This is a genomic window from Gordonia sp. LMA484, from assembly GCF_058129505.1.
On sequence record NZ_CM176700.1, the window covers coordinates 4,198,038 to 4,254,195 of the forward strand.

Here is a 56,158-nt window from a genome sequence, read left to right on the forward strand (position 1 = left end):
GAATGCGGCGACGGCGTCGTTCCTGATCGTGATGGTGGTGACCAACCCAGACGTCAGCGCGTACAAGGGCATGTCGATGTTCCTGGTGCCGACCGACACACCCGGGATCGAGATCGTCCGCAACGTCGGCCTCTACGGCGAGCCGATGAACGGCGGCTCACACGCACTGATCCGCTACAACGACGTACGGGTACCCGCGGAAGCGTTGCTCGGTGGCGAGGGGCACGCATTCGCAATCGCCCAGACACGGCTGGGTGGGGGCCGCATCCACCACGCGATGCGGACGATCGGACTTGCCCAGAAGGCTCTGGACATGATGTGCGAACGAGCATTGAGCCGCGTGACGGCGGGAAGCAAGCTCGCGGACAAGCAGTTCGTCCAGGGCTACATCGCCGATTCGTACGCGCAACTCAAACAATTCCGGCTGTTCGTGCTCTACACCGCCTGGGAGATCGACAAGTACCAGGACTACAAGAAGGTTCGTAAGGACATCGCCGCCGCCAAGGTGGTCATGCCGACGGTCTTGCACGACATCGCCTGGCGCGCCATGCAAGTCCACGGAGCGCTCGGCGTCACCAATGAGATGCCGTTCCTCACGATGATCCACGGCGCCGGGGTCATGGGGTTGGCCGACGGACCGACCGAGGTGCACAAGATGACCGTCGCGAAGCAGGTCCTCCGCGACCACTCCCCGACGGACGACATGTGGCCCACCCAATGGATTCCGAAACTGGAAGCCGACGCACGCGAGAAGTACGCCGAGTTCCTCGAACACGAAGTAGGTAACCAATGATCGACATCGAACGCCTTGCCGATTGGATGGACGGCACGGGACTGCCCGGCAAGGGCGAGCCCATCGAGGCACGATTCCTCTCCGGTGGAACGCAGAACGAAATCTACGAGATCCGCCGCGGCGAGGAACGCTGTGTCATCCGTATCCCACCAGCCGCGGCGCCGGCCGACCGGGACAAGGGCATCCTCCGCGAGTGGCGCATCATCGAGGCGCTCGACGGAACCGACGTACCGCACACCACCGCGATCGCGGCGTGTGACGACACCTCCGTGCTCGGCCGGGCCTTCTACCTGATGGGCTTCGTCGACGGCTGGTCCCCGATGGATCACAAGAAGTGGAAGGAACCGTTCACCAGCGACCTGGCGCTGCGTGCCGACCTCGGCTATCAGCTCGCCGAGGGCATCGCACTGCTCTCCAAGGTGGATTGGCGCGCAAAAGGACTCGACGACCTGGGGCGTCCGGACGGATTCCACGAACGTCAGGTGGGGCGGTGGACCTCCTTCTTCGACCGCATCAAGGGCCGCGAACTCGACGGTATGGACGTCGCCACGCGCTGGCTGCAGGAGAACCGTCCGATCGATTACATTCCCGGCCTTATGCACGGCGACTATCAGTTCGCCAACGTGATGTTCCGGGAAGATGCGCCGGCACGCATGGCCGCCATCGTGGACTGGGAGATGGGCACCATCGGCGACCCGAAACTCGATCTCGCGTGGATGGTGCAGAGCTGGCCCGAGGACACCATGTCCGAATCCGCGTCGACAGTGAGCTATGTCGACCTGCGCGGCATGCCATCTCGCACCCAGATGGTGCAGCACTACGCGGAGGTGTCGGGACGGCAGGTCGACGACCTCGACTACTACCTCGTGCTGGCGAAGTGGAAGCTGGCGATCGTCCTGGAACGTGGATACCAGCGGGCCGGGGATGATCACAAGCTTCAGGCCTTCGGTTCCATCGTGCCCGACCTGATGCGGTCGGCCGCCGAACTCGCCGAGTCGACGGAGTACCGCTCATGACCACCGCCACAGACGAGCTCATCAGCGAGCGCCACGGCGACATCGTGGTACTCACCCTCAACCGCCCCGACGCGCGGAATGCTCTGACCGGCAGCCTGATCCGATCCATCGGTGATGCCTTGATCGCTGCCGAGAGCGACCCGGGCACCCGGGCCATCGTCCTGACGGCCAGCGGAGATCGGGCATTCTGTGCGGGCATGGATCTGCGGGCGTTCTCCGAGGGCAGCGACATCGGGGGCGGCGCAGACCCAGGCACCGGGGGCTATCACCGCCTCGCCCGGGGCGAGACATCAATTCCGGTCATCGCCGCGGTCAACGGTGCCGCCATCGGCGGAGGTCTCGAACTCCTCCTCGGATGCGACCTCATCATCGCGTGCCGGGACGCGCGATTCGGGCTTCCGGAGGCCAAGCGTGGACTGTTCCCCGGCGGCGGCGGCACAAATATCGGGACTCGAATCCCGCTCAGCGCCGCGTTGGAGATGACCATGACCGGCGAATTCATCAGTGCCCAAAGGGGCTATGACCTCGGACTGGTGAATGCGGTGGTCGACGCCGACGACCTCATGGCAACTGCCCTCGATTACGCGCGCCGCGTGGGCGCATCTGCACCGTTGAGTCTGGCCGCCTGCAAGGAGTTGGTGCGGCTGGCCGTGACCGACCCGACGAAGGTCACCGGGCGGCTGTCGCATTGGCACTCCGTGGTGTTCACCAGCAAGGACGCGATCGAGGGGGCGACCGCGTTCATGGAGAAGCGGGAGCCTCAGTGGAAAGGCCACTGACGTGATGCTCCGAGCGGCGGTGTGCGAGCGCCACGGTCCTCCGGAGAATGTGACAGTCACCGAGATCCCTTCAGCCACTGTCGAGGCCGGTCAGGTGCGGGTCCGGGTCGAGTACGCCGCGGTCAACTTCCCCGATGTGCTCGTCGTCGCCAATGACTATCAGATCAAGGTCCCGACGCCGTTCGTGCCCGGAAGCGAGTTCGCGGGCGTCGTGACCGAAGTCGGGAGCAAAGACACCGGGTTCGCAGTCGGTGACCGGGCGATGGGGACAGGGCTGTTCGGCGCCTTCGCTGAGGAGGTGGTGACCGAGACGCGTTCACTCAGCCATGTTCCGGAGGGCATCGACACCCGCCTGGCGGCCGCGGCCGGCGTCGCATACCGCACCGCCTACCACTCACTACGGTCCGTTGCCCGGATCAAAGCGGGCGATCCGATCGTGGTTCTCGGCGCCGGCGGTGGCGTGGGCCTCGCGGCCGTGGGCCTGGGTCATGCTCGCGGTGCTGAAGTGATTGCCGTGGCTTCGTCGCAGGAAAAGCTCGACGCAGCGAAGCAGCACGGAGCGACGGGGCTGATCAATCACCGAGAGACTGATGTGCGTGCCGCCCTGAAGGATCTACTCCCCCAGGGTGCGGCCGCAGTGATCGATCCGGTCGGTGGCCCTCTGTCGGAACCAGCCCTGCGCTCGTTGCGTCGCCGTGGCCGATTCGTGACGATCGGCTTCGCATCGGGCGAGATTCCGCGAATCCCACTCAACCTGGTTCTGGTCAAGGGGATTCAGATCGTCGGGTTCCAATTCGGCGACATCGCGGCGGACGAGTTCGCCCGCAACGACGAAGAGCTGCGAGAACTTCTCACCTCCGGTCGGGTCGTACCCCACGTGGGCGCGGAGTTCTCCCTCGACGAGACCGCGTCGGCCCTGCGCACGGTCGCCGACGGGCGGGCCGTCGGGAAGATCCTCCTCCGCGCCGAGAGCGCGACATGACCAGCGAGGAGACCGCATGAACACGACTGCTGTCATCACCGGTGCTGCGGGCGGCATCGGTGCCGCCACCGCATATCGATTGTCGGCGACCGGCACGCGCTGCGTCGTCGTCGACCGCAACCCGCTTGTCGAGGAAGTGGCCACCGCCGTCGGCGGAATCGCGGTGGTCGGCGACCTCGCCGACCCCGCGACGTCCGAGGCAGCCGTCACCGCGGCCGGCGACCACCTGGACATGCTCGTGCTGAACGCCGGGATGAATTGCGTGGACAAAGACCTGGCGACGCTCGATCCCATCCGTTATCACACGGTCGTCGGAGTCAATCAGCACGCCGCGGTGTGGGGACTACGAGCTGCGTTGCCGGTGATGCGTCGCCAAGGCCACGGCTCCATCGTCATCACGGCCTCGCTGGCAGCGTTGCGAGGTGTCGAGCAAGACATCGTGTACACCATGACCAAGCACGCGGTCATCGGTCTCGTCCGCGCAATGTCCGGCACGCTGGCACGTGAGGGGATCAGCCTCAACGCCGTGTGCCCTGGCCTCGTTGACACACCGTTGACCGCAGCCGGCCGAGATGGGTTCAACGCCGCCGGAATTCCGATGCTGACGGCCGATCAGGTTGCCGAGGCCGTCGAAGGCCTTCTCCTCGGCGAGCGATCAGGGACCGAGCTCGTCGTTCAGCTGGGTCAGGTACCCACTCCTTACGTCGCGGCGGCCTTACCCTGATCGATCCAACGGCGTCCGCTGCGTTCCCGGCCATGGCGCCCCTCCGCTGATCGAGTAGACGACGAGCGGCAGCGCGGAGACGTATCGAGATCACCACCTCCACATCGGGTCTCGATACGCGACTCACTCCGTTCGCTGCCACTCGACCAGCGGGTAGGGTTACTCGACCAGCGGGTCGGGCCACTCGACCACCCACCGCTGATCGAGTAGGCGCCGAGCCGCCAGGCGAGGCACCGTATCGAGATCACCACCATCACATCAGGTCTCGATACGCGACTCACTCCGTTCGCTGCTACTCGACCAGCGAGCGGGGCAACTCGACCACCAACCGCTGATCGAGTAGACGACGAGCGGGTAGGGTTACTCGACCAGAGGGTTGGGCTACTCGACCAGCGACTTGGCCACTCGACCGCCCACCGCTGATCGAGTAGGCGCCGAGCCGCCAGGCGAGGCACCGTATCGAGATCACCACCATCACATCAGGTCTCGATACGCGACTCACTCCGTTTGCTGCCACTCGACCAGCGGGTAGGGCCACTCGACCAGCGACTTGGCCACTCGACCAGCGGGGCTCTGCTTGCTAGCCGGCGGGCATCAGATCGCGCGGTGGTGCCGACGCCTGATTCGTTGTGGTCCGGAAGAACTCGACGCTCGACACCGATGCCGGATCGACATGGGCTGCCGCAAATGCCTGCCGCTTGAAGGCCTGTGCGGCGACACTGAGCCGATGCGAGATCGTCAGACAGCGTCCGTCGAGCTCTGTCGGCATCTCGTCGCCCCACAGCTTCACATCGACGAGGCCCTGGTCGATCGATGTCATGGTCGCCGACCGTAGACGCTCCTCGGAGGCAAGGACTTTCGGCGAGATGGCCACCGCCTGCGGCCACGGACCGATCTTGCGCTGGTCGAGCGATTCTCGCGAGACCAGTGAGCTGCGCAGGTCGAAAAGACTGGCACCGAGGATCTCCAGCGGTCGGGTCTCGCCGTCCTCGGCGACGTGGACCGACACATCCCAGCCTGCCATCGACTGGTCGAACAACCAGCCACCCGCGTATTCGATCGCCTCCAGTGGGTCGGCAGCGAGGACGGCTAGGCGGTAGCGGAGGGGACGTCGGCGCGCGACAGCTCGCGCTCGAGTGATCTCGCGTACTCCCGGAAGACTCTTACCAGCGGAATTGACGGGTCCAGCAGCCATGATGTTTCCATTCCATTGATGAAGGCGATGACTTCCACGGCCTTGTCGGCCGCGTCCAGGTCGGTACGGAATCGCCCGTCGCGTTGGCCGCGCCTGATACCGTCGGCGACGGTCTCGACTGCCGCGTGATAGCGGAACAACAGCCGATCGTGTAGTGGAGTGTCCGGCTCGAGGTTCTCCGCCTGCAAGACGGTGAACATGCGAACCTGTTCCGGCGAGCGCTCGAACCGCTGTGCGACATTCTCGAGTTGCTCGAGAATGTCACCTTCGCGATCGGCGTGCTGGTCGTCGTCGGCGTCGCGGAGCTCCAGGACTGCGTGGAGCAATTGGGCCTTCGACTCGAAATGATGCAGGAGACCTGCGGGCGTGACGCCCGCCTCCGCCGCGATCTGGGCCAAGCTCGTATTGCGCCATCCGTTCCTGGCGAGCATTCGCTGCGCCACCTCGAGGATGCGCTGCTTGCGCTCCTCACCCTTGGTGAGAAGCGCGTCGTACGGGCGTGTTCCAGTCACCTGACTCCACTAGTTGATCTGCGATTCGCCGTTCGGGGGCTGCCCGAATCCAACCTAGTGAACACATAGTAGGTAGGTTTGCCGAATGTGACAAGGGTCTCATCTGTCAATAATCGATGTAGACGTCACAGGGCTACTTTCAACCGCCGTCTCACTGAAAGAGAATGACACTTGTGATGCCGAGAGTGCTATTCTCGCTGGACAGACCCCACGTCAACGATGTCTTGAGGTGAGAGTGCGCTACATCTACCACTATCCGGAGACCAACGGACCTGACGGTGACCTGTTCGCTGCCGGCCGGCTCAAGGACGTTGCGGTCGCAGTGGAACGCGCGGGATTCGATGCGTTCTCCCTCAGCGAGCACCCCGCTCCCGGTGCCCGATGGCTTGCTGCCGGTGGTCATCAGACCTTGGATCCCTTCGTCGCCCTGGGGTACGTGGCAGCCGCGACCGAGCGACTCTGCGTGCTGACACACCTGGCGGTTGCCCCATACCGCAATCCCCTACTCCTGGCGAAAGCCGCCTCCACCCTCGACGTCCTCTCCGGCGGGCGGCTGATCCTCGGGCTGGGAACCGGCTACCAGAAGAGTGAATTCCACGCGCTCGGCGTCGACATCGACAAGCGCAACGCCCTGTTCGACGAGGCCCTCGACGTGCTGCCATTGCATTGGAGTGGTCAGTCGTTCAGCTATCAGGGCGAGCACTTCAGCGCCCGGGATGTGATGGCTCGTCCCCGACCCATCCAATCACCGATCCCCATCTGGATCGGCGGGAATTCACGACTCACGCGGCGCCGCGTCGCACAGCGGGCGCAGGGGTGGATGCCGATGACCGGCGGGGCGCAGCTGAGTTCGACCGCTCGGACGCCGATGCTGGGAACCGACGTCGAGTTGGGCGACGCCATCGCCGAACTTCGTTCAGCCGCGGACGCGGCGGGCCGCACCGAACCGATAGACGTTCTGTACTCCTATCAGGATCACGGACTTGCCACGCCTGCCGTCGACGCCGATCGACACCGAGAGACCTTCGCGGCGCTCGAAAAAGCCGGCGTCACCTGGATCGTGGTGTCGAGCGGCACGACCGGACAGCCGGCGACGACCGAATGGCTGGACGCTTTCGGCGCAACCTATCTGTCCTGACCTGACGGGAGACCTCCGCCATGGGATGGTTCGAAGAGCGCAGCGGCCTGAATGGCGCGGTTGCGGTGATCACCGGCGGCGCTGGTGGGCTGGGTGAGGCGATCGCGGTGGATCTGGCCGCGAACGGCGTTCGGCCGGCGGTCATCGACATCGACGAGGCGGCCGCGGCGACACTCCGCCGCGGCTTCGCCGCACGGGGAGATGACGCCATCGTGCACTGCGCAGACGCGCGCGATCCAGAGTCACTGGAGAAGCTCGTCACCGCCGCGGTCGAACGCTGGGGGCGTCTCGACATACTCGTCAACATCGTCGGCGGGACCTTCCGGTCCCCCTTCGTGGACAGCACCCCCAAAGGCTGGGAGGCGCTGCTGCGCACCAATTTCCACCACGTCTTGCATGCCTGCTCACTTGCGGTCCCACGGATGCAGGCGACCGGACGCGGCGGCAGCATCATCAACATCACCACGATCGAAGCTCACCGCGCGGCACCGGGATTCGCCGTGTACTCGGCGGCGAAGGCAGCCGTCGAACAGTTCTCGCGAACCCTCGCGGTCGAGGTCGCACCTGATCGGATCCGAGTCAACAACGTCGCGCCGGATTTCGTACCCACACCGAATCTCGCGAAGTTCGGACAGGGTGCGATCCCGGCGATGGCCACGCCGGAAGGTGCCCGAATCGCCATCCCGATGGGACGTCCTGGCGAGGTGACCGACGTGTCCAACGCGGTGGTGTTCCTGGCCTCCGGGCTGTCGAGTTACATCACCGGGACGACCGTGCATCCGGACGGTGGGACGTCCGCATCATCCGGATGGTTCAACTGGCCAGATCACGGTTGGGCGAATTACGCGCCGACGTGACCCGCACTCAAATCACTCACAGCCCCAGTGACTTGGCGATGATCGTCCGCATGACCTCACTCGTACCAGCGTAGATTCGAGCCACCCGGGCATCGGTGTACAGGCGGGCGATCGGGTATTCCATCATGTAGCCATAGCCCCCGAACAGCTGGAGACACCGGTCCACCGCTCTGGCCTGCATCTCGGTGCAGAAGAGCTTCACCCGTGCCGCGTCGGCGCCGGACAGTTCACCGTCCACCAGATCGATGACGGCCAGATCGAGCATGGCCTGGGCCGCCTCGATCTCTGCCGAGATCGAGGCCAGCTCGAACTTCGTGTTCTGGAAGCCGGACACCGGCTTGCCGAACGCCTTGCGTTCCTTCACGTACTCGATCGTCGCGGTCAACGCCGCCCGCGCCTGGGCGACCGAACCCGCCGCCACGGTCATCCGCTCCTGCGGCAGATTGCTGCCCAGGTATCCGAACGCGGCGCCCTCCTCGCCGAGCAGATTCGTCACCGGCACCCGAACATCGGTGAACGAGAGTTCCACAGTGTCCTGGACCTTGCAGCCCATCTTGTCGAGCACACGGCCACGCGCGAAACCCTCCATCCCGTCCTCGACGACGAGCAAACTGAGGCCCGCACGACGATTGCCTGGGTCGGTCGAGGTCCGCGCGACCACGATGACGAGGTCGGCGAGCAGGCCTCCCGTGATGAAGGTCTTCGCGCCGTTGAGCACGTAGTGATCACCGTCGCGGACCGCGGTGCTGGTCATGCCCGCGAGATCCGACCCGGTGCCCGGCTCGGTCATCGCGATGGCGGTCAGCAACTCACCCGCGGCCATCCCCGGGAACCACCGTCCCCTCTGCTCGGGGTTCGCGTAGCGCAGGAAGTACGGCAGGATCACGTCGAGCTGAGTTCGCACGGTCGACAGCGTGACCAACGCGCGCGCCGCCTCCTCCTGCAGGATCACGTTGTAGCGGAAGTCCTCCTGGCCCGCTCCCCCGTATTCCTCCGGGATCGCCATCCCCAGCACGCCGAGCTCACCGAGTCGCGCGAACACCTCGCGCGGCATCTGGCCGGCCTTCTCCCACTTCGGGTACTCGCCTACGACCTCTTTGGTCACGAAGTCACGGACGAGCAGACGAAACGCCTCGTGATCGTCGTGGTAGATCCCACGTCGCATATCGGAATTCCTCTCAGGCGATCAGTTCGACAAGGGTCGCGTTCGCAGTACCGCCGCCCTCGCACATCGTTTGCAGTCCGTAGTGAATTCCGTTGTCGCGCATGTGGTAAAGCATGCGCGTCATCAAGATCGCGCCAGATCCCCCGAGCGGATGGCCGAGAGCGATGGCCCCTCCGACCGGGTTGAGTCGGTCCTCGGGTGCACCGGTCTCGACGAGCCACGCCATCGGCACCGGCGCGAAGGCCTCGTTGACCTCGAACGCGCCGACGTCACCGATCGCCACACCTGCTTTCGCAAGCACCTTCTCGGTAGCGGGAATCGGGCCGGTCAACATCAGCACGGGATCGGCACCCGCGACCGCCCCCGCGCGATACCGGGCGATCGGCGTGAGGCCGAGCTCCCGCGCATGCTCGGACGTGGTGACCAGGAGCGCTGCCGCACCATCAGAGATCTGTGATGAGTTGCCGGCGTGGATCACGCCGTCTTCCCGGAACGCCGGCTTGAGACCACCGAGCTTCTCGACGGTGCTGCCACGCCGAACCCCTTCGTCGACCGAGACGGATCCCGCGTCGGTGGATACCGGGACGATCTGCTCGGCAAACGCACCTCGATCGATCGCCGCGGCCGCGAGTTCGTGTGACCGGACCGAGAACTCGTCCACCCTCGTCCGGGAGAAGCCCCACTTCTCGGCGATAAGCTCCGCCGAGATCCCCTGGTTGAAGGAGAAATCCTCGTACCGGGCCAACACTTTCGGTCCGTACGGCATCCCGGTGGAGCGGGCCGACCCGAGCGGCACCCGGCTCATCACCTCGACGCCACCGGCGACGACGACGTCCTGCTGCCCGGACATCACCGCCTGCGCAGCAAAGTCCAGCGCCTGCTGGCTCGAGCCGCAGGCGCGATTGATGGTCGTACCAGGAATGGACTCGGGCCACCCGGCCGCGAGAACGGCATATCTGCCGATGTTGCTTGACTGGTCACCGACTTGCGACACGCAGCCCCACACCACGTCGTCGACGATGGCGGGATCGATTCCGGTACGACGCACCAGTTCGTTCAGCACAATCGCGGAGAGGTCCGCAGCGTGCATCCCGGACAATCCACCGTTACGTTTGCCGACCGCAGTGCGGACGGCCTCGACGATCACGACTTCACGCATGTCCTCTGTCTCCGTTCCTGTCCTGTGCTGGACTGCCGGGTGGCGGCACCGCCCATCGTCCGGTGAACACCGGGTCCTTCTTCTGCGCAAACGCGGCGTACGCCTCGGTGGCGTCCGACGTCCCGAAATTGATCACCTGCGCGCGCGATTCACCGGCGAGCGCCTCCCGCAGTGTTCCGCCGGCGCCCTCGTTCAGCAGCATCTTGATCTGTCCCAACGCCACCGGTGGGCCCGCGGCCAACCGATGTGCCTTCTCGTCCACGAACTGATCGATCTCGGCGTCGTCGATCACCCAGGTGACCAGGCCGAGCGCCTGCGCCTCGGTGGCATCGATCATCTCGGCCAGCAGCGCAAGACGTTTCGCCTGCTGCAGCCCGACGAGCCTGGGCAACAGCCAGGACCCGCCGAGATCCATCGACAGTCCGCGCCGCGCGAAGATCTGCGAGAAGCGGGCATCCGGGGTGGCCACCACGAGGTCACAACCGAGTGCGAGGTTCCAACCGGCCCCGACAGCCACCCCGGACACCTTCGCGATCGTGGGGATCGGCAGATCGTGCAGTGCCATCGCGACATCGGTCAGGATGCGCAGCTTCTCGGTCGGATGACGCGGATCCGGCGTCGAGATGTCTGCTCCGGAGCAGAAGGCGCCGCCTGCTCCGGTGAGGACCAGCGCCCGGGTGCCGGTGGTGCGAGCCGTCTCCTCGAACACGTCGCGCAGCGCACACCATGCCGGCCAGTCCAGAGCATTCTTGCGTGCGGGCCGGTTCAGTGTCACCGTCCGGACGCCGGTGTCGTCGTCCTCGACGACGACACCGGGCGCGACTCCGTTGTCCGTCACCGCTCGAACGCGGGACCGACCGCCCCCCGCGCCCGCAGGTCGGCGATGTCGTCGGCGCTCATCCCCAGTCCGGCCAATACGGTGTCAGTGTGTTCCCCCAGACCCGGGATCGCACCCATGACAGGCTCGAAGCCCGCGATCACCGGTGGCGGAAGGATCGCCGGGATCGGCCCGTTGGGCGTGTCGATCTCACGCCAACGGTCGCGCTCGGCGAGATGGGGGTGCGCGATCATGTCGCTGGGCCGGTTGAACCGAGCGTTGCCGATTCCCGCTTCATCCGCCGCCTTCTGGATATCGGCCAGTTCATGCCGGCCACACCACTCGGCGATGGCCTCATCGAGGATCTCGCGATGCGCGACTCGGCCCGCATTGGTGGCGAACCGAGCGTCGGCGGCCAGATCGTCCCGTTGCACGATCTCCTTCGAGAGACGCTGCCATTCACGATCATTGGTGGTACCCAAGACCACGGTCTGACCATCGATGGTCGGATAGGCGCCGTAGGGGGCGACCGCAGGCGACCCCATGCCGCGTGGCTCCTGATCGATACCGGTATGCCGCGTGTAGTTCAGCGCATACCCCATCAGCTCGGCCATCGTGTCGAACAGACTGACGGCCACCGCACCGCCGCGCCGACCGTCTGCGGTGCCGCGGCCTCGCGCCACGAGCAGCGACAGGATCGAGATCGCCGAGTACAGACCAGAACACACATCGGCCATCGGTGGACCCGGCTTCGCCGGCGCGTCCGGATGGCCGGTGATCGCGCACGCCCCCGATTCAGCCTGTGCCAGCAGGTCATACGCCCGCTTGTGCGAGAGCGGTCCGCCCGGCCCGTACCCGTCGATCTCCACCACGATCAGATCCGGATGCCTCCCCTCCAGGTCCGCGGGGGCGAGGCCCATCTTGGCGGTGGAGCCGGGCGCCAGGTTCGAGACCAGGACGTCGGCCTGGGCCAGCAGGCGGTGCAGCACTTCGAGTCCGGCCGGGGACTTGAGGTCGATGGTGACGGATTCCTTACCACGATTGACCCAGACGAAATGAGCGGCCATCCCGTTGACGACATCGTCGTAGTGGCGTGCGAAATCGCCGCCGTTGGGATTCTCCACCTTGATCACCCGGGCACCGAGATCGGCCAGTGTGCGGGTGCACATCGGCGCGGACACGGCCGCTTCGAGTGCCACCACGGTGATACCGGCCAATGGAGCTTCTGTACTCGACATCACATCACCATACCGCCGTCCACCGGCAGCACCTGCCCCGTGACGAACGATGCCGCATCGGACGCAAGGAAGACGAATGCGCCTGCGACCTCTGCAGGTTCGGCCCAGCGCCGCAAAGGGATCCGGTTCAGCATCGTGGGCGCGAATCTCTCGTCGGTACGGATTGTCTCCGTCATCGGGGTGGCCGCGAGCGGTGCGATGGCGTTGACCAGAACATTCTTGCGGGCCAGCTCCCGGGCGAGCGACTTCGTGAGCCCGATGATGCCGGCCTTGGCCGCCGAGTAGTTCACCTGGCCCAGCGTGCCGGTGATCCCTGCCGACGACGTCACGTTGATGATGCGGCCCGTCCCGTCGGTCGCCAGGAACGGCAGTGCGGCCTGCGACGTGTTGAACGCGCCCATCAGGTGGATGTCGAGCATACGACGGATGCTCTCCTGCGTGGTGTCCCCGAACATCGCCGGCGCGGTCACCCCGGCGTTGTTGACGACGACGTGGACCGTACCGTCGCCCAGCGTGGCGGCCCGACTCATCACCGCGTCCGCGGCTTCCCGGTCGCTGACGTCGAATCCCATGCTGTCGGCCTTGCCGCCATCCACCGAGATCTGCTCGGCAACCTTCGCTGCCGCGCTCGCGTCGACGTCGGTCACCAACACAACTGCCCCGGCCGCGGCCAATGCCTGCGCCACGGCGGAGCCGATGCCACCGGCCGCACCGGTGACCACCGCCGAGCGTCCCGTCAGATCGAACAAGGTGTTGTTGGTCATCAGTAGCTCCTCGGCATACCCAAAGTGTGCGATCCCAGATAGTTCAGGATCATTTCCTGGCTGATCGGCGCGATCCGCATGACGCGCGCCTCGCGGAAGTATCGGGCGACGTTGTATTCCTCGGAATATCCCATGCCACCATGTGTCTGCAGTGCGCGGTCGGCGGCCGCGAAACCGGCTTCCGCGCACAGATACTTGGCAGTGTTGGCCTCACGGCCGCAGGGCTTCCCATTGTCGTAGAGCCAGGTTGCCTTACGCAACACCAGCTCCGCGGCATCCAGGTGAGCCAGCGAATCGGCCAGAGGGAACTGGATGCCCTGATTCATCCCGATCGGACGGTCGAACACCTCGCGCTGCTTCGCGTACGTCACGGCCCGGTCGAGGGCGACGCGGCCGATACCGAGCGCCTCCGCAGCGATGAGCATCCGCTCCGGATTGAGACCGTCGAGGAGATACTTGAAGCCCTTGCCCTCCTCCCCGACCCGATCCTCCTCCGGCACATACAGGTCGTCGATGAACAGCTCGTTCGAGGTGACCGCGTTGCGGCCCATCTTCTTGATCGGTCTGATGTCGACGTGCGCGCGATCGAGATCGGTGAGAAACAACGTCATGCCGTCGGTCTTCTTCTCGACCTCGGCATAAGGTGTCGTGCGGGTGAGCAGCAGGATCTTCTCCGACTCCATCGCCTTCGAGATCCACACCTTGCGCCCGTTCACCACATAGCCGTCGCCCTTGCGACGAGCCGATGTGGTGATCCGCGAGGTGTCCAGCCCTGCACCCGGTTCGGTCACGCCGAAGCACACGTGCAGATCGCCATTGACGACCCTGGGCAGGGTGCGTTGCTTGAGCTCGTCGGACCCGTGGACGACGACGGGTTGCATACCGAAGATCGACAGGTGAATCGCGGTTGCGGCGTTCATGGCACCACCCGATCGGGCGACCTGTTCGAGCAGGATGGTGGCTTCGGTGATCCCGAGGCCGTGCCCGCCGTAGTGCTCGGGGATGGTCATGCCGAGCCATCCGCCGTCGGCGATCGCCTGATAGAACTCGGTCGGGAACTCGTGCGCGAGATCCTTGTCCATCCAGTACTGGTCGTCGAATCGTCCTGCGAGTTCGGCCACCGACTTGCGGATCAACTCCTGATCCTCGGACAGCTCGAAACTCATCCCTTCCGACATACGCCGAACCTTCCTGTGTGCTTGTGCCGGACATGCGCCCGCACCGGCCCTCCCTCACGTCGGGCCGGTGCGCTCGCTGCCGGTCAATCCGATGCCGGGAGCGCTTTCGCCGACTTGAGCGCCATCACCGTGCCATCGCAGGTGAGCGGACCCGCACCGGCTGCGGCGCAGAGTAATTCCACTGTCTCGTCGGCGTTGACGTAACGCTTGCCGATCAGGACGCCGGGTTCCGAGCCGTCCTTCGCGGGCTGTGTCACCGACTTCGCGGGCTGGAGTGACGTTTCACCGCAGATGATCTCGGCGACCCCGTCGGCCGGAGCCTTGACGACCACCACCTTGGTGGTGCAGGCCGAACACGCCAGTTGTTCACCCGCGCGCAATGGCGGGACTTTCGTGGTCATTGCGGATCTCCTCCTTGACTGTGGTGGTGTGTTTTCCGGCCACCGGTGCCGGGGCCGGGGCGAGTCGCTCGCCGAACGTGTTGAGGTCGAACGACTGCCGCGCCAACCAGAAACGCAGGAAATTGGTCAGCGAGTACCGCAGGAAGACCGCGGACCCGACGATGGCCACGGCCACACCGGTGAGCGCGATCGTCAGCGCGTCACGCTGAACCAATGGGTCGGATGTGTTGTGCGACATCAGATAGGCGATCACGCCAAGCGCGACGCCGAGCACCATCGCGGCCACCCCGAGCCGAACCCAGAGCTGCGACCTGGCAGCAGCGGGATCGGGGATCTTCAGCTTTTCGAGTTCCTGCGTGAATCGTTGCGCCCGGTCATCGGATGTGGCGGTCATGTAGCACTTCCTAGGTAGAGGTTGGCAAGTTCTTTTCTGAGTGATTCTCCTGGCGGACCCTCGTATTCGACCTGGCCGCGCACGAGCACCGCCGCATGATCGGCCATGTCGAGAACGGCCGACGCGAACTGCTCCACGACCAGGACGGCGACTCCGTCACGGGCGATCTGGGCGACGTGCTCGTAGAGTTTCTCCACCACCAGCGGTGCCAGGCCCATCGAGAGTTCGTCGAGGAGCAGAACCGCCGGGTCTGTTGCCAGCCCACGGGTCAGCGCCAGCATCTGCTGCTCACCGCCCGAGAGGGTGCCCGCGGTCTGCGATGCCCGTTCCTCGAGGATCGGAAACCTCGAGAAGGCGATCTCCTCGATCTGCTCGCGCGACTTCCCGGTGAACGTCATCATCCAGAGGTTCTCGCGCACAGTGAGATTCGGGAACACTCCCCGGCCTTCGGGGATCAGACACACACCGGCGAGCGCCGCATTCCGCGAAGCGATACCCGTCACGTCACGGCCACCGTAGAGAATCCGGCCCGAGTCCACCGGGTGCACACCCGCAGCCACTTTCTGGGTCGTGGTCTTGCCGGCGCCGTTGGGTCCGAGCAGGGCCACCACCTGGCCTGCGTGGACGCTGATGTCGACACCGTGCAGCGCCGTGATCCCGTCGTAGCCGGCACGGATGTCGCAGAGTTCGAGTAACGGTGGAATCATGCTGTCCCCAAATAGGCGTCGAGTACTGCAGTGTTCTGCCGCACCGTTTCCGGTGGACCGGACGTGATGATGGACCCGAGGTCGAGGACGTGGACCTGGTCACAGACACCCATGACGAGTTCCATGTCGTGTTCGACGAGCAGAATCGCCACACCGTCGGCTGCCACCGTGCGGAGGATCGCGGCGAACCGCTCGGTCTCCTCGGCATCTTGCCCGGCGGCCGGCTCGTCGAGCAGGATCACATCCGGTCGGGTGGTGAGCGCACGTGCCACCTCCACCTGCCTGCCCACGCCGGTCGGCAAGGAATCGGCCAGCCGATCCGCGTAGGCGCCCAGCTGCGCACGCTCGATGACCCCATCGACCAGTTTCGTCGCATCACGACCGTGACGTCGGAGTTCGGCGGCGACGAGCAGGTTGTCGCGGACGCTGAGGCGACCGAACAGTTCGAGTCCTTGGAACGTCCGCGCCATACCGCGTTTGGCGCGCTGTGCCGGGCCCAGCCGCGTGATGTCCTTCCCGTCGAGCACCACCGAGCCGGTGTTCGGCCGGCGAAGTCCTCCGATGACGTCGAACAGTGTGCTCTTGCCGGCACCGTTGGGCCCGATCAACCCGGTGATGTGTCCGCGCTCCGCGGTCAGGTGTACCCCGTCCAGCGCCTGGTGCGCGCCGAAGGACACCGACACATCACTGACTTCCAGCAGCGATGGCACGATCCAACACCTCCTCGTCGTCATCGGTCCACGGCCGGGAGATCCCCCACCATTCGACCGGGATATCGGTATCGTCCGACCCCTCATCCATGTGTGCCCTGCGGTCTCGCCATCCGGCAACCAGCGGTGCAAGCACCGCGCCGACCACCATCAACAGGCAGAACACATAGCCGTTGAACACATCGGCAAGGCGCAACAACCACGCGACCAATGTCCACCCGACCAGTGCGCCCATGACGACACGATCGGCGAACGCCAGATCCCATTGCTTGCGCAGCGACGCGATTCCGCCCTCCTTGACGGCCCGCGCCCCGAACGCGATGCCGAGAAGCGCCGGAATCGCCTGGGACACCTCCCGCAGAGCCGGCCACAACACACCGATCGCGTTCAGCGGGCCCGCCAGGGCCGCACCGGTGAAGATTCCACTACCCACTGTTCCCAATCCGGCCAGGACCACGACGAGGAAGATCGGCAGCCCGGAGATGAAGTTGAACTGGTCTCCGGTGACCGATCCGAGTTGCATGCCGTACAGCGCACCCCCGAGTCCCGCCAATGCCGAACTCAGTCCGAACACCACCAGTTTGGAGGTCAGAAGGTTGCCACCGAGGGTGGCGTAGGCGGCCTCGCTGTCGCGAAGCGCGATCAGTTTGCGCCCGAGACGTCCTCGCCGCAACAGCGCCACACCGAGCGTGGCCGCAGCGAGGACAACCGCCGCGAAGACCGTGGTGCGTTGTGGAGTGTCGATGGCAAAGCCGAACAACGACGGCCCCGGCACCTCGACCGATCCCTGGTCGAAGAACGAGATGCGCACTCCGAACACATCGAAGGCCGGAAGCGTGAAGATCCAGCGGTCGAAGATCACGGCGATCGCAGCCGTCCCCAACGCCAGGTACACCCCGGACAAACGCAGTGCGGGCAGTGCGATCGCCGCTCCCACCACCCCGGAGATCACCATCGCGGCGATGATCGCCCACCACTGACCGTTCGCGCCCAGGTGGCCACACACGATCGCACCGATACCGGCAAGGGTGATCTGGCACAACGAGATCTGACCGGCGTATCCCGCCAGTGGGACATACGAGAGCGCCAACACACCGAAGGCGAAGATCTGCCCGTAAGTGAGGAGGTCGCTGTCGCTGAGCACCGTGGCCAGGATCAGACCGGACCACACGATCACCAGGGCGAAGAAGATGGTGCCTCGCAGCGACGGCAAGGGAACGGGACTGAGTTGACGATCTCGGCCCCGCAACCGTCCGTGCGGGAAGGCCAGTAGGGCGAGCAGGAGCAGGATCGCCGGAGCCGCCAACCGAATTCCGGGTAGATACGCGTTCTGCGGCAAATAGCCCGTCAGGTAGCTCTCCATGCAGCCGACCACGACCGCACCGAGGAAGGTCAACGGGAGACTCTTCAGCCGACCGAAGATCGCCGCTGCGTATGCACTGACGATCACCAACGACAGCGACATCGCGTCGAGTGCGACCACCGGGGCGATCAGGACGCCACCGACGGCGGCGAGCTCGATGCCCAGAATCCACGCGATCCGGTTGGCCCGCACCGGATCTGCTCCGGTGAGGCCGACCAGTGAGCGGTCATCGACGGTGGCTCGCATCTCCGTCCCGGCGCGTGTCCGGAACAGCAAGACCCGCAGGCCGACAGCCACCAGGATGGCGACGATCATCGTGAGCGCCTGGTGCCAGGTGACAGTGGCGCCGAAGACGTGCAACGGCGGCTGGTCGGCGAAGAACTGCGGCAGGTTGCGCGGTTCGTTCGGATCCCAGATCCATCGCGCCAGTGCGATCAGGCCGCTCAGCAAGGCGACGGTCATCACCAGCTTCTCGGCCTCACCGAGCGCCTGCACCGGGCGCAGCGCCACCTCGACGAACAGTCCGAACAGTGGCGTGAGCACACCCAACACCACGACCAGCGACAACCAGATCGGCCACCCCCAGCCGGCACTGAACTGCCAGTAGGTGAAGGCCGCCATCATCCCGGCCGCGCCATGCGCGAAGTTGAAGACGCCGGTGGTGGTGTAGGTGACGACCAGCCCGCCGCTGATCACTGCATAGATCGCGGCGGTGCTGAGTCCGACCACGCCGAAGGCGAGGAATTGATCCATTACTGAACGTCACTCATGGTCTTGCCGACATCGGACAACTTCATGCCCTCGCCGTACTGTCCGGTCCACTTCTTCACCGGGATGTTGCAGCGGTACGCGCCCTGGTCCGGATCGAAGTCAGCCGGCTCCCAACCGTTCGCGGTCGTCTTCTCCACGTTGAAGCACGCCGACGGCGCCGCACCCGGCGTGAGATTCTGGGGAGCCTGCAGACCACCCGCGGTCCATGCGGTCTCCTTGGTCGCCGCCTCCATCAGGCACGAGCGGGTCAGGTTGTCACCACAGCTCGCCGCCGACTTCGCGAACACGAGCCATGAGGAGAAGGCGCGGAGCGCGGGCAGGGTGATGGTCGCGTCGGGAGCGTACTTCTTGTACAGATCCTTGAGCTGGTTCATCACCGGGTCGGTGCTCTCGATCGGCAGCACACCGCCGAGGTCGACGAGGTTGTTCTGCTTCTCCGCAGACGGACCGATCAGGTCGAGGAACGCCTGACTGTAGGCATTGTTGTTCGCGTCGATCCAATCCGGCTTGTAGTTCATGCTGGTCAACACGCTCTCGAGCTTGGCGAGCTGGTTGTACTGCCCGAAGAAGATCAGCCCCTTGACACCCTTGTTCTTGATCGCCTGCGCGTATGGCGTCCAGTCCGAGACACCCGCGGCCGGGTAGAGATCGTTGTAGACGAAGGTGCCGCCGGCGGCCTTCACGGTCTCGGCCTGGATGTCACCGAGGACCTTGGTGACCGGGGAGTCCCCGTTGATGATGCCGATCGCGTTCGTCGAATCCGGATACGCGTCTTTGAGCAGCCACTCGCGGAACTGGTAGTACGGCAGGTAACCGAACACCTGCGAGGGTGATGCCTGCACACTGAGATCCGCGCCGAGCTCGGCCAGCTGCGCGACCTGGGCGGGGAAGTTCGGCAGCAGGCACGACAAGCGCTCTTTGGTGCCCAGCCCGTCCAGCGCGGCCCCGCCTCCGACGAGTGCGAAGTCCGTCTTGCACGCCTCCGACATCTGCTGGCGAACCGCCATGAGCTTCGTGTCGTGCGTGTTGGCCACGAGTTTACGGCCGTTGATCCCGCCGTTGTCGTTGCACCACGACGTGAAAACCTTTGCCGCGTCGACGAACTCCGAGTTCTTGGTGAAGCCGACGTCGGAGAGTACGCCGACCTGGATCTCCGAGTCACTGACGCCCTGCGCGGTGGTCCCCTTGGCGGATCCGCTCTGACAGACGTCGTTCAGGTCGCCGAACGAACTCGACGCGCTCGACGAGGAGCCCGTTCCGCCGCCGCCGGACTCCTCGGTGCCACTACCGTCGCGGCCACCGCAACCCGCGGCCGCAAACGCGACAACCACGACCGCCGCCGCGAGTATTCGTTGTGCTCTCACCTGATTCTCCTCAATGACGTCTCCGGGCGGACAATCCCGCAGGGTGTCGAGAGCGTCTCGCGAAGGCTGTGGACCAGCGTCGAAGACCAGCCGTGGCATTGCTGCTCTCGCTAATGAGAAACTAGCTTCTCCTAAACGAAGAATCAACACATTCAGAGATCCAGGTCACATGCCCAGCAAATCGCGACCGCCCGACGTCGCAGAACGCCATGAGAGACGAGCAGAGCGCGGAGCACGCGCGGCCGTGCGCCGACACGAATTACCTCTCGATGGATTGACTGGAGACGCATCTCGTGAAAACGTAGTATCCGTGAATGAGAATACGATTCTCGAAGGGAGGGTCAGATGCGGCTGACACCGCTGCCCGCCGACCAATGGGACGACGACGTCGACGCCGCGCTGGCGGCGATGCTGCCCAAGCGGCGCCGGAATCCCCAGGGTGCCGGCAACGCGTTGGCGACGCTCGTCCGTCACCCGGACCTCACCAAGGCCTTCATTCCGTTCAACGTGCACCTCCTGTTCGGGAACACACTGACCGACCGAATCCGGGAGGTCGCGATCCTGCGGGTCGCGGAACTCGGTGCGTCGCACTACGAGATCGAGCACCACACCGGCATGGGCCAAGCGGTCGGGATGACTCTCGCCGAGATCGAGGACGCACGCAGAGGCGTCGCGCTGGACCCGGTCGAGCAACTCGTGCTCGATGCGGTCGGTGAACTCCTCGGTGCACACGCCATCCTCGACGGAACCTGGTCTGCCCTGCAGGAACATCTCGACGACCGGCAGTTGATGGACCTGGTGTTCACCGTCGGCACCTACTCGACACTGTCCATGGCATTCAACACATTCGGCATCGAGCCGGATCGTGAGCTCCAGCCCGAATACGAAAGGTAGACCGTTGGCACACTTCAAGAAGCCCGATGCGGGAAGTTGGACCGAGAGCTTCGACGGCCTCGGCACCGAGCCCGTCGACTACACCGACTCCATCGATCCCGAGTTCTACGAGGCCGAACGGGAGGCCATCTTCAAGAAGACGTGGCTGAATGTCGGCCGGGTCGAGCGGCTGCCCCGCAAGGGCAGCTACTTCACCCGCGAACTGGCGGTGGTCAACACGTCGCTGATCATCGTGAAGGGCAAGGACGACGTCGTCCGTGCATTCCACAATGTGTGCCGGCACCGCGGCAACAAGCTCGTCTGGGACGACTTCCCCAACGAGGAGACCTCGGGCACCTGCCGTCAGTTCACCTGCAAGTACCACGCATGGCGGTACGACCTCACCGGCGATCTCAGCTACGTCCAGCAGGAAGGCGAGTTCTTCGATCTGGACAAAGACCAGTTCGGACTCAAGTCCGTCCGGTGCGAGATCTGGGAAGGCTTCATCTTCATCAACCTCGACCCCGACGCCGAGTCCCTCGAGGACTATCTGGGGGCATACGGCCAGGGCATCAAGGGATACCCGTTCCACGAGATGACCGAGGTCTACAGCTATCGGGCCGAGATCGGCAGCAACTGGAAGCTGTTCATCGATGCGTTCGCCGAGTTCTATCACGCACCGGTGCTGCATCAGAAGCAGGCCGTCAAGGACGAGGCCGACAAGCTGATGAAGGTCGGCTTCGAGGCCCTGCACTACGACCTGCAGAGCCCGCACTCGATGATCTCGTCGTGGGGCGGGATGTCGCCACCCAAGGACCTCAGCATGGTCAAGCCGATCGAGCGGATCCTGCGTTCGGGGCTGTTCGGCCCGTGGGACCGGCCCGACATCGAGGGCCTCGATCCGTTGCCGCCGGCGATCAATCCCGCCGGCGCGGTGCCGTGGGGCGTGGACGAGTTCGAGTTCTTCCCGAACATGTCGCTGCTGTTCTGGGCGCCCGGCTGGGTGATCACCTACCAGTACTGGCCGACCGCGGTGAACCAGCACATCTTCGAGGCCAACCTCTACTTCGTGCCGCCGAAGACCGTGCGCGAGCGACTCGCGCAGGAACTCGCCGCGGTGACATTCAAGGAGTACGCCCTGCAGGACGCGAACACCCTCGAGGCGACCCAGACGATGCTCGAGACCCGAACCGTCACCGAGTTTCCCCTCTGCGACCAGGAGGTCCTCCTGCGTCACCTGCACAAGATGGCCGTCGATCACGTCAAGGAGTACGAAAATGCCAAAGCTGCCAGCTGAATTCGCGGATCTGGAGAGGTTCTCGGCGTGGTGCCTGCCCACCGAGGCGGAGCGCTACGCCAAGCGCCTCGACTCGACGATGCCGGAGATGCAGGAGTTCTACGACGCGGCCATGCCACGCCTCGAGGACGCCTGCGCCTTCGGTGACAAGTTCCCGCTCGACGATCTGCCCGAGGACGTCCGCTCGCTGATCCACCTGATGCAGTCGTTGGTCATGGTGTCCTTCCCGGTCGAGGTCTGGAAGCAGCCCCGCGTCCCCGACAGTGGAGCGGCCTGGGCCGAACTCGTTTCCGAACCCGTGGTCTGATGGTCACTCTCAAAGCTGCCGGCCTCATCGACGTCGACAAGGGCGAGCTCATCACGCCGGGCATCGTGCGCGTCGACGAAGACCGGATCGTCGGCGTGGGAGGCGAACCCGAGGGCGAGATCATCGACCTCGGCGACCACATCCTCGTGCCCGGCCTGATGGACATGGAGGTCAACCTGCTGATGGGTGGACGGGGCGAACGCCCCGTCTATTCCACCGTGCAGGATGACCCTCCGACCCGCATGTTGCGTGCGGTGGGCAACGCGCGTCGCACGCTTCATGCCGGCTTCACCACCGTCCGCAATCTGGGCCTGTTCGTGAAGACCGGCGGATACCTTCTCGACGTCGCACTGGGCCGAGCCATCGACAAGGGCTGGATCGACGGTCCGCGCATCGTGCCGGCGGGTCACGCGATCACCCCGACCGGCGGCCACCTCGACCCGACGATGTTCGCCGCGTTCGCGCCCCACGTCCTGGACCTGACGCTCGAAGAAGGCATCGCCAACGGCGTCGACGAGGTACGCAAGGCCGTCCGGTACCAGATCAAACACGGCGCGCAGCTCATCAAGGTCTGTGTGTCCGGCGGCGTGATGTCGCTGACCGGAGAGCCAGGGGCACAGCACTATTCGTTCGACGAGCTGTGCGCGATCGTGGACGAGGCGCACCGTCGCGGGCTGCGGGTGGCATCCCACACACACGGGGCCGAGGCCGTCAAGCAGGCCGTGCTCGCCGGTATCGACTGCATCGAACACGGCTTCCTGATGGACGACGAGGCCATCAAGATGCTGGTCGCGAACGACACGTTCCTGGTGCCGACGACACGTCTGGCCGATGCGATGGACGTCTCCCATTCTCCGCCGGAGCTGCAGGCGAAGGCTGCCGAGATGTTCCCGAAGGCCCGTATCTCGGTGAAGAAGGCCTACGACGCGGGCGTCAAGATCGCCGTGGGCACCGATGCGCCGGCGATCCCGCACGGCAAGAACGCAGACGAACTCGTGGCCCTCGTCGAGCGCGGGATGCCCGAGGCGGCGGTGCTGCGCGCGGCCACCGCGACCGCAGCGGAGTTGATCAGAGCTGACGACCGCGGACGCATCGCCGAGGGATTGCTCGCCGACATCATCGCAGTACCCGGAAATCCCTTGGAGGACATCACCGTCACTCAAGACGTCCGCTTCGTGATGAAAGGTGGCAAGGTCCATGTCCGGAAATGACAAAGCCAGAAATGACGCGTCCCGCAATGACGACATCATCGACATCGAGCAACTGCTCGCGAAGTACGCAGTCACGATGACCAAAGGGGACACCGAGGGTGTGGTGTCGGTCTTCACCCCGGATGGCACGTACAGCGCGTTCGGCGAGATGTACCCGCTGGACCAGTTCCCGCGACTCGTCGAAGCCGCACCCAAGGGGCTCTTCCTCACCGGCACCGCGCTGATCGAGGTCGACGGCGACACCGGAACCGGCACCCAGCCCCTGTGCTTCATCGATCACACCCAGCAGGACATGCGGATCGGCTACTACAACGACACCTATGTCCGCACCGACGACGGATGGCGGCTGAGAACGCGCGCGATGACCTTCATCCGGCGCAACGGCGAGCACAATTCCGGCCGCCCGCACGCGATCTCGTTCAGCGGGGAATGAACACCACCGAATTCCGGGCGGCGCTGTGTGAGTGGCTCGACACGCATGATCTGACGCCCGGCGACGACTACTCGTTCGACGCGCAGGTGGCCCAGCTCGGCCGGGTGCGGCGAGCACTGTTCGACGCCGACTGGATGCGCTACGGGTGGCCGCACGAGGTGGGGGGTCTCGGCGGCGCCCCGATCCTGCGCGCCGTCCTCGGCGAGGAGGTGGCCACCCGCAACCTCGCTGAACCGGGCATCTACTCGATGATCGAAGTCCTTGCGCCGACGATGATCTCCTACGCGCGGCCCGAGCTGGCCGCGGAGATGGTGCCGCGCCTGCTCAACGGCGACGAGCAATGGTGTCAGGGTTTCTCCGAGCCCGGATCGGGCAGCGACCTGGCGTCGCTGAGCACTCGGGCTGTACCAAACGGGGACACCTGGATCATCAACGGCCAGAAGGTGTGGACCAGTCTGGCCCAGTTCGCGGCCCGTTGTGTTCTGTTGACCCGCACATCGCCCGGACACGACGGCATCACGGCCTTCTTCGTGGACATGGACACACCCGGGATCACGGTGCGCCCGCTACGGACGATGCATGGCGTCGACGAGTTCGCGGAGGTGTACTTCGACGACGTGGTGGTGCCGGCGGATCGGATGTTGGGCGAACCCGGCGACGGCTGGCGCCTGGCGATGGACCTGCTGCCGCACGAGCGCTCGACGTGCTTCTGGCACCGTATCGCCTACCTCTTCTCCGTCCTGGACAACCTGGTGTGCCAGACCGATCCCGTCGATGATCTCGATCTCGGCGCCGCCTACCTGGCGGCGCACACAGTCCGGTGCCGCTCCTATGCGACCCAACAACGACTGGATGCGGGAGGCACCCTGGGACCGGAGACCTCCGTGGACAAGGTGTTGCTCGCGACCGCCGAACAACAATTGTTCGACTCCTGCCGTGATCTGCTGCCCGGCGCCATCGAGTGGACTGATCCCGCCTTGCGATCGGAATACCTCTACTCGCGTGCGGCGACCATCTACGGGGGCACCGCCGAGATCCAGCGCAACATCATCGCGCGTCGGCTGCTCGATCTGGGAAAGGGTGACAGTGGATAGCTCGGAGCAGGAACTCCTGGCGGATTCGCTCCGCAAGATCATGGCGTCGAGCACCGGCACCAACCTCGACAAAGCGCTCGACGAGCTCGGCTGGCCGGAGCTCCTGGTCGGCTTCCCCGACATCGCGATCCCCCTCGTGTTCCGCCTCCTCGGGGAGACCGGCTCGCACAGTTCGGTTCTCAACGACGTGGCGGCGCTTTCGTCTGGGGGCGAACCGGGATCGGTCATACCCCTGCCATTCGTCGGCGATCGATGGCTGCAATGGTCTCGCGAGGAGACCACCGGAAGCGAGTCCCTGGACCCTGAACTCCCGTTGCGCGAGGTTCAATCCGGAGCCGATTTCCCACTCGTGAAGGCCCGTATCGCGCTCGGCTGGTGGCTGGTCGGCTCGAGTCGGGCCATGCTCGAATTGGCTCGCACCCACGCCCTGGATCGCACCCAATTCGGTCGCCCGATAGCCGCATTCCAAGCGGTGCGGCACCGCCTCGCCGAGGCATACGTCGCCGTCGAGGGTGCCGAGGCCACCCTGGAGGTCGCTCAGGACGATCTCGGTGCGCTGCTCGCCAAGGCTGCGGCCGGACGCGCTGCACTGAGTACGTCGCGCCACGTACAGCAGGTCCTCGGCGGTATCGGATTCACGGCCGAACACTCCTTCCATCGGCATGCGCGCCGGGTCGTCATGCTCGACTCCTTGCTGGGCAGCAGTAGGGATCTCACGCGCCAGGCGGGCCGCATGATCCGCACGTCACGATCGGCTCCGCGACTGATCGATCTCTGACCCACCGTCGTTCCCCGGGCGATCTCCTGGGACCACCCAGCACGGAAGACATTTCGGGCCGGCCTCGATTCGAGGCCGGCCCGACGTGTGTGGTCAGATCACGCGCAAGCGGGGACTGTACCGGTATCGCCCTGCACTGCGAGCAGCGCACAGAAAGTATCGGACGACACCTTCCACGTGCCATCTACCAGGACCGCCTGGCCGGTCTGTCCCGGCATGACCGGATTGCCCTGCATCAGCAGGTCGTAGTCGACGTTGGCGTGATCGGCGTCGGTCATGGTGACGCCCTTGACCGCCACCGTGGTCTGCATCGCCTGTGGGTTCTGGGTCATGCCCTGCAGCACCGGGGTGAAGGCATCCCCCTTCTCGATCAGCGTGGCCCGCTCGGCCGGTGGCGTCTGGCCGTTGAAGAAGACCACATATGCATCGGTGATCTCCTTGGTCGTGGCCGCATCCGCGGTGGCTGCGGCCGACGATGTCGCCGCCGCCGAACTGGTTGCGCTCGACGCGGAATCACTCGAATCGGAGTCGTCGCTACAGCCCGCGGCGACACCGACGATGATGACCACGCCCGCACACATGGCGAGTGCTCGCCCGGTGAGTGTTCTCCGCATGGTGGTGTCCTTTCTCGTGGATGCCTGACAAGGGACATCCATCTCTCACAAAGGGATCGACGGCAATGGGTGCCGGCGACCGAGTCTGATAATCACATTCTCACTTGAGAGAATACGGCAATCGCGCTGTTCACAAGTGCTTTTCGACGAATTCACGGCCGGACCAGGGTATGCCCTAACCGATCCTTCCCTTCATCTCCTCCAGCTGCGCAAGGATCGGGAAGCCATTGACACTCAGTGCATTTCCGTGGCCGGTCTGATGGATCTCGAAGACCGACTGGATCGCCGCGTAGAACCCCTGCACGTCAAGGGTCTGATTGACCGCGCGCTTGGCCTGCCGCAGTCCGAACGCCGGCATCGCCGCTATGGTGCGGGCCATCTCCTCGGTCCGCGCGTCCAGTTCGGCGCGCGGAACCACGAGATTCACCATCCCGGTCTTCTCCGCCTCTTCGGCGGTGACCGGACGCCCCGTGAAGAGGATCTCTTTCGCCTTACGCGGACCCAATTCCCAGGTGTGGCCGTGGTACTCCACTCCCCCGATACCCATCATCACCACCGGGTCCGAGAACTTGGCGTCCTCGGAGGCGATGATCAGATCACACGGCCAGCAGAGCAGCAGCCCTCCTGCGATGCAACGCCCCTGGACCGCAGCGATGCTGGGTTTGGGATTGTTGCGCCAGCGCAGGCTGTATTCGAGGTACCTCCGGGCCTCGCCGTCATAGACCATCTCGAGGGTGATCTTGTCCGGCCGCGGCGCGCCGCTGTTGAGATCGTGTCCCGCCGAGAAATGCTTGCCCTCGCCACGTAGGACGATCACGGCGACGTCGGGGTCTTTTCCCGCCTCCGTCCAGGCCGCGTCGAGTTCGTCGAGCAGTGCCGCGTTCTGGGCATTCGCGACCTCCGGCCGGTTCAGCGTGATCGTCGCGATCTTGTCGGTGACCTCGTACAGGACGTTCATCCGTGCCTCCATCGTTGTCGCTCAGCGTCGCGGAAGCCCGAGGACACGCTCCGCGATGACATTGCGTTGAATCTCCGAGGTACCGCCGGCGATGGTGTAGCCGAAGCTGCGCGCATACCGCTCGAACCAACTGGTGTAGAGCATTTCGAGATCCATGTGGTTGTAAGGTGCGGTCAGTGCCGGGTGGACGAGGCCATCGCTGCCGGCGGCCGCGAGCGCGTGCTCGGTGGCGTTCTGCACAGCCTCCGAACCCATCAGCTTGAGTACAGAGAGGGCCGGGACATCCTGTTCGCCACGCGCCGCGCGGCCCAGTGCCTGAGAACCGAGCAATCGGAGCGCATGTGCATCCATGACCAGCGTCGCGTACCGATCACGATCGAGGGCCGTCGCCGGCCGAAAGTCCCGGAGAAGGTCCTCTAGTCGTTCGGCGAAACTGAGCCACAGCAGGGTTCGTTCATGTCCCAACGATCCGTTGGCTACAAACCAGCCCCCGTTCAGTTCGCCGATCAGGTTCTCGGCCGGCACCCGCACGTCCTCGAAGAAGACCTCGTTGAAGTCCAGATCCGTCCGCGAGGAGATCGCACCAAACGGCCTGCGCGTGACACCGGGGAGATCCGTGGGAATCATGATCGCGCTGATCCCCTTGTGCTTCGGGGCGTCTGGATCGGTACGGACGAAGGTCAGGAGCACGTCGGCGTCATGCGCCCCGGAGGTCCAGACCTTTTGTCCGTTCACGACGAACTCGTCGCCCTCGAGGCGCGCCTTGGTGCGCAACGAGGCCAGATCCGATCCGGCCCCTGGCTCGCTCATGCCGAGTGAAGCGGTGATCTCGGCGCGCAGAATTCGTACCGCCCACTTGCTCTTCTGCTCGGGAGTGCCGAAAGTCAGGAGCGATGCCGCGATGATCCCCAGGCCCTGCGGGTTGTAGCTGTGGTAGATCCGTCGTCGCGACAATTCGTCGAGGTGCACGTACTGCTGCAGAATCCCGGCGTTCCGACCGCCGAACTCCGGCGGGTTGCCCGGCTGGAGCCATCCGTTGTCGAACTGCACCCGCTGCCACTCGCGCGCCCAATCGGGTATGTCCGCACTGGATTTCGTCCGTTGAGCGGCGTCGGCCTCGCTGGGGAGGTGCTCGTCGAGAAATGCGATGAACTCCGCCCGGAACTCCTCGACGTCGCTGTCAAACTTGAGTTGCACGATACTCCTCGGTGATGAGCGCCCGGTGTTCGTCGGAACCGCCGAGCATCAGTTCTCCTGCCTTGGCGCGCTTGAGCGGAAACTGTAGGTCGTTCTCCCACGTGTAGCCCATCGCACCGAACAGCTGATAGCCGTTGCGGAACACCTTGGACTGGCATTCGCCGGCCGACGCCTTGGCCATGGAGGCTGCCAGGCGCATGTCGGCGCTGCCGGTCGCGATGGTGAGTGCGCTGTAATACGCCAGCGCCCGAGCGCGTTCGACCGCGACGTGCATGTCCGCGGCCTTGTGCTTCACCGCCTGGAAGCTCCCGATCGCGACGCCGAACTGTTCACGATTGCGGACGTGTTCGAGGGCGAGGTCGAGAATCTTCTGACACGCCCCGACCATCGTGATGGACAGACCCATCAACGCCGTCGCCTGCGCGCGTGCGAGATCGGGAGCGGGATTGCGTCGTGCATCATCGACGCGCACCGACGGAAAGGTGACGTCGGCGACGTGGAGTAGCGGATCGAAGCAGGGCACGCGCGTCACGATGACATCGTCGGCGGGCACCACGAAGACGCCGGCCGCGGTCACCACTGCGAAGTCCTCGGCGCGATCCCCGTCGAGGACAGCACAGCAGGTACCGGACAGCAGCCATCCGTCTTCGCCCAGGTGCGCCGAAACCCCCTCGCGCACAGCGGCCCCCGGCCTCCCTGGTTGCGCCAGGGCACCGGCCAGTGGCGCGAACTGCGTTGCCGTGGCCAGAAACGGCGTGGGGTCGGTTGCCGCGCCCATCGCCTCCAGAGCGATGGCCAGCTCGACCGCCTCGGCGGGTTCGACCAGATCCGTGAAGCCTTGGTCGACGTACATCGTCCACAGCGGCGTCGGATCGACATCGTCATCGACGACCTGGCGTATCCAGACCGGTGAGCACTCCTTGGCGAGCAGTTCTCGCACGGTCTTTCCCCAGAGCCGTTGATCGGAATCGAACTCTACGAGCACGCGCTATCTCCTCTCGGCGTCGTGCCCACCCCACCGAGCGGAGATGGCCGCAAGACTAGTCGGTACATACTAGGAGAATAGCGTTCTCCTGAAGCGAATGGAACACTTTCATTTTTCGGAACCCCCTTCGCCACAATCGCGGGTTCGCTCCGCTAAACTCGCCCTATGTATGTGCAACTCGGCGGAAAGTCGGCGCGGTGACCAGCGCCAACGAAGAGCCCGCATGGAAGCAGCGCGCCGTGGAACGGTCGATCAAGACCGCGAAACTGCGAGCTGAGCAACGTGTGCAACGCTTCCTCGACGCAGCCCAGGCGATCATCACCGAGAAGGGCACCACCGAGTTCACGGTTCAAGAGGTGGTCGAGCGGTCGAAGCAGTCGCTGCGCAGCTTCTACCTGCAGTTCGACGGAAAGCACGAGTTGCTCCTTGCACTGTTCGAGGACGCACTGAGCAAATCGGCCGACCAGATCCGGGCCGCCGCCGCCACCGAGACAGACCCCATCGAACGGCTCCGCGTTGCGGTGACCCTACTCTTCGAGCTGTCACGCCCGGACCCAAATGCCAAGCGCCCGTTGTTCAGCGACTTCGCGCCACAACTCCTGATCACCCACCCGACCGAGGTTCGAGTCGCACACGCCCCGCTCATCGCACTGCTCGCCGAATTCCTGGAGGAGGCGTCCGAGGCCGATGAGCTGCGGGAAGGACTCAACCCACGCCGGGTCGCGGCGATGGTGATGCAGACGGTGATGTTCATCGCACAGTCCAGCGTCGCCACCGACGATCCGGACAATCACCCGATCTCGGCCGACGAGGTCTGGGAGTTCTGCGCGCGGGGCTTCAGCCGGCAAGCATGATCCTTGGATGAGAATGGTATTCTCATCCAAGGAATTACCGATTACACTGCCGTCATGGCAACTGACTGGCGTGAGCTGATATCCATCCTCGAACTCCGCGATTGCACACCGATCGGTGTTGCGTCGGGCGATCGATCCGGCAGCCTCGACTCGCCGAACGCGATGTCCGCGGCCGAGACCACCAGTTGTTACCGCGGCGCCAATCTGTCCCTGCCGTATCGCCGGTTGTTCGGCGGTCAGCTTCTCGCACAGTTCGTGTCGGCGGCAGGACTCGCCAGCCCGGATAAGTCGATCCGATCGATCCACGCCAATTTCCTGCGAGAGGGACTCGTCGAAGAGGACGTCCGCTACGAGGTCGACCATCGCCACCGAGGCCGGTCCTTCGACACCTTGCAGATCAGCGCTGTGCAGACCGATCGGCTCATCGGGCTGGCGACCGTCGCGATGCACCTTGCCGACGGGGGCCCGGACATCCAGACCATCGATCCACTCCCCGATCTGCCGGACGACGACCACCAGAAGCGCATGGGACTCTTGCCCTGGGAGGTGCGCACAGTCGACGACCTCGATGATCCGTCGGCGGGCCCCCCACATCACGAGATGTGGATGCGCACACCGGCCGTCGATGATGATCGGGCCTATCCCTGCATTGCCGCCTATGCCACCGATCTCACCGTCATCGGCACCGCACTCCGTCCCGTCGACGGATTGAGCCAGGGCGGCAACGGTACCGCGTTTCATTCCGCAGTGACGTCGCACACCATGTGGTTTCATCGGCCGATCCGGACCGACGACTGGCTCCTGATCCGCCAGGACAGCCCCATCATCGCCGGCGGTCGCTGTTATGGCCGGGGCGACATGATCACCCGAAGTGGTTCGCTGGTGGCTTCTTTCGCGCAAGAAGCGGTCGTTCGGATGCCGTCATGACGTCGACCGCCGTCTCGTCGGCCACCTCCGCGACCGTTCCCACACCGACCTATCGGTGCGTGCAGTGGGCGACCGGCAACATCGGCGCACGGTCATTGCGCGGCATCATCGACCACCCGAACCTGCAGCTCGCCGGAGTGTATGTCACGTCCGAGGCGAAGGTCGGAGTCGATGCCGGCGAGCTCTGCGGGTCGGCCCCGACCGGCGTATCGGCGACCAACAGCATCGACGACGTCATCGCGTCGGCGCCGGATTGCGTGCTGTACATGGCAGCGGCGCTTGACGTCGACGCCGTGACACGACTGCTCGAGTCCGGCATCAACGTGGTCACCACCCGCGGCGAATTCCACCGCCCGGCAAGCATGGATGCCGAGGTCCGCGAGCGCGTCGAGCGCGCGTGCGCGACCGGCGGCGCGTCGATTCACTCCACCGGCAGCAGCCCGGGCTTCATCACCGAGGCGGTTCCCTTGGTGCTCTCGTCGATCCAGCGCCGGATCGATCAGATCACCATCGACGAGTTCGCCGACCTCTCGCGGCGTGATTCCCCCGATCTCCTGTTCGACATCATGGGATTCGGTGGTGCGCAACGCGAGTTCGAGGACTTCCGGCTGGAGTATCTTCGCGGCAGCTTCGGCCCGTCGTTGGAACTTCTGGCCGAATCCATGGGCCTGCCACTCGATTCGATCGAGGTGAGCGGAGAGGTCGGCGTGACGACGCGCGAGGTCTCGATCGCCGCCGGCACGCTGCCTGCGGGAACAGTGGGAGCGCAACGTATCACAGTGTCCGGCAAGCGGGATGGACGTATCGTCCTGCGATTCCGCGCCAACTGGTATTGCACCGGCGACACAGAACCCCGGTGGGATCTGCTCTCGACGGGCTGGCGGGTTGTCGTCGACGGTGACGCCCCACTGTCGGTCGACATCAACATGCCGATCGACCTCGAGCAGATGGCGGAAACCACGCCCGGCTACACCGCGAACCGTGCGGTCAACGCTGTGCGCCATGTCTGCGCGGCCGCCCCTGGCATCCGCACGTCGGTCGATCTCCCGCAGTTCATCCCCGACCTCTCCTGACGCCGACAGAATCCGACTCCCGCCGCCACTCAACCGCTCGCTGGTCGAGTAGCCGTCGAGCCGCCAGGCGAGACACCCCCCGTTGGTCGAGTAGCCGTCGAGTCGCCAGGCGAGACACCCCCGCTGGTCGAGCCGCCAGGCGAGACACCCCCCGCTGGTCGAGTAGCCGTCGAGCCGCCAGGCGAGACAGCGTATCGAGACCACGCGAGACACAAGCGACCGCAGGCGAGTCCGACAGATCTCGATACGCTCGCTCGCCCAGCGGCTCACGGGCTACTCGATCACCGAAATCACGCCGGCACCGCTTCACCTTGGTCACGCATCGAGACCATCACGACCCCCACAGGCGTCACTACACCCCTACCCCCCCGCTGGTCGAGTAGCCGTCGAGCCCCCCAGGGCGAGACAGCGTATCGAGACCTCGTAAGACACAAGCGATCGCAATCGAGTCCGACAGATCTCGATACGCTCGCTCGCCCAGCGGCTCACGGGCTACTCGATCACCGAAATCACGCCGGCACCGAGGCTTCGATACACGGGCCGACCAGACGCACCCACGCGCCTACTCAACCCGCCGAACTGCCGGGTTGATCAGCGTCTCGACCGCGGCGTAGATGTCACCGCGGCCGGCGATCACATCGTCGACGGCATCAGCGAGACCCGGATGGGTCCGCAGTCGTGTCATCGCCAATGACAGGATCTGGGCGCGCAGCCGAGCGGCCCGACGGTCCGGATCGTCCTCGCGACGATGATTCTCGATCGTCTCGATGAGCTCGTCGACACCCTCGCCGCGCGTGGCGACGAGTGTCATCACCGGGACCGACGACTCCATGCGCAGGTCACGGACCGTCTGCTGAGCACCCTCACGGTCGGCCTTGTTCACGACGAGGATGTCGGCGACCTCCAGCAGGCCGGCCTTCGCAGCCTGAACCGCGTCGCCCGCACCGGGATTGAGGATGACGACGGCCGGGTCGGCGACCGCCGACACCTCGACCTCCGACTGGCCCACACCGACCGTCTCCACGAACACGACGTCGTAACCCAGACCCTCGAGCAGGCGGATCGCCGCCGGCACCGCCGACGACAGACCGCCGAGGTGGCCCCGCGTCGCCATCGACCGGATCAGTACATCCATGTCGTCGATATGCTGGGTCATCCGAATCCGGTCACCGAGCAGGGCGCCGCCACTGTACGGCGACGTCGGATCGACAGCCAGAACCGCCACCCGTCGACCTCGGGACCGATAGGCGGCGACCAGGGCAGTGATGGTCGTCGACTTTCCCGCCCCCGGTGGGCCGGTGATACCGATGACCGAGATGGAGCCCGTGGGGGGTCCGATGGCGTCGAGTACGGCGGACCTGCCCTCCCCCTCCACCTGGGTCAGCAGTCGGCCGGCCGCACGCGCGGAACCACCGCGTGCGGCCGCGAGGAGGTCGGCAACAGTGCTCGGCAGCACCGAACGAAGGTCAAACATGGACCTCGATGACGACGGCCGAACCGATCCCGCCACCGGCACACATCGACGCGACACCGATTCCCCCACCTCGCCTGCGCAATTCGTACACCAGGGTGGTGAGCATGCGGGCTCCGCTCGCCGCGACGGGATGTCCGAGCGAACATCCGCTGCCGCTGACGTTGACGCGGTCGGGGTCGATGTCGAGCAGCTTCACGCAGGCGACGCAGTTGGCGGCGAATGCCTCGTTGATCTCGAACAGGTCGACGTCGGGCAAGGTAAGCCCTGCTCGTTCGAGCGCTTTCGGGATGGCCTTCACCGGGGAGAGCCCGGTCTGCGCAGGCTCGACGCCGACCGAGGACCATGACCGGACCGTGGCCAGCGCAGGCAAGCCGAGTTCGTCACTCGCGACGGCCAGGACGGCGGCCGCATCATTTGCGCCGCTGGCGTTGCCCGCGGTGATCGAGAAGCCCTCGATCTCCGGGTGCAGCGGCTTGAGCGACGCCAACTTCTCCATGCTGGTCTCGCGGCGCGGATGCTCGTCCACCGAGAACAGCCCGTGCGCGGTCTTGATGGGGACGACTTCGTCGTCGAACCGGCCGGCGTCGATCGCGGCGATCGCGTTGCGATGAGACCGCAGCGCCCACTCGTCCATCTCCGTCCGGGAGATACCCGCTGCGACAGCAGAGTTCCAGCCGACAGTAATGGACATGTCCTTGTTCGGAGCGTCCGGCTGATTGGGGTGTGTCGGCGACATCCACGGCTCGATCCACTCCTCTCCCACCCGGAACTTCGCCTTCGGCGAGGTGGATGCCGAGTTCACGCCTCCGGCGAGGATGAGCTTGTCCATCCCCGAACGGATGCTGCCTGCGGCCGTCTGGACGGCGGCCAGCCCGGCCGCGCAGTGCCGGTTGACCGCGAGCCCCGGCACGTCGACAAGACCCGCGGTGATCGCCGCGTGGCGTGCGATGACGCCACCGCCGTACAACCCTTCTCCCAGGATCACGTCGTCGATCGGCGCGGAACCGAGATCCTCGACCACTGCGGCCACGGTGTGCTCCGCCAGGTCGAAGGCATCCGTGTCGCGCAGCGTTCCCTTGAATGCGGTTCCGATCGGGGTCCGGCGTGCGGCTACGATGACGGCGTCAGGCATTGTTGTTCTCCAGTTCGGGTCGTGGTTCAGACACTTCGGTGATCAGATTGCGGCGCAACAGTTTGCCCGTTTCGGTCCGCGGCAACTCCGGGGTGAAGATGATCGAGTCGGGAGTCTTGGAGGACCGCAACCGATCGCGGACCCACGATCGGATCTCTTCCGGATCGCCGTTCCCGACGACGACCGCGACCACCCGCTGGCCCCAATCCGGGTCCGGAACGCCGACCACCGCCGCCTCATCGATCGTCGGGTGCGCCACCAGCACATCCTCGATCTCCGCGGGCGCGATGTTCTCGCCACCGCGGATGATGGTGTCGTCGGCGCGGCCCTCGATGTAGAGGTAACCGTCGTCGTCGAGCCGTCCCAGATCTCGGGTCGGGAACCATCCCTGGGCGTCGAGGACACTACGACTGCCGTACTCACCCGAGATCTGCTCACCGCGCACGAACACCAACCCCTCCTGACCCGCCGACAGCACAGCGCCCTCGTCGTCGCGGATCTCGATGTCGATGCCGGGCAGCGGACGTCCCACCGAACCCAGTCGCGCGCGCACGTGCGGATGGACGGATTCGATGGCGGTGCGATGATCTTCCGGGCCCAGAACCGCGATCGATGAGGCGGTCTCGGTCAACCCGTAGGCGTTGACGAATCCCGTGTCGGGCAACACCTTCAGTGCGCGTTCGATCACCGGACGCGGGGTACGTGCACCGCCGTAGGCCAGGCTGGCGAGGGTCGGGAGAGATCCGCCGTCCGCGCCGAGGACGTCGACGACCCGCGCGAGCATCGTGGGCACCAACATCGCGTGGGTCACCGACTCCGACCGCACCGTGCCGATCCATTGCCGCGCATCGAAACCACTCGCGTAGACCACCCGTCGTCCGGTGAAGAGATTGGACATCAGGTTGGTCAATCCGGCGATGTGATAGGGCGGTACTGCGACCAGTGCGGCGTCGTCGATGCCCGCCGAGTTGAACTCCAGCGTGTTGAGCACATAGGCGAGCAGGTGCCGATGACGGAGGATCGCGGCCTTGGGTTCCGACGTGGTGCCGCTGGTGTAGATGATCACCGCAATCGCATCCGGGTCGGTCAGATCGGCGTCGAGGTCCTCGTCGGCCGGGTCCGGTGTGTCGTCGAGAGCACAGATCCAGCGATCGAGATCCTCTGATCGCAGGATGTGGGCGTCGGGATGCTTCGCCTCGAGCGCCGACAACGCCGTGTCGCTCAGCCGATAGTTCAACGGCACGAACGGTATACCGGCGAGCGCCGCACCGAACAAGGCCACCGGGTAGGCGAGGTGGTTGACCCCCTCGTAGACCACCGCCGACCGCCCGCGCACCGAGTGCGCAGCACGCCGCGCGCGGGCCGTCAGTTCGGCGGCCGTGACCGACCGTCGACCGGAGGTGATGACCAATCGGTCGTCCACGCTTGACGTCATATCGAGAATCATGGTGATGTTCATGAGAACATTATTCTCTCAGAGAGAGAGCGCTAGTCGCAAGAAGGGAAACGTAGATGGATATCGCAGGTAGTTCCGCAGTGGTCGTCGGCGGCGCCGGCGGGCTGGGTGAGGCCACGGTCCGCAAGCTGCACGCCGCAGGCGCACGGGTGGTGGTGGCCGATCTCGCCGACGAGAAGGGCAAGGAGCTCGAGGCCGAGCTCGGGGTGCGCTATGTGCGCACCGACGCGACGCAGACCGACGACGTCAACGCGGCCATCGCCGAGGCGGAAGAGATGGCACCGTTCCGGATCTCGGTGGACACGCACGGCGGCCCCGCCTCGGGCGGACGGCTCGTCGGCAAGGATGGCAGCCCCCTGGATCTCGACGGCTTTCGCACCACGATCGACGTGTATCTCACCGGCGTCTTCAACGTCATGCGGCTGACCGCCGCCGCCATGGCACGGCAAGAGGCCACCGATTCGGGCCGTGGTGTCATCGTCAACACCGCGTCGATCGCGGCCTATGAAGGGCAGATCGGGCAGCTGCCCTACTCGGCCGCGAAGGGCGGCGTCGTCGGCATGACCCTGGTTGCAGCGCGCGACCTGTCCCCGCTCGGCATCCGGGTCGTGACCATCGCACCCGGTACCTTCAACACCCCTGCCTACGGCAAGCATGCCGATGCGTTGGAAGAGCACTGGGGCAAGCAGGTGCCCTGGCCGAAGCGGATGGGCCAGTCCCCCGAGTACGCCGCGCTGGTGGAGCACATCTGCACCAACGACTACCTCAACGGCGAGATCATCCGTCTTGACGGCGCGCTGAGGTTCCCGCCGAAGTGACCGGATCGCTTCACGGACAGGTCGCCCTGGTCGCGGGGGCGAGCCGCGGGATCGGTGCGGCGATCGCCGGGGCCCTGGCCGACGCCGGGGCCGCGGTGGCCGTGGCCGCCCGGACCGAGACGGAGTCACGACTGCCCGGCACCATTCACAGTGTCGCCGAGCAGATCACCGCCGGCGGCGGTATCGCGTTGCCCGTGGCGTGCGACGTCACCGACGAGGATTCCGTCGCATCCATGGCGGACACGGTGGTCCGCGAGCTCGGCGGCATCGACATCGTGGTCGCCAACGCGGGCGTACTGTGGCTCGGCCCGGTGGAGACGACGCCGCTCAAACGGTGGCAGCTGTGCCTCGACGTCAACCTCACGGGCACATTCCTGGTGACGAAAGCGGCGATACCGCATCTGCGTTCCCGTGGCGGCGGTTCACTGATCGCCATCACAACCAGCGGTGTCGGGATGATCGATCGCGGCGCCAACGCCTACTGGGTCTCCAAAGCGGGCGTCGAGCGGCTCTACCTCGGCCTTGCGGCAGATCTGCGGTCCGACAACATCGCCGTCAACTGCCTCAGCCCGTCACGGGTGGTACTGACCGAGGGCTGGCAGGCTGCGGGCGGAGGGCGGGAGATCCCGCCGGAGATGGTCGAGCCGCCCGAAACGATGGGCCGGGCCGCGGTCCGACTGGCCGTGGAGCGCGCCGATGGGGTGAGCGGCACGATCCAGCGGTCGGAAGAGATAGTGGCCCAGTCGGTCTGACGATCTGCCCGGCCGCAGTTCGCCACCCCGGTGGACACCGAGTGTCCAGCGGGATCACCGGAGCCGGTCGCGGAGTGGATTATCCACTCGACACCGCGCTGCGGTGATCTGTACAGCACCAGACCCGGGCCGCGCGGTCGCCAAGCCACATCATGCGTGAGTGCCGTGGGTCCGCTCGGCGGGCCCACGGCACTCACATGTCCAAACGAGCCCAGTTCAGCTCTTCGGCGCCGTCAGACGGTCGATCGTCGCGCGGAAGTCATCGGTCTGGAAGGACAGGTCCTCGGCCATGTTCGCATAGTCCAGGCTGGCCAGCACCGCCCGCTCGAGATGGATGTTGACCATCCGTTTCGTGGACTCGACGGCCTGCTGCGGTAGTTCCATCATCTTCTTCGCACACGCGGTCGCCTCGGTGAACGGGTCGTCGACGACGTGGTTGGCGAGGCCGAGTGACACCGCGCGGTCGGCGGTGATCCTGGTGCCCATCAGCGCGAACTCCTTGGCCTGCAACAAGCTGATCTGCAGCGGCCAGGTCAGCGGACCACCGTCGGCCGCGACGAGTCCCACTTGGACATGCGGATCCGCCAAGTAGGCAGACGGATTCATGTACACGACGTCGCTGAGCGCGACGAGGCTACAGCCCAGGCCGACCGCCGGCCCGTTGACCGCGGCGATCACGGGCACCCGACATCGCACCATCCCGAGGACGAGTTCCCGTCCGTGACGAATCGTCTTTGCGCGCAGCGCCGAATCGTCGCGGAGCTCCTTCAGATAGGAGAAGTCACCCCCGGCCGAGAACGCCTTGCCATGGCCGGTCAACACCGCGGCCCGGACCTCGGAGTCCTCACTGAGTTTCGTCCACAGCGACGCGAGACCCGAATGCAGGGCGTCGTTGACCGCATTGAGCGAACCGGGACGGTTCAGCGAGATGATCCGCAGCGGCCCCTCCGCGGTGACCTCGATCTCCTCGGGCATTCCGTACATGTCACACTCCCAATCCGAGCAGTCTGGACGCGATGATGTTCTTCTGGATCTGCGAGGTGCCGCCCATCACGCTCTGTGCGCGGCTGTACAGGTAGGAACCGAACAGTTCCGGATCGGTCGTCCCGCCGACGGACAGCGCGGCATGACCGACCGACTGATCCACCCAGGTCATCAGCAGTTTGTCGAGGGATCCCTCCGAGGTGTGCGCGACCCCGTCGAGTTGCTCGGACAGTCGTCGTCGCACGTGCAACCGCAGCATCTCCGTCTGCACGGCCGCCCAGGCGATCTCGTCGGAATACCCGGCCGATCGCTTGGCGAGTTGGCGCACCAGCTTTCCATACCGAGCGACGTACCCCAGAGTCGACGGCTCTCGCTCGTGGCCCACCACCGTCATCGCCAGCGCCCATCCTTCACCGGGCGCCCCGACCATCTGGTGAGCGGGAACCCGCGCACCGTCGAAGAGCACCTGGCCGAACTCGGTGGTGATGCCGCTGATCATCGTCAGCGGTCGTTGCTCGATCTCCGGCTGATCCATCGAGACGATGAACGCCGAGATACCCCGATGTCGCGGCGCTTCCGGATCAGTGCGGGCGAGCAGCAGGCACCAGTCGGCGACGTCGGAGTAGCTCGTCCAGATCTTGTGTCCGTTGATCACGTAGTCGTCGCCGTCGCGGGTTGCGGTGGTCCGCAACGATGCCAGGTCCGATCCCGCTCCCGGCTCGGAGAAGCCCTGGCACCATCGTTCGGTGCCGTTGATCATGCCCGGCAGGAAACGTTGTTGCAGTTCCGTGCTCGCATGTCGGCCGAGACCGTGCAAGAGGTAGCCCAGACTGGGCCGCGGAGGCGCCTCGGCGCGGGCGAGTTCCTCGTCGAGGATCACGTCGTAGACGGGCGGAAGATCCTGCCCACCGAACTCCGTGGGCCAGGAGAGCCCGAAGAATCCTCCTTGGTAGAGGGCCTGATGCCATTCCCCCTGCCGCGCCCAGTACTCGTCGCCCGATGTCGGGAAGTCACCGGCGTTCTCGGTCAGCCATCCGCGCAGTCGTTCGCGGAAAGCCGCTTCCTCGGGTGAGTCACGATAGTCCAATGTTGATCTCCTTCAGGCTGACCGGAAAGTTCTCCGTCGACACCAGCACCCGTCTGAGATACACGTGTGCCAGGCATTCCCAGGTGTTCCCGATTCCGCCGTGTACTTGAATTGCGTTCTCACACACAGTCCGCGCAGCGCGCGAAGTGTAGACCTTCGCCATTCTCGCGGCGTTCTCCGCCACGTCGGGGTCGAGTTCGTCGACCGCCCAAGAGGCGTGACGCACGATGCTGGCGGCGCCTTCGAGCAGCGCCAGGTTCTCGGCCAACAGGTGCCCGACCGCCTGATACGAGCCGATGGACTTGCCGTATTGTTCGCGGATCTTCGCATAGTCGACCGCCAGTGCTTGCGCGCCGCGTGCGGCACCGAGGATGTCGGCGGCGGTGGTCGCCAAGGCGAGCACGTGCCGTCGTCGGGCATCCGCCTCGGACAACACACCCAGCGGTGAGTCATCGATCGATGCAACCGGTTTGGCCACACGAGTGAGATCCGGCGACGCGACCGCGGGTCCGGTGGAACCGGACAGCACCCGCACGCCGTCGACGGCTACCACGTGGTCGTATCCGTCGGCGTCGATCGCTACATCGCCGACCGACAGCGTGCTCTCACGCTCGGAACCCTCGATGTGCCGCACCAGATCATCGGCCAGAACCGGGCCGAGGTACGGCACGTCCACGAGGCCCCGCCCGAATTCCTCCGCGACGATCGCAACCTCGACACCGGATGCGCCGTCCGACCGGAGGTTTCGCCAGCCGGTGCGATCTATGGCGGTACGCAACCGATCCCGTCGTGCAGCATCCTCGAGGTCGGCGACCGAACCCGGTCCCAGATCGTCGGCGAGTTTCGCCGATGCATCACGCAACTGCGACTGCTCACTTGTCAGCCGAACATCCATAGCTCTCCTTCAAGACTCTGCGCAACACCTTGCCCGACGGCAATCGGGGTATTGCGTCGACAAACGTGATCTCACGGGGTCGTTTGTAGGTGGCGAGCTCAGCGCCCACGGCCTCGATCAGCTCGGCTGCCGACACCGGCCGGGCCGAGGAGACCGCCGCGATGATCCGTTCACCGTCGGCGGCGTCGGGCACGCCGAACACCGCACAATCCTGCACGGCCGGGTGTCCATGCAGAACGGCCTCGATCTCCGCGGGCGCCACCTGGAATCCGCGGGTCTTGATCATCTCCTTCGACCGGTCAGTGAGAACGATCCAGCCGTCGCTGTCCACGACGCCGACGTCACCGGTGCGATACCACCCGTCGACGAAAGCGTCCGCGTTTGCCTCCTCCGGCAGGTACCCGGACATCAACGACGGTGACCGGACCAGAATCTCTCCGGTCATCCCCTGCGGCGCAGGCAATCCCGTGTCCAGATCGATGACGCGGATCTCGACACCGGGCACCGCCTTGCCGACACTGTCGAGCCGGGCCCCGTCCAGGGGGTTACAGGCGATGACAGGCACCTCACTCGCACCGTATGCCGGTACCCAACCGACACCGGTTCGGCGGGTGACCGTTTCGGCCACACTCCGCGTCACCGGCGTCGCCCCCCACATGATGTAGCGCAGCGACGACAGGTCGGACGACTCGAGATCGGGTTTCGACGCAATGGCCAATGCGATCGGCGCGACCGCCATCTCGACGGTGATCCGATCTTCCTCGATTCGACGAAGCATCCGGTCGAGCTCGAAGCGGCGCTCCAGGCGAATCCAAGCGCCCGCTTCCAACGCCGTGACGATGTTCAGCAGACCGAGAATATGCGACGGTGGGGTGACCACCTGGATTCGGTCCGTGGGCCCCAGCTGCAATGCGGTGCGCCAATGCCCGACGGCCGCGGCGAGTGACCGATGTGAATGCCTGACCGCCTTGGGCATTCCGGTGGTACCTGAACTGAACACCAGAACGGCATCGGCCTCGGGGTCCGTCGACACGGAGGCCGGCCGTGGTTCCGCCACGGGTTCGATCGGGTCGTCCAGGCTCAGCATCGGCGTGAGCGCCGCCAACACCGGACTGTCACCGACCGTGACACGGGCCTGCGACACGGCCAGGGCATGGCGGACCTCGGCGGACTTCCATGCGGGGCTGATCAGTACGACCGCCGCGCCGAGCCGCCAGATCGCCAATACCGCGATGACGAACTCGGGACGGTTCGATGACATCACGGCAACCGGGACGCCCGGTCTGACACCACGGATCACCAGCGACGCCGTGAGACCTTCGGCCAGCGCATCGATCTCGGACCGCGTGTACGCGCGATCCTCGAAGACGAGTATTGCCGGCTCGGTCACCTGTCACCTTTCGATCTGTTCGACGGCGGCCGGTAGCGAGACCACCCGCCCGGGCCTTGAGAAGTATGGTACTTCAATGAGAGAATATAATTCTCGTACAGACAGAATTGCAATGCCGCCTGGTCGCCGACCATGCCGGGAAAGGAACGAATCGTGGCCAGACCTCCGCTGTTCCAGCGCGCGACCGTGACCCGCGTGGTCAAGGAGACCGACGACGCACGGACGTTCGCCCTCGAGCCCGAGGCGGGACCACTGGCCTATCGGGCCGGACAGTTCTGTACCTTTCGCGTCACCGTCGATTCCGAGGTGCTCTACCGGTCGTACTCGATGTCGAGTGCACCGGAGTGTGACACCGAACTGACCACCACGATCAAGCGTGTCGATGGCGGCAAGGTGTCGAACTGGCTCCTCGACAACGTCGGCGAGGGCGACATCTTGGAGATGACCCGTGCTGCCGGCCTGTTCTGCCTGCAACCCAACGACGCCCCGCTGCTCGGCTTCAGCGGCGGCAGCGGCATCACGCCGATCCTCTCGCTGGCCAAGAGCGCCCTGGCCGGCACGGACCGCACCGTACGACTGTTGTGCGCCGACCGCGACAGGGGCGCGATCATCTTCGAATCCGCGATGGCCGAACTGGAGACCCGATACCCGGGACGCTTCCATGTGGTCCGCAGCCTGGACGAGGAGAACGGGTTCCTCACCGAGGCCGCGATCACCGACTTCATCGGCGACGACACCCATGCCGACACATACATCTGCGGGCCCGAGCCCTTCATGGCGCTGGTGGAATCGGCGCTGACCGGATCCGGCAACGTCTTCGTCGAACGATTCGGTACGGCGGCACCGATCCCCGGTTCCGAGGACGCCGACGACCAGGCGGACTCGTCCTCCGCCGACTCGTCCTCCCACGCGGGCGATGATGTTGTCGGGACGATCACCATCAAACTCGGCCGCAAGAAGGTCACCGTCCCACGACAATCGGGCGAGACCATTCTCGAGGCGGCGCGGCGCGGCGGGCTCACACCGCCGTTCTCCTGCGAGGCAGGCAATTGCGCGACGTGCATGGCCCACCTCGACGAGGGCACGGCGACGATGCGGGTCAACGACGCGCTCGAGGACGACGAGATCGAGGACGGCTACGTGCTCACCTGTCAGGGCGTTCCGGACAGTGAGACAACCGTCGTCGACTACGAGGCCTGATCGCTCACAATGGTGGTTTGGCCCCTGTATGACGACAACCCCTACACAACAAGGAGATACACCAATGGCCAAAGGCGTCCTGATCGTCGAGAGCTTCCCGAGCTCGCCTGACCGTGCCGACGAGTTCAGCAAGTGGTACGAGGAGGTCCACATCCCCGACGTTCTCGCGCTCGAGGGGTACGTGACGGCTCGTCGGATGAAGCCACTCGACGGTGACGGACCGTTCGTGGCGATGTACGACCTCGAGGCCGACGACCTCTCGGCACTGCCTGGCATCCTGTTCTCGGCCGCCCGCGACGGGAGCCTGCCGATGTCGGATTCCATGCAGATGGACCCGCCCCCGAAGATGCGCTTCCTGGAGGTCACCGCCGAACGCTGAGCGGCCCAACGGAACCTGAGGAGCGAGCGAAGCCCCCCGATCCCTGAGGAGGTCCGGAGCGCCCACTCTCCGCCCCCCGAGGAGGTCCCGGAGCACCCCCTCTCCGACCCCCGAGGAGGTCCGCAGCGCCCACTCTCCGACCCCTGAGGAGGTCCGGAGCGCCCCCATCCGCTCCCTGAGGAGGTCCGGAGCGCTAGCGGAGGACCGTCACGAAGGGTCGCCCTTCGTGACGCATCCTCGCAAGCTCGGAGGCTCCTCAGGGACCGACAACAAGACTCAGCGAGTGGGCAACTCCATCTCCCCCAACGCAGGCGCCGGACGGTGATCCGGCACGTACCCGGAGACGACGATCGGGCACCGCACGGTACGGAAGCCACCGGCCTCGACCACGACCTCGGGGGTGTCCGCCAGCGCCTCCGGTAGCGTGCGCACCGCCGCGATCGGGATGCCCAGCGGTTTCAGGCGTTTCTCCCAGTTGGCGGCAGAGTCGGTGGCCAGCGTGGCGGTTACCACCGCGAGCACTTCCTCACGACGTGCGGCGCGCTCGGCCATCAGCCAGAAGCCGTCGATCCCGGCCTCGGTGGCGAAGGATCGCCAGAACCCGTCGTGGGTGATGAACAGCGCCACATGTCCGTCGGCGGTCGGGAACATCTGCGCCGGAACATAATACGAATGCGCTCCCCCGGCTCGCCGTATCGGCTCGGTGCCATCGTTGAGATATGCCGACGCGTGGTAGTTCAGTTGCGACAGCATCACATCGCGCAGCGACACGTCGATCTGGCCACCCCGCCCCGCCACGATCTGGGCGAGGAGTCCGAGCGCCGCCGTCAAACCGGTCGAGTTGTCCGCCGACGAATAGCCGGGAAGCGTGGGCGGGCCATCGGGGTCACCGGTCATCGCGGCAACGCCGGTCGCGGCCTGGATGACATAGTCGAACGCCGGATCGTCACCGGCATTCAGTCCGTAGCCGGTGATCGCCACACATACGATCCGGTCGTTGAACTCGCGCAGCGTCTCATAGGTCAGCCCGAGCCGATGGATTGCCGAGGGCTTGAGGTTGACCAGCAGGGCATCGGCGTCCGCAACCAGTTCGCCGAGCTGCCGACGTCCGTCCTCGACCGTGAGATCCAGACACACACTGCGCTTTCCACGGTTCAGGCTCGCAAAGTAGGCGCCGCTGACCTGACGGGAGATCTCGCCGCTCGCCGGCTCGATCTTGATCACCTCGGCGCCGAGATCTGCCAGGGTCATGGTGGCATAGGGACCGGCCAGCATCGTCCCCACCTCGAGGATTCGGATGCCGGCCAGCGGGCCGTCGGTCACCGCAGTTCCTTCGCCAACGCCGCCATGACCTCGCGTGTCTTGTACTTCGAGGCGACCAACTCGTCGCGGGTGTCGCCGATCGGCAACAGCCGCATCGAGATGTCGGTGACACCGGCCTTCTCGAAGTCGCGGAACCGGGCGAGGATCGCGTCCTCGTCACCGGCGACACACAGGTCGCCGACGTCGCGTGCGTCGCCGCGCTCGAGCAGCTTCTGGTAGTTCGGCGAGAACTCCGCCTCGGCGAGAATACGATTCGCCCGCGAGCGCGCCTCATCGACCTCCGACGGGCGACACAGACACACCGGCACTCCAGCGACGATGCGCGGAGCCGGACGCCCGACACTGTCGGCCGCCTTGTTGATCCCGGGCGCGATGTGTTCGGCAATCGCGCGCTCGTCGGCCATCCACAGAATGGTGCCGTCGGCGCGCTCACCGGCCAGACGCAGCATCACCGGGCCCAGCGCGGCCAGGAACACCGGCATCGGCGCGACCGGACCGAGCTCCAGCGGGTTGTGCACAGTGAACGAATCGTTCTCCACGTCCACCGGACCCGGGCCGTGCAGCGCCTGATCCAGGACGTCGAGATAGTCGCGGGTGAACCGGGCGGGCTTCTCGTACGGGATGCCGAGCATGTCCTGCACGATCCAGTGGTGCGACGGCCCCAGCCCGAGCGCCAGACGTCCGCTGGAGGCCGCGTGCGCCGACAATGCCTGCCGGGCAAGAGCAATGGGATGCTGGGCCTGCAGCGGCACCACCGCGGTGCCGAGTTCGATGGTCGTCGTGCGCGCCCCCATCAGTGCGATGGTGATCAACGCGTCGAAGTCCGTGGGCACCTGCGGAATCCACGCCGTGTCCATACCCGCGGACTCGGCCCACTCGATGTCTTTCATCATCCGATCAACCTTGCGCGCGGAATCCCCGCGCTCCGGGCCGATCATCACTCCGACTCGCACACTGCCTCCCGAATTCTCCTACTCTTCACGCGGACCTCCCGCTCATGCCGATGTCGTCGTCAACGCCCGAACCCCGGTGACCAACTCTTCGAGGGGCGTTCCCGTCGGGAACACGGCCGCGGCGCCGGCCTCCAACAGTTTCTTCACGTCGGCCTGCGGGATCGTCCCTCCGACCACCACCGCGATGTCCCCGGCGTCCGCGGCCCGCAGCGCCTCGACGGTGCGGGTGGTCAACGCAACGTGGGCTCCCGAGAGGATGCTCAGTCCGACGACCGACACATCCTCGTGCAGCGCAATGGAGACGATGTCCTCGATCCGCTGCCGGATGCCGGTGTAGATGACCTCGAATCCGGCATCACGCAGGGTTCGAGCGACGATCTTCGCGCCGCGATCGTGGCCGTCGAGCCCGGGTTTGGCCACCAGGACGCGCGCGGTCATCAGAACACCACCGGCTGGGAGAACTCGCCCCACACGTCTTTGAGCGCGGTGACCATCTCCCCCACCGTGCAGTAGGCGTTGGCGCAGTCGATCAGCGAGTGCATCAGGTTGTCATCCCCTTCCGCGGCGCGCGACAGCGCCGCCAGTGTTGATGCGACCGCACTCGGATCGCGTTCGGCCTTCACCTTTGCCAGCCGCTTGAGTTGCAGCTCGCGGCCCTCGGCGTCGAGTTCGTAGGTGGAGATCTCCGGCGCCTCCTCCTGGGAGACAAAGCGGTTGACCCCGACGACCGGCCGATCACCCGATTCCACCTCCTGGTGGATCCGGTAGGCTTCGTCGGCGATCAACCCCTGCAGGTACCCGTCTTCGATGGATCGCACCATGCCACCGTGGGCTTCGAGGTCGGACATGATCTCGATGATCCGTTCCTCGGTGGCGTCGGTGAGCGCCTCGACGAAGTACGATCCGCCGAGCGGATCGGCCACCCGGGTCACGCCCGTCTCCATCGCGAGGATCTGCTGGGTACGCAGCGCGAGAGTCGCGGACTCCTCGCTCGGCAAAGCGAACGGTTCATCCCAGGCCGCGGTGAACATCGACTGCACCCCACCCAGCACCGACGCCATCGCCTCGTAGGCGACACGCACCAGATTGTTCTGCGCCTGCGGGGCATACAGCGACACACCCCCGGCGACACAACCGAACCGGAACATCGACGCCTTGTCCGCCGTCGCCCCGTAACGCTCCCGCACGATGGTGGCCCACCGGCGTCGTCCGGCGCGGTACTTCGCGATCTCCTCGAAGAAGTCGCCGTGGGTGTAGAAAAAGAACGAGATCTGCGGCGCGAACTGGTCGATGGTCATCCGGCCGCGCTCGACGACGGTGTCGCAGTATGTCACGCCGTCGGCGAGCGTGAACGCCATCTCCTGCACCGCGTTCGCACCCGCATCGCGGAAATGGGCTCCGGCCACCGAGATCGCGTTGAACCGCGGCACCTCTGCCGCACAGAACTCGATGGTGTCGGCGATCAACCGCAGCGACGGCTCCGGCGGCCAGATCCACGTGCCGCGGGAGGCGTACTCCTTGAGGATGTCGTTCTGGATGGTGCCGGTGAGCTTCTCGCGCGGGACACCCTTGCGTTCGGCCGCGGCCACGTAGAACGCCAGCAGGATCGCGGCTGTCCCGTTGATCGTGAAGCTGGTACTGATCTTGTCCAGCGGGATGCCGTCGAAGAGCACCTCGGCATCCGCCAGGGTGTCGACCGCGCACCCCACCCGACCGACCTCCTCGGACACCTCGGGGTCGTCCGAGTCATACCCGCACTGCGTGGGCAGGTCAAGGGCAACCGACAACCCGGTGCCGCCCTGGTCGAGCAGATAGCGGTACCGACGGTTCGATTCCTCGGCCGTGCCGAAACCCGAGTACTGCCGGAAGGTCCAGAGCCGGCCTCGATAGCCGGTCGGGAAGTTTCCTCGGGTGAAGGGGAACTCGCCGGGATTCGGCGGCGTGTCAGTCCGCGCGTCCGGCCCGTAGGCAACCTCCAGCGAGATGCCCGATGCGGTTTCAGTCGTGTAGTCCATCAGCGGATACGTTACTTGCGAATAATGAGAATGCCAATACCACTCGTCGCAAACTGGCAGGCAGATATGCCAGCCGCTGTCGCCCGCGCCTTCGTGACCTGCGCCAATCCGTCAGGGCCGTAGGCGAAGACGCGAGAATTGCATTCTCTCAATTCGAGATCGGTGTTACGCTGGTCACGTGAGCGTCGAAACCTCAGCCTTACCGGCACCGCAGACCACGATCCTTGCCGAGCTGTCGACGGCGTCGTGCGAGTACCTGAAGGCCATCTGGAGCGCAGGCGAATGGTCCGCCGACAAGGTCACCACATCATCGATCGCCGAGCAGCTGCACGTCGCGCCTTCCACGGTGTCGACGGCACTGCGTCGGCTCGACGATCGCGGCCTGGTGCTCCATCAGCGGTACGGCTCGGTGCAGCTGACCGCACTCGGTGGCCGCGCCGCTCTGGAGATCATCCGACGACAACGCCTGATGGAGACGTTCCTCGTCCGCGAACTGGACTACGGATGGCATGAAGTGCATGACGACGCGGTCGCGCTCGCCTACGCCGCGTCCGACCGCGCGATCGATCACATCGACGAACGTCTCGGACACCCGACCCGTGACCCGCACGGCGATCCGATCCCCCGCGCGGACGGGAGCCTGCCGCCCACCGCGATGACACTGCTGGCGACCTGTGCTGCCGGCGACCGCGGTGTGATCGCCCGGATCGACGACTCCGACCCCGCGATGCTCGAGTACTTCGATCAGGTCGATCTCACTCTCGACCAGGTGGTCACCGTAGGAGTGACTCGTCCGTTCGCGGGAACCATGTCGGTGACGACCCGCGACGGAGGAACCGACATCGTGCTCGGCGATGTGGCCGCACGATCGATCTGGATCACGCACTGCGAGCGTCCATGACCGGTGCAAGCCGATAGTCCAGCGAAGGAGATGAAGATGAATGTTGATGACCTGGTGCTGATCAGCATCGACGACCATGTCGTGGAGCCCCCGGACATGTTCCTGCGCCATGTGCCCGAGAAGTATCGTGACGAGGCGCCGGTCGTCGTGACCGACGACAAGGGCGTGGACCAGTGGATCTACATGGGCAAGCAGGCAGGCGTCAGCGGGCTGAACGCCGTCGTGTCCTGGCCCGCCGAGGAATGGGGTCGGGACCCTGCGGGATTCGCCGAGATGCGGCCGGGTGTCTACAACGTCCATGAGCGCGTTCGGGACATGAGCCGCAACGGGATCTGGGCCTCGATGTGCTTCCCCACCTTCGCCGGTTTCTCCGCCCGTCATCTCAATCAGCATCAGAGCGACGTCACCCTGGTGATGGTGTCGGCATACAACGACTGGCACATCGACGAATGGGCCGGCGCCTACCCGGATCGCTTCATTCCCCTCGCGCTGCTGCCGACATGGAATGTCGAGGCGATGTGCAAGGAGATCCGACGGGTCGCCGCCAAGGGCTGCCGCGCGGTGACCATGCCCGAACTCCCGCACCTGGAGGGTCTGCCGAGCTATCACGACATGGACTACTGGGGTCCGGTCTTCGAGACCCTGTCCGAGACAGGGCTGGTGATGTGCCTACACATCGGTACCGGCTTCGGAGCGCTCCAGCTGGCCAAGGATTCGACGATCGACAGCCTGATGGTGCTGGCGTCGCAGATCTCTGCGCTCGCCGCCCAGGATCTACTCTGGGGCCCGGCGATGCGCACCTATCCCGACCTCAAGTTCGCCTTCTCCGAGGGCGGGATCGGCTGGATACCTTTCTATCTCGACCGCAGCGACCGGCATTACACGAACCAGAAGTGGCTTCGCCGCGATTTCGGCGACAAGCTGCCCAGCGAGGTCTTCCGCGACCACTCGCTGGCCTGCTATGTCACCGACAAGACGTCGCTGCTGCTCCGCCACGAGATCGGCATCGACAACATCGCCTGGGAGTGCGACTATCCGCACTCGGACTGCTTCTGGCCCGATGCGCCGGAACAAATGCTGCGCGAACTACAGGCAGCCGGAGCCGACGACTCCGACATCAATCAGATTTCGTGGGAGAATTCGGCGCGCTTCTTCAACTGGAATCCGTTGGACAAGCACACCCGCGATGAGATCAAGGTGGGTGCGCTGCGGCGCTCGGCAACCGACGTCGACGTATCGATCCGCTCGCGCGAGGAGTGGAAGCGTCGCTACGCCGAGAAGCACATGGCGAAGGCTTAGGGGCTCAACGGGTCTCGATTCGTCACTCGCTGCCGCTCGCGACTACTCGACCAGCGGAAGGGCCACTCGCCCCACCCGCTGGTTGAGTAGCGACGAGCAAGCCTGCGAGCACGCCGCCCCCACCCGCTGGTTGAGTAGCGACGAGCGAGCTTGCGAGCACGCCGCCCCCACCCGCTGGTTGAGTAGCGACGAGCGAGCTTGCGAGCACGCCGCCCCCACCCGCTGGTTGAGTAGCGACGAGCAAGCTTGCGAGCACGCCGCGTATCGAAACCCCCGTGGGCTCCGAATTCACCCCGCCACCAACCCCCGACCGCTCACCGGCGGCAGGTCGAGCGCGGTCACCAGCCCGGGTTTCGCGTCTACCACGGCGGCAACGGAATTGACCAGTCGCATGGCGGTCACGATCATGCCCGAGACGTTGTGGTCGCCGTTCTCGCCGTGGTGGGAGAACTCCACCGTCATCTGCGGTTCGCCGGAGACGATGATGCGATAGCACCCGTCACCGTCGGCGGGCTTCGGCCAGTCCGGGCATTGGTCGGGATGGGTGCGCGTGTAGTGCTCGACCACCACCCGGTCGACGCCGTTGACCTGACCGACGACCTCGAAATGCAGTGCGGCCATGGTGCCCTCGGCGATGTCCACGGAGACCGTCGGGTAGTCGCGGTCGGCCGCGACACGGTCGAACCGTTCCACCAACGGCTCGTCGAGGGTCAACCCGAGACCGGCGGCGAGCTGCCGGACCACGCTGCCCCACCCCATCGAGAGCACGCCCGGGTACAGCAGCATCGGGGTCTCATCCATCGACTGACCGAAGCCGAAGATGGTCTTCATGACCACCGGCTGATAGTAGGTCGAGTAGTCGGCGATCTCCAGGCAGCGAAGCTCGTCGATGCGCTGCGAGAGACTCGTCATCGACAGCGGCAGGACGTCATTGGCGAACCCGGGATCGATGCCGTTGACATGCAGACTCGCGTTCCCGGTCTCCCCGGCCGCTGCGATGCGATCGAGCAGATCGTCGTTGAGAATGCCGTGCGGGAACTGCAGCAGGACCGGACCGCTCGAGACCACGTTGATCCCCGCTTCGACGAACGAGATGAGGTCGTCGATCGCCTCGAAGATCCGGTCGTCGGTCATTGCCGTGTGCACGATGCAGTCGGGTTTCAGCGCGATGAGCGCGTCCCTGTCGTTGGTGGCGATCACGCCGAGTTCACGATCCAGTCCGGCCAGCTCTCCGGCATCCTTGCCGACCTTCGCCGGGTCGGACACCCACACTCCCACCAGTTCCAGGTCCGGCCGGGCGTCGATCCCGGCGATGGCATGGCGTCCCACAGTTCCGGTCGACCACTCGACCACTCGAAGAGTCATGCACCCAAACTAGAACATGTTCCACTTTCCTGGGCATTGTTCGGCGAACTCGACGCCGCGGCCCGATTCCGCCAGAACAAGCCGGTGATGGTGGCCACGGTCGCCGCCATGCCCACACCGGCGACCGCGAACGCCGATGCCAACACCGCGCCCGGGGTGCTCTCGTCGATGAACGGCCCCGGCAGGAAGGTGAACATCAGCCCGACCGACCACGCGACGAGGTTCACCGGAATCCACAGCGCGGCCCGATCCACTCGGCCGCGCAGGACCAGATACTGCGCGGTCGGAATGCTCAACAGGAGTACAAGTCCGCCTATGGTCATCCCGAGCCAGGTGAGCGGGTTGTGCAGGTCGACGTCGATCCCGGCATCCATCAGCGTGGAGGGCAACATCCCCAGCGACCACGCGACCGCCGCGGCGGCTGCCGTGGCGACCGCCCATCGCCGTACCGGCACCGCCATCGCGGTGCCGTGCAACGCCTCCGCCTGGCCGAGCCCGAGCAGCGCGCCCTCCCCGGCACCGAACAGTGCAACCATCATCCACGCCGACCACGCTCCGAGCCCGAGCACGGTAGTGATCGCGAGCCCGAGAACAGGGATGAGGAATCCCAGCGATTCGGCCCCGGTGACCATGCCGATCCAGCGGCCCAGCGAGAAGCGCATGTCATCCTCCGTTCATCGCAGCGGCGTAAGGTCGCGTTCGTGCACCGGCCGGATGACCCGACGCCCATTTCCACGATCGCACCGGTGGCCGTGCGGCACGAGGGTCACAAGACCCTGTTGAAATGGCACAGAGCCCGTCGCCGCGCCGACGACACCCCGTTCACGGCAACCCGGATCGTCGAGGGCATGCAGGCGGGGGCCAGTGTGGAGATCGACCTGGTGATCCATGCCGGCCAGGGATTCGCGGTACTGCACGACCGCGACGTCGGGCATGCGACGACCGGCACCGGACAGGTATCCGATCTCGCGGCCGACGAACTGCGCCGCCTGACCCTGCGTGCACCGGATGGAAGGCCCACACGCGAGCCGGTGCTACTGCTCGACGATCTCGCCACTCTTCTCGGCACTACCGGGGCGCATCCGGAAGCCATGCTGCAGTTGGATTTCAAAGAAGACGCCACAACGCTGAATTCGACCGCCGTCGAAGCGTTCATCAAGGCCGTGACACCGTTCGCACCGCACGCGATACTGTCCTGCGGCGATGCCGAGGCCGTCCGCATCCTGACAGATCCCGTGCCTCACATCCGCATCGGATACGACCCCTGCCATCACGGCGCCGTACGGCGGGTCCTGTGGTCCCGGGACTTCGACGGGTTCGTCGAGCGGGCGGTCGCGGCGTCTCCCCACGCCGAGATGGTCTACCTCGAGCAGCGCCTGATCCTCGAGGCCGACCGGCTGGGTCACGACGTCGTCGGCGCCTTCCACCGTGCCGGCCGGACGGTCGATGCCTATACGGTCAGTCGGATCGACACGACATCGCTGCGAAACGTCCGCCGTCTGCTCGAGCTTCGCGTCGACCAGATCACCACCGACGACCCCGAAGCCCTGGCCGCCGTGCTCGGCGACCCCCATCCCGACTGAGGGCCCGGGAAAGGGACACCTTCGGGGCCTGCCGCAACGTGCGCTGCCCCTTCCGCTGGTCGAGTAGCCCGCGAGGAACGAGCGAGCGTATCGAGACCCCGCACGCCACACCAGGTCTCGATACGGCGCCTCACCCAGCAGGGGCGGCTCGGCGACCCCCATCCGGCTGAGAACCCGGGAAGGGGACACCTTCGGGGCCTGCCGCAACTTGCGCTGCCCCTTCCGCTGGTCGAGTAGCCTGCGAGGAACGAGCGAGCGTATCGAGACCCCGCACACCACACCAGGTCTCGATACGGTGCCTCGCCCAGCAGGGGCGGCTCGGCGACCCCCATCCGGCTGAGAACCCGGGAAGGGGACACCTTCGGGGCCTGCCGCAACTTGCGCTGCCCCTTCCGCTGGTCGAGTAGCCCGCGAGGAACGAGCGAGCGTATCGAGACCCCGCACACCACACCAGGTCTCGATACGGTGCCTCGCCCAGGGGCTCGGCGCCTACTCGACCAGCGGAGGCGACGCGGCGCCCACTCGACCAGCGGAGGCGACGCGGCGCCCACTCGACCAGCGGAGGCGGCTCAGCGCCCACTCGACCAGCGGAGGCGGCTCAGCGCCCACTCGACCAGCAGGAGGCGGCTCAGCGCCCACTCGACCAGCAGGAGGCGGCTCGGCGCCCACTCGATCAACAGGGGGACATTGCCGGAATCACTCAGCTACCGGGCGGCGTTCTTGATGAACTCCTCTACGCCCGCAGCAGGTTTGGTGCCACCGAAGTAGCCACCGCGGACATGACGGCGGCGCGCGTCGTCGTCGGTGGCACGCGCGGCCGAATGCCAGAGATAGGCGTCGTGCAGCAAGATGTCACCGCGCTCGGCGTAGATCGCGACCTCCCCGGGGATCTTGTCGAATCGCAGCGGCATGTCGAACGGGGGTTGCCGATCGGTCCGGCCCCCGACGGGCCGCGCGGTCTGGGGCACCTCGACGCCGTTGACGTTGCGATACGGCGCCGGCGTCGCCCAGAGATGCGATCCGGGCACCACACGCAGGAACCCGTTGGCCGGGCTCGTCTCGTCGACGTGGATCGTGAAGGCCGTGGACGGCCACACATCGAGACTCGGGCCCGCCTGCCAGTCGGAATGCCAACCGATGCGCGTGTAGCCGGACTCCGAGCCCGGACGCGCGTCCTGATAGACGACCCCGAACTGCTCATGTTCCCGCAGCCACGCCGAGTCGCCGAGTAGACGTGTCATCACCGCGGTCAGGGCCGGGTGCGTCACCGCACGCCGCACGGCGGACGCGATCTCGCTGACATACTCGACGTAGTTCGCGAAGACCGAGGCCTTGTCCTCGTCGTCGAGGAACACCGTCGAGCCGTATCGTGGCTCGAGCTCGCCGGCGACGATCGCGAGTTGCGCTGCCGTGCACTCGTGTTCGATCGCACCGACATCGGGCTCGGTCAGTACGCCCCGCAGCGTCGCATACCCGTGCATGTCGTAGAACCACACGAGCTCGTCGAGCTGATCGGGCCCGAAGACCCCCGGCTCACCGACCATCAGCTGAACAGCTTCGGCAGCGTTCCCTCGTGGGTCTCACGCAGTTCGTCGAGCGTGATCTCGAACTGATCCTGCACCGACACCGAGTCGCTGCCCTGGTCGACGACGCCGATCCGCGTCCACGGCATCCCGCGGGCATCGAGCATCGCCGAGAAACGCGATTCCTCGGTCCGCGGAACCGCGACGACGGCGCGCCCGGAGGATTCCGAGAACAGCCACACGAACGGATCGGCGTTTTCCGGAAGCAGGATGCGGCACCCGGTCTCACCGGCCAGTGCGGACTCGACGACGGCCTGGAACAGCCCGCCCTCGGAGAGGTCGTGGGCGGCCGACACCAGCCCGTCGCGTGACGCGGCCACCATGATGTCGGCAAGCAGCCGTTCGCGCTCGAGGTCGACCTGCGGCGGCACACCACCGAGGTGATCGTGGCTGACCTGGGCCCAGATGGAACCATCGAACTCGTCGCGGGTCTCGCCGAGCAGGATCAGCGTCTCCCCGGGCTCGGTACCGAATCCGGTCGGAACGCGTCGATGCACGTCGTCGATCACGCCCAGTACACCCACGACCGGCGTCGGCAGGATCGCCGTGGACCCGGTCTGGTTGTAGAAGCTCACATTGCCGCCGGTGACCGGGATGCCGAGCTGCGCGCAGCCGTCGGCGAGCCCGCGGACCGCCTGCTGGAACTGCCACATGACGGCGGCATCCTCCGGCGATCCGAAATTGAGGCAGTTGGTGACCGCCTTGGGCGCCGCACCCGACACGGCGACGTTGCGGTATGCCTCGGCCAGCGCCAGCTGCGCGCCGCGGTACGGGTCGAGGAACGTGTAACGGCCCGACGCGTCGGTGGCCAGGGCGATCCCCCGGCCCGACGCCTCATCGATGCGGACCATGCCGGAGTCGGCGGCCTCGGCCAACACGGTGTTGCCACGCACGTAGCGGTCGTACTGCTCGGTGATGAACTTGCGGCTGCACAGTGCCGG

The 56,158-nt window shown here is 65.6% G+C and carries 57 protein-coding genes (2 of these 57 only partly in view); 24 read left to right on the top strand and 33 right to left on the bottom strand.

Annotation, left to right across the window (positions count from 1 at the left end; all coding sequences use genetic code 11):
- The 5 genes in view from AC4AMJ_RS18560 to AC4AMJ_RS18580 are tightly spaced (at most 16 nt apart) and all read left to right on the top strand, a layout consistent with a single transcriptional unit that may run on beyond the window.
- On the top strand, positions 1–793 hold the 3' portion of the coding sequence (locus AC4AMJ_RS18560; protein ID WP_489913801.1) for an acyl-CoA dehydrogenase family protein. 509 nt of this gene lie to the left of the window's left edge; 793 of the gene's 1,302 nt are visible here — the last part of the coding sequence; the start codon falls outside the window, past its left edge; it ends in the stop codon at positions 791–793.
- Positions 790–1,809: a phosphotransferase family protein gene (locus AC4AMJ_RS18565; protein WP_489913803.1), complete on the top strand. Its 1,020-nt coding sequence runs from the start codon at positions 790–792 to the stop codon at positions 1,807–1,809. The genes AC4AMJ_RS18560 and AC4AMJ_RS18565 overlap by 4 nt, the downstream gene beginning before the upstream one ends.
- Entirely contained in the window at positions 1,806–2,588 is a 783-nt protein-coding gene (locus AC4AMJ_RS18570; RefSeq protein ID WP_489913805.1) for an enoyl-CoA hydratase/isomerase family protein, read from the top strand. The genes AC4AMJ_RS18565 and AC4AMJ_RS18570 overlap by 4 nt, the downstream gene beginning before the upstream one ends.
- Before the next feature lie 4 nt (positions 2,589–2,592).
- Positions 2,593–3,570 (top strand): NADPH:quinone oxidoreductase family protein, encoded by a 978-nt coding sequence (locus tag AC4AMJ_RS18575; RefSeq protein WP_489900763.1) that lies wholly within the window; start codon positions 2,593–2,595, stop codon positions 3,568–3,570.
- 16 nt (positions 3,571–3,586) lie between these two features.
- On the top strand, positions 3,587–4,294 hold the full coding sequence (locus tag AC4AMJ_RS18580) for an SDR family oxidoreductase (protein ID WP_489913807.1): 708 nt from the start codon (positions 3,587–3,589) through the stop codon (positions 4,292–4,294).
- Positions 4,295–4,874: 580 nt separating this feature from the next.
- Here AC4AMJ_RS18580 and AC4AMJ_RS18585 read toward each other — a convergent pair.
- Positions 4,875–5,318 (bottom strand): hypothetical protein, encoded by a 444-nt coding sequence (locus tag AC4AMJ_RS18585; protein WP_489913809.1) that lies wholly within the window; start codon positions 5,316–5,318, stop codon positions 4,875–4,877.
- 65 nt (positions 5,319–5,383) lie between these two features.
- A complete protein-coding gene (locus AC4AMJ_RS18590) occupies positions 5,384–6,001 on the bottom strand; it encodes a TetR/AcrR family transcriptional regulator (protein WP_489899549.1) in 618 nt (205 codons plus the stop codon).
- A gap of 235 nt (positions 6,002–6,236) precedes the next feature.
- Here AC4AMJ_RS18590 and AC4AMJ_RS18595 point away from each other — a divergent pair, with 235 nt between their 5' ends.
- Together AC4AMJ_RS18595 and AC4AMJ_RS18600 are read left to right on the top strand one after the other, a co-directional pair.
- Entirely contained in the window at positions 6,237–7,139 is a 903-nt protein-coding gene (locus tag AC4AMJ_RS18595; RefSeq protein ID WP_489913811.1) for an LLM class F420-dependent oxidoreductase, read from the top strand.
- A 20-nt stretch (positions 7,140–7,159) separates the two neighbouring features.
- On the top strand, positions 7,160–7,996 hold the full coding sequence (locus AC4AMJ_RS18600) for an SDR family NAD(P)-dependent oxidoreductase (protein WP_489913813.1): 837 nt from the start codon (positions 7,160–7,162) through the stop codon (positions 7,994–7,996).
- A gap of 16 nt (positions 7,997–8,012) precedes the next feature.
- On the opposite strand, the gene AC4AMJ_RS18605 is transcribed toward AC4AMJ_RS18600, so the two are convergent.
- The 12 genes from AC4AMJ_RS18605 to AC4AMJ_RS18660 all read right to left on the bottom strand — a co-directional run bounded on the left by AC4AMJ_RS18605 (position 8,013) and on the right by AC4AMJ_RS18660 (position 20,027).
- Positions 8,013–9,161, bottom strand: a complete 1,149-nt coding sequence (locus tag AC4AMJ_RS18605; protein WP_489913815.1) for an acyl-CoA dehydrogenase family protein — start codon at positions 9,159–9,161, stop codon at positions 8,013–8,015.
- Positions 9,162–9,174: 13 nt separating this feature from the next.
- Positions 9,175–10,320 (bottom strand): thiolase family protein, encoded by a 1,146-nt coding sequence (locus tag AC4AMJ_RS18610; RefSeq protein ID WP_489913817.1) that lies wholly within the window; start codon positions 10,318–10,320, stop codon positions 9,175–9,177.
- Positions 10,313–11,158: an enoyl-CoA hydratase/isomerase family protein gene (locus AC4AMJ_RS18615; RefSeq protein WP_489913819.1), complete on the bottom strand. Its 846-nt coding sequence runs from the start codon at positions 11,156–11,158 to the stop codon at positions 10,313–10,315. The genes AC4AMJ_RS18610 and AC4AMJ_RS18615 overlap by 8 nt, the downstream gene beginning before the upstream one ends.
- Positions 11,155–12,375 carry a CaiB/BaiF CoA transferase family protein gene (locus tag AC4AMJ_RS18620; RefSeq protein ID WP_489899543.1) on the bottom strand — a complete coding sequence of 407 codons (1,221 nt, stop codon included), beginning with the start codon at positions 12,373–12,375 and terminating at the stop codon, positions 11,155–11,157. Before AC4AMJ_RS18620 ends, AC4AMJ_RS18615 begins: the two co-directional genes overlap by 4 nt.
- Positions 12,375–13,139 (bottom strand): SDR family oxidoreductase, encoded by a 765-nt coding sequence (locus AC4AMJ_RS18625; protein WP_489899542.1) that lies wholly within the window; start codon positions 13,137–13,139, stop codon positions 12,375–12,377. The genes AC4AMJ_RS18620 and AC4AMJ_RS18625 overlap by 1 nt, the downstream gene beginning before the upstream one ends.
- Positions 13,139–14,317, bottom strand: a complete 1,179-nt coding sequence (locus tag AC4AMJ_RS18630; RefSeq protein ID WP_489913821.1) for an acyl-CoA dehydrogenase family protein — start codon at positions 14,315–14,317, stop codon at positions 13,139–13,141. The genes AC4AMJ_RS18625 and AC4AMJ_RS18630 overlap by 1 nt, the downstream gene beginning before the upstream one ends.
- A gap of 83 nt (positions 14,318–14,400) precedes the next feature.
- Positions 14,401–14,718 carry a hypothetical protein gene (locus AC4AMJ_RS18635; RefSeq protein WP_489913823.1) on the bottom strand — a complete coding sequence of 106 codons (318 nt, stop codon included), beginning with the start codon at positions 14,716–14,718 and terminating at the stop codon, positions 14,401–14,403.
- Complete coding sequence (locus tag AC4AMJ_RS18640; protein ID WP_489913825.1) at positions 14,684–15,112, bottom strand: hypothetical protein; 429 nt, start codon at positions 15,110–15,112, stop codon at positions 14,684–14,686. Before AC4AMJ_RS18640 ends, AC4AMJ_RS18635 begins: the two co-directional genes overlap by 35 nt.
- Positions 15,109–15,819: an ABC transporter ATP-binding protein gene (locus tag AC4AMJ_RS18645; RefSeq protein WP_489899538.1), complete on the bottom strand. Its 711-nt coding sequence runs from the start codon at positions 15,817–15,819 to the stop codon at positions 15,109–15,111. Before AC4AMJ_RS18645 ends, AC4AMJ_RS18640 begins: the two co-directional genes overlap by 4 nt.
- On the bottom strand, positions 15,816–16,529 hold the full coding sequence (locus AC4AMJ_RS18650; RefSeq protein ID WP_489899537.1) for an ABC transporter ATP-binding protein: 714 nt from the start codon (positions 16,527–16,529) through the stop codon (positions 15,816–15,818). The genes AC4AMJ_RS18645 and AC4AMJ_RS18650 overlap by 4 nt, the downstream gene beginning before the upstream one ends.
- Positions 16,504–18,645 carry a branched-chain amino acid ABC transporter permease gene (locus tag AC4AMJ_RS18655; RefSeq protein ID WP_489913827.1) on the bottom strand — a complete coding sequence of 714 codons (2,142 nt, stop codon included), beginning with the start codon at positions 18,643–18,645 and terminating at the stop codon, positions 16,504–16,506. The genes AC4AMJ_RS18650 and AC4AMJ_RS18655 overlap by 26 nt, the downstream gene beginning before the upstream one ends.
- Entirely contained in the window at positions 18,645–20,027 is a 1,383-nt protein-coding gene (locus tag AC4AMJ_RS18660) for an ABC transporter substrate-binding protein (RefSeq protein WP_489913829.1), read from the bottom strand. The genes AC4AMJ_RS18655 and AC4AMJ_RS18660 overlap by 1 nt, the downstream gene beginning before the upstream one ends.
- A 345-nt stretch (positions 20,028–20,372) precedes the next feature.
- On the opposite strand from AC4AMJ_RS18660, the gene AC4AMJ_RS18665 reads away from it, so the two are divergent.
- Genes AC4AMJ_RS18665 through AC4AMJ_RS18695 form a run of 7 tightly spaced genes read left to right on the top strand, consistent with a single transcriptional unit; the run spans position 20,373 to position 26,020 of the window.
- Positions 20,373–20,921 carry a carboxymuconolactone decarboxylase family protein gene (locus AC4AMJ_RS18665; protein ID WP_489899534.1) on the top strand — a complete coding sequence of 183 codons (549 nt, stop codon included), beginning with the start codon at positions 20,373–20,375 and terminating at the stop codon, positions 20,919–20,921.
- A 4-nt stretch (positions 20,922–20,925) separates the two neighbouring features.
- Positions 20,926–22,197 (top strand): aromatic ring-hydroxylating oxygenase subunit alpha, encoded by a 1,272-nt coding sequence (locus AC4AMJ_RS18670; RefSeq protein ID WP_489899533.1) that lies wholly within the window; start codon positions 20,926–20,928, stop codon positions 22,195–22,197.
- Positions 22,178–22,504 (top strand): hypothetical protein, encoded by a 327-nt coding sequence (locus AC4AMJ_RS18675; RefSeq protein WP_489913830.1) that lies wholly within the window; start codon positions 22,178–22,180, stop codon positions 22,502–22,504. Before AC4AMJ_RS18670 ends, AC4AMJ_RS18675 begins: the two co-directional genes overlap by 20 nt.
- On the top strand, positions 22,504–23,715 hold the full coding sequence (locus AC4AMJ_RS18680; RefSeq protein WP_489899531.1) for a metal-dependent hydrolase family protein: 1,212 nt from the start codon (positions 22,504–22,506) through the stop codon (positions 23,713–23,715). Before AC4AMJ_RS18675 ends, AC4AMJ_RS18680 begins: the two co-directional genes overlap by 1 nt.
- On the top strand, positions 23,702–24,148 hold the full coding sequence (locus tag AC4AMJ_RS18685) for a nuclear transport factor 2 family protein (RefSeq protein WP_489899530.1): 447 nt from the start codon (positions 23,702–23,704) through the stop codon (positions 24,146–24,148). The genes AC4AMJ_RS18680 and AC4AMJ_RS18685 overlap by 14 nt, the downstream gene beginning before the upstream one ends.
- Positions 24,145–25,242, top strand: coding sequence for an acyl-CoA dehydrogenase family protein (locus AC4AMJ_RS18690; protein ID WP_489913831.1), 1,098 nt, complete (start codon positions 24,145–24,147; stop codon positions 25,240–25,242). The genes AC4AMJ_RS18685 and AC4AMJ_RS18690 overlap by 4 nt, the downstream gene beginning before the upstream one ends.
- On the top strand, positions 25,235–26,020 hold the full coding sequence (locus AC4AMJ_RS18695; protein ID WP_489913833.1) for an acyl-CoA dehydrogenase family protein: 786 nt from the start codon (positions 25,235–25,237) through the stop codon (positions 26,018–26,020). The genes AC4AMJ_RS18690 and AC4AMJ_RS18695 overlap by 8 nt, the downstream gene beginning before the upstream one ends.
- A 98-nt stretch (positions 26,021–26,118) precedes the next feature.
- On the opposite strand, the gene AC4AMJ_RS18700 is transcribed toward AC4AMJ_RS18695, so the two are convergent.
- The 4 genes from AC4AMJ_RS18700 to AC4AMJ_RS18715 form a co-directional block, all read right to left on the bottom strand.
- Positions 26,119–26,634 carry an MTB12 C-terminal domain-containing protein gene (locus AC4AMJ_RS18700; RefSeq protein WP_489899527.1) on the bottom strand — a complete coding sequence of 172 codons (516 nt, stop codon included), beginning with the start codon at positions 26,632–26,634 and terminating at the stop codon, positions 26,119–26,121.
- 175 nt (positions 26,635–26,809) lie between these two features.
- On the bottom strand, positions 26,810–27,592 hold the full coding sequence (locus tag AC4AMJ_RS18705) for an enoyl-CoA hydratase (protein ID WP_489899526.1): 783 nt from the start codon (positions 27,590–27,592) through the stop codon (positions 26,810–26,812).
- Between the two features lie 21 nt (positions 27,593–27,613).
- A complete protein-coding gene (locus AC4AMJ_RS18710) occupies positions 27,614–28,789 on the bottom strand; it encodes an acyl-CoA dehydrogenase family protein (protein WP_489913834.1) in 1,176 nt (391 codons plus the stop codon).
- Complete coding sequence (locus tag AC4AMJ_RS18715) at positions 28,773–29,774, bottom strand: acyl-CoA dehydrogenase family protein (protein ID WP_489899524.1); 1,002 nt, start codon at positions 29,772–29,774, stop codon at positions 28,773–28,775. Before AC4AMJ_RS18715 ends, AC4AMJ_RS18710 begins: the two co-directional genes overlap by 17 nt.
- A 197-nt stretch (positions 29,775–29,971) precedes the next feature.
- Here AC4AMJ_RS18715 and AC4AMJ_RS18720 point away from each other — a divergent pair, with 197 nt between their 5' ends.
- The 3 genes from AC4AMJ_RS18720 to AC4AMJ_RS18730 are packed head-to-tail and all read left to right on the top strand — an operon-like array spanning position 29,972 to position 32,628.
- On the top strand, positions 29,972–30,628 hold the full coding sequence (locus AC4AMJ_RS18720; RefSeq protein WP_489899523.1) for a TetR/AcrR family transcriptional regulator: 657 nt from the start codon (positions 29,972–29,974) through the stop codon (positions 30,626–30,628).
- Between the two features lie 54 nt (positions 30,629–30,682).
- Positions 30,683–31,555, top strand: a complete 873-nt coding sequence (locus AC4AMJ_RS18725) for an acyl-CoA thioesterase (protein WP_489913835.1) — start codon at positions 30,683–30,685, stop codon at positions 31,553–31,555.
- Positions 31,552–32,628, top strand: coding sequence for an NAD(P)H-dependent amine dehydrogenase family protein (locus tag AC4AMJ_RS18730; protein ID WP_489913837.1), 1,077 nt, complete (start codon positions 31,552–31,554; stop codon positions 32,626–32,628). The genes AC4AMJ_RS18725 and AC4AMJ_RS18730 overlap by 4 nt, the downstream gene beginning before the upstream one ends.
- 562 nt (positions 32,629–33,190) lie before the next feature.
- Here the strand turns inward: AC4AMJ_RS18730 and meaB are convergent.
- The 3 genes from meaB to AC4AMJ_RS18745 are packed head-to-tail and all read right to left on the bottom strand — an operon-like array spanning position 33,191 to position 36,693.
- A complete protein-coding gene (gene meaB / locus AC4AMJ_RS18735) occupies positions 33,191–34,102 on the bottom strand; it encodes a methylmalonyl Co-A mutase-associated GTPase MeaB (RefSeq protein WP_489913838.1) in 912 nt (303 codons plus the stop codon).
- The gene (locus AC4AMJ_RS18740; RefSeq protein WP_489913840.1) at positions 34,095–35,234 is read right to left on the bottom strand and encodes a thiolase family protein; all 1,140 of its coding nucleotides are present in this window, start codon (positions 35,232–35,234) and stop codon (positions 34,095–34,097) included. Before AC4AMJ_RS18740 ends, meaB begins: the two co-directional genes overlap by 8 nt.
- Positions 35,227–36,693, bottom strand: coding sequence for a class I adenylate-forming enzyme family protein (locus tag AC4AMJ_RS18745; protein WP_489913842.1), 1,467 nt, complete (start codon positions 36,691–36,693; stop codon positions 35,227–35,229). Before AC4AMJ_RS18745 ends, AC4AMJ_RS18740 begins: the two co-directional genes overlap by 8 nt.
- Before the next feature lie 53 nt (positions 36,694–36,746).
- Here AC4AMJ_RS18745 and AC4AMJ_RS18750 point away from each other — a divergent pair, with 53 nt between their 5' ends.
- The gene (locus tag AC4AMJ_RS18750; RefSeq protein WP_489899517.1) at positions 36,747–37,508 is read left to right on the top strand and encodes an SDR family NAD(P)-dependent oxidoreductase; all 762 of its coding nucleotides are present in this window, start codon (positions 36,747–36,749) and stop codon (positions 37,506–37,508) included.
- Complete coding sequence (locus AC4AMJ_RS18755) at positions 37,505–38,260, top strand: SDR family NAD(P)-dependent oxidoreductase (protein WP_489899516.1); 756 nt, start codon at positions 37,505–37,507, stop codon at positions 38,258–38,260. Before AC4AMJ_RS18750 ends, AC4AMJ_RS18755 begins: the two co-directional genes overlap by 4 nt.
- Positions 38,261–38,476: 216 nt before the next feature.
- Here AC4AMJ_RS18755 and AC4AMJ_RS18760 read toward each other — a convergent pair whose 3' ends face one another.
- The 4 genes from AC4AMJ_RS18760 to AC4AMJ_RS18775 are packed head-to-tail and all read right to left on the bottom strand — an operon-like array spanning position 38,477 to position 42,616.
- Complete coding sequence (locus AC4AMJ_RS18760; protein WP_489899515.1) at positions 38,477–39,244, bottom strand: enoyl-CoA hydratase/isomerase family protein; 768 nt, start codon at positions 39,242–39,244, stop codon at positions 38,477–38,479.
- 1 nt (position 39,245) lies between these two features.
- Positions 39,246–40,331: an acyl-CoA dehydrogenase family protein gene (locus AC4AMJ_RS18765; RefSeq protein WP_489913844.1), complete on the bottom strand. Its 1,086-nt coding sequence runs from the start codon at positions 40,329–40,331 to the stop codon at positions 39,246–39,248.
- Positions 40,318–41,226 carry an acyl-CoA dehydrogenase family protein gene (locus AC4AMJ_RS18770; protein WP_489913846.1) on the bottom strand — a complete coding sequence of 303 codons (909 nt, stop codon included), beginning with the start codon at positions 41,224–41,226 and terminating at the stop codon, positions 40,318–40,320. The genes AC4AMJ_RS18765 and AC4AMJ_RS18770 overlap by 14 nt, the downstream gene beginning before the upstream one ends.
- The gene (locus AC4AMJ_RS18775; RefSeq protein ID WP_489913848.1) at positions 41,204–42,616 is read right to left on the bottom strand and encodes a class I adenylate-forming enzyme family protein; all 1,413 of its coding nucleotides are present in this window, start codon (positions 42,614–42,616) and stop codon (positions 41,204–41,206) included. The genes AC4AMJ_RS18770 and AC4AMJ_RS18775 overlap by 23 nt, the downstream gene beginning before the upstream one ends.
- Before the next feature lie 153 nt (positions 42,617–42,769).
- Here AC4AMJ_RS18775 and AC4AMJ_RS18780 point away from each other — a divergent pair, with 153 nt between their 5' ends.
- Complete coding sequence (locus AC4AMJ_RS18780) at positions 42,770–43,816, top strand: 2Fe-2S iron-sulfur cluster-binding protein (RefSeq protein ID WP_489913850.1); 1,047 nt, start codon at positions 42,770–42,772, stop codon at positions 43,814–43,816.
- Positions 43,817–43,880: 64 nt separating this feature from the next.
- On the top strand, positions 43,881–44,195 hold the full coding sequence (locus tag AC4AMJ_RS18785) for a hypothetical protein (RefSeq protein WP_489913852.1): 315 nt from the start codon (positions 43,881–43,883) through the stop codon (positions 44,193–44,195).
- Positions 44,196–44,471: 276 nt separating this feature from the next.
- Here the strand turns inward: AC4AMJ_RS18785 and AC4AMJ_RS18790 are convergent, their stop codons facing one another.
- From AC4AMJ_RS18790 to AC4AMJ_RS18805, 4 genes are read right to left on the bottom strand one after another with little or no spacing between them, the layout of a single operon-like run.
- Positions 44,472–45,518: a CaiB/BaiF CoA transferase family protein gene (locus tag AC4AMJ_RS18790; protein ID WP_489913854.1), complete on the bottom strand. Its 1,047-nt coding sequence runs from the start codon at positions 45,516–45,518 to the stop codon at positions 44,472–44,474.
- Positions 45,515–46,471: an LLM class F420-dependent oxidoreductase gene (locus tag AC4AMJ_RS18795; protein ID WP_489913856.1), complete on the bottom strand. Its 957-nt coding sequence runs from the start codon at positions 46,469–46,471 to the stop codon at positions 45,515–45,517. The genes AC4AMJ_RS18790 and AC4AMJ_RS18795 overlap by 4 nt, the downstream gene beginning before the upstream one ends.
- Before the next feature lie 42 nt (positions 46,472–46,513).
- The gene (locus AC4AMJ_RS18800; RefSeq protein ID WP_489899507.1) at positions 46,514–46,909 is read right to left on the bottom strand and encodes a cobalamin B12-binding domain-containing protein; all 396 of its coding nucleotides are present in this window, start codon (positions 46,907–46,909) and stop codon (positions 46,514–46,516) included.
- Positions 46,909–48,486, bottom strand: a complete 1,578-nt coding sequence (locus AC4AMJ_RS18805) for a methylmalonyl-CoA mutase family protein (RefSeq protein WP_489913858.1) — start codon at positions 48,484–48,486, stop codon at positions 46,909–46,911. The genes AC4AMJ_RS18800 and AC4AMJ_RS18805 overlap by 1 nt, the downstream gene beginning before the upstream one ends.
- Positions 48,487–48,664: 178 nt before the next feature.
- Between AC4AMJ_RS18805 and AC4AMJ_RS18810 the strand changes: the two genes are divergently transcribed.
- Both AC4AMJ_RS18810 and AC4AMJ_RS18815 read left to right on the top strand, forming a co-directional pair.
- Entirely contained in the window at positions 48,665–49,387 is a 723-nt protein-coding gene (locus tag AC4AMJ_RS18810) for a metal-dependent transcriptional regulator (protein ID WP_489913860.1), read from the top strand.
- 36 nt (positions 49,388–49,423) lie between these two features.
- Positions 49,424–50,686 carry an amidohydrolase family protein gene (locus AC4AMJ_RS18815; protein WP_489899504.1) on the top strand — a complete coding sequence of 421 codons (1,263 nt, stop codon included), beginning with the start codon at positions 49,424–49,426 and terminating at the stop codon, positions 50,684–50,686.
- A gap of 288 nt (positions 50,687–50,974) precedes the next feature.
- Here AC4AMJ_RS18815 and AC4AMJ_RS18820 read toward each other — a convergent pair whose 3' ends face one another.
- Positions 50,975–52,051: an NAD(P)H-dependent amine dehydrogenase family protein gene (locus AC4AMJ_RS18820; protein WP_489913862.1), complete on the bottom strand. Its 1,077-nt coding sequence runs from the start codon at positions 52,049–52,051 to the stop codon at positions 50,975–50,977.
- Positions 52,048–52,713 (bottom strand): hypothetical protein, encoded by a 666-nt coding sequence (locus AC4AMJ_RS18825; RefSeq protein WP_489913864.1) that lies wholly within the window; start codon positions 52,711–52,713, stop codon positions 52,048–52,050. The genes AC4AMJ_RS18820 and AC4AMJ_RS18825 overlap by 4 nt, the downstream gene beginning before the upstream one ends.
- A gap of 39 nt (positions 52,714–52,752) precedes the next feature.
- Between AC4AMJ_RS18825 and AC4AMJ_RS18830 the strand changes: the two genes are divergently transcribed.
- On the top strand, positions 52,753–53,634 hold the full coding sequence (locus tag AC4AMJ_RS18830; protein ID WP_489913866.1) for a glycerophosphodiester phosphodiesterase: 882 nt from the start codon (positions 52,753–52,755) through the stop codon (positions 53,632–53,634).
- Between the two features lie 704 nt (positions 53,635–54,338).
- Here AC4AMJ_RS18830 and AC4AMJ_RS18835 read toward each other — a convergent pair.
- Together AC4AMJ_RS18835 and purL are read right to left on the bottom strand one after the other, a co-directional pair.
- Positions 54,339–55,178: a phytanoyl-CoA dioxygenase family protein gene (locus tag AC4AMJ_RS18835; RefSeq protein ID WP_489913868.1), complete on the bottom strand. Its 840-nt coding sequence runs from the start codon at positions 55,176–55,178 to the stop codon at positions 54,339–54,341.
- Positions 55,178–56,158: the final stretch of a phosphoribosylformylglycinamidine synthase subunit PurL gene (gene purL, locus AC4AMJ_RS18840; protein ID WP_489913870.1), read on the bottom strand. The gene runs 1,308 nt beyond the window's last position; 981 of the gene's 2,289 nt are visible here — the last part of the coding sequence; the start codon falls outside the window, past its right edge — the gene reads right to left on this strand; it ends in the stop codon at positions 55,178–55,180. Before purL ends, AC4AMJ_RS18835 begins: the two co-directional genes overlap by 1 nt.

What these genes read in the sequence shown, in the direction of transcription:
- AC4AMJ_RS18565 (WP_489913803.1), top strand. Translation starts at nt 790, where the DNA reads ATGATCGACATCGAACGCCTTGCCGATTGGATGGACGGCACGGGACTG.
- AC4AMJ_RS18570 (WP_489913805.1), top strand. Translation starts at nt 1,806, where the DNA reads ATGACCACCGCCACAGACGAGCTCATCAGCGAGCGCCACGGCGACATC.
- AC4AMJ_RS18575 (WP_489900763.1), top strand. Translation starts at nt 2,593, where the DNA reads ATGCTCCGAGCGGCGGTGTGCGAGCGCCACGGTCCTCCGGAGAATGTG.
- AC4AMJ_RS18580 (WP_489913807.1), top strand. Translation starts at nt 3,587, where the DNA reads ATGAACACGACTGCTGTCATCACCGGTGCTGCGGGCGGCATCGGTGCC.
- AC4AMJ_RS18585 (WP_489913809.1), bottom strand. Translation starts at nt 5,318, where the DNA reads ATGGCAGGCTGGGATGTGTCGGTCCACGTCGCCGAGGACGGCGAGACC.
- AC4AMJ_RS18600 (WP_489913813.1), top strand. Translation starts at nt 7,160, where the DNA reads ATGGGATGGTTCGAAGAGCGCAGCGGCCTGAATGGCGCGGTTGCGGTG.
- AC4AMJ_RS18605 (WP_489913815.1), bottom strand. Translation starts at nt 9,161, where the DNA reads ATGCGACGTGGGATCTACCACGACGATCACGAGGCGTTTCGTCTGCTC.
- AC4AMJ_RS18610 (WP_489913817.1), bottom strand. Translation starts at nt 10,320, where the DNA reads ATGCGTGAAGTCGTGATCGTCGAGGCCGTCCGCACTGCGGTCGGCAAA.
- AC4AMJ_RS18620 (WP_489899543.1), bottom strand. Translation starts at nt 12,375, where the DNA reads ATGTCGAGTACAGAAGCTCCATTGGCCGGTATCACCGTGGTGGCACTC.
- AC4AMJ_RS18625 (WP_489899542.1), bottom strand. Translation starts at nt 13,139, where the DNA reads ATGACCAACAACACCTTGTTCGATCTGACGGGACGCTCGGCGGTGGTC.
- AC4AMJ_RS18630 (WP_489913821.1), bottom strand. Translation starts at nt 14,317, where the DNA reads ATGTCGGAAGGGATGAGTTTCGAGCTGTCCGAGGATCAGGAGTTGATC.
- AC4AMJ_RS18635 (WP_489913823.1), bottom strand. Translation starts at nt 14,718, where the DNA reads ATGACCACGAAAGTCCCGCCATTGCGCGCGGGTGAACAACTGGCGTGT.
- AC4AMJ_RS18640 (WP_489913825.1), bottom strand. Translation starts at nt 15,112, where the DNA reads ATGACCGCCACATCCGATGACCGGGCGCAACGATTCACGCAGGAACTC.
- AC4AMJ_RS18645 (WP_489899538.1), bottom strand. Translation starts at nt 15,819, where the DNA reads ATGATTCCACCGTTACTCGAACTCTGCGACATCCGTGCCGGCTACGAC.
- AC4AMJ_RS18655 (WP_489913827.1), bottom strand. Translation starts at nt 18,645, where the DNA reads ATGGATCAATTCCTCGCCTTCGGCGTGGTCGGACTCAGCACCGCCGCG.
- AC4AMJ_RS18665 (WP_489899534.1), top strand. Translation starts at nt 20,373, where the DNA reads ATGCGGCTGACACCGCTGCCCGCCGACCAATGGGACGACGACGTCGAC.
- AC4AMJ_RS18675 (WP_489913830.1), top strand. Translation starts at nt 22,178, where the DNA reads ATGCCAAAGCTGCCAGCTGAATTCGCGGATCTGGAGAGGTTCTCGGCG.
- AC4AMJ_RS18680 (WP_489899531.1), top strand. Translation starts at nt 22,504, where the DNA reads ATGGTCACTCTCAAAGCTGCCGGCCTCATCGACGTCGACAAGGGCGAG.
- AC4AMJ_RS18685 (WP_489899530.1), top strand. Translation starts at nt 23,702, where the DNA reads ATGTCCGGAAATGACAAAGCCAGAAATGACGCGTCCCGCAATGACGAC.
- AC4AMJ_RS18690 (WP_489913831.1), top strand. Translation starts at nt 24,145, where the DNA reads ATGAACACCACCGAATTCCGGGCGGCGCTGTGTGAGTGGCTCGACACG.
- AC4AMJ_RS18700 (WP_489899527.1), bottom strand. Translation starts at nt 26,634, where the DNA reads ATGCGGAGAACACTCACCGGGCGAGCACTCGCCATGTGTGCGGGCGTG.
- AC4AMJ_RS18705 (WP_489899526.1), bottom strand. Translation starts at nt 27,592, where the DNA reads ATGAACGTCCTGTACGAGGTCACCGACAAGATCGCGACGATCACGCTG.
- AC4AMJ_RS18725 (WP_489913835.1), top strand. Translation starts at nt 30,683, where the DNA reads ATGGCAACTGACTGGCGTGAGCTGATATCCATCCTCGAACTCCGCGAT.
- AC4AMJ_RS18730 (WP_489913837.1), top strand. Translation starts at nt 31,552, where the DNA reads ATGACGTCGACCGCCGTCTCGTCGGCCACCTCCGCGACCGTTCCCACA.
- meaB (WP_489913838.1), bottom strand. Translation starts at nt 34,102, where the DNA reads ATGTTTGACCTTCGTTCGGTGCTGCCGAGCACTGTTGCCGACCTCCTC.
- AC4AMJ_RS18740 (WP_489913840.1), bottom strand. Translation starts at nt 35,234, where the DNA reads ATGCCTGACGCCGTCATCGTAGCCGCACGCCGGACCCCGATCGGAACC.
- AC4AMJ_RS18745 (WP_489913842.1), bottom strand. Translation starts at nt 36,693, where the DNA reads ATGAACATCACCATGATTCTCGATATGACGTCAAGCGTGGACGACCGA.
- AC4AMJ_RS18750 (WP_489899517.1), top strand. Translation starts at nt 36,747, where the DNA reads ATGGATATCGCAGGTAGTTCCGCAGTGGTCGTCGGCGGCGCCGGCGGG.
- AC4AMJ_RS18760 (WP_489899515.1), bottom strand. Translation starts at nt 39,244, where the DNA reads ATGTACGGAATGCCCGAGGAGATCGAGGTCACCGCGGAGGGGCCGCTG.
- AC4AMJ_RS18770 (WP_489913846.1), bottom strand. Translation starts at nt 41,226, where the DNA reads ATGGATGTTCGGCTGACAAGTGAGCAGTCGCAGTTGCGTGATGCATCG.
- AC4AMJ_RS18785 (WP_489913852.1), top strand. Translation starts at nt 43,881, where the DNA reads ATGGCCAAAGGCGTCCTGATCGTCGAGAGCTTCCCGAGCTCGCCTGAC.
- AC4AMJ_RS18800 (WP_489899507.1), bottom strand. Translation starts at nt 46,909, where the DNA reads ATGACCGCGCGCGTCCTGGTGGCCAAACCCGGGCTCGACGGCCACGAT.
- AC4AMJ_RS18805 (WP_489913858.1), bottom strand. Translation starts at nt 48,486, where the DNA reads ATGGACTACACGACTGAAACCGCATCGGGCATCTCGCTGGAGGTTGCC.
- AC4AMJ_RS18815 (WP_489899504.1), top strand. Translation starts at nt 49,424, where the DNA reads ATGAATGTTGATGACCTGGTGCTGATCAGCATCGACGACCATGTCGTG.
- AC4AMJ_RS18820 (WP_489913862.1), bottom strand. Translation starts at nt 52,051, where the DNA reads ATGACTCTTCGAGTGGTCGAGTGGTCGACCGGAACTGTGGGACGCCAT.
- AC4AMJ_RS18825 (WP_489913864.1), bottom strand. Translation starts at nt 52,713, where the DNA reads ATGCGCTTCTCGCTGGGCCGCTGGATCGGCATGGTCACCGGGGCCGAA.
- AC4AMJ_RS18835 (WP_489913868.1), bottom strand. Translation starts at nt 55,178, where the DNA reads ATGGTCGGTGAGCCGGGGGTCTTCGGGCCCGATCAGCTCGACGAGCTC.